This window comes from Haloimpatiens lingqiaonensis (assembly GCF_901447495.1).
Taxonomy (GTDB): domain Bacteria; phylum Bacillota; class Clostridia; order Clostridiales; family Clostridiaceae; genus Haloimpatiens; species Haloimpatiens lingqiaonensis.
In genome coordinates this window covers 1-57671 of sequence record NZ_CABDWS010000003.1, presented here as the reverse complement: position 1 = coordinate 57671, position 57671 = coordinate 1, and the positions used below count along the sequence as shown (strand labels likewise).

Below are 57671 nucleotides of genomic sequence, written 5' to 3'. Positions count from 1 at the left end.
ATAGCTAAAAGAATTTTATATATTAATTTAGTATTTAGCATTTTGGTTTTACTTTTAGAAATTATAGTGATTAACTGGATTATTAAAATGGAGTATAAAATTAATGCTATTGAGCTTTCTATTAAGAAAATTGTTGGATACAGTATTTTAGAAAAAAATAGAAAAATTATTATTATGACGGTTATAACTACTACGATGAGTATATTAACAGCTATTATTTTAAATATAATAATGAAAACTCAGAAAGCTTATTATTTAGCTTTGGGTGGAGTTGTAATATTAATATTTGAAGTTTTGATTATTATATTTAATATACAGAAAGTAGAAAATTGTGAAATTCAAAAGATATTGAAAGGAGGGAATCTATGATTAAAATAAAAAACTTAAATAAAAAATTTGATGATAAAATAGTATTTTCGAATTTTAATTTAGAGATAGAGAATGGAGAATTTATTATATTAGGAGGACCAAGTGGTTGTGGTAAGACCACTTTATTAAACATGATTGGAGCAATTGAAAAATTTGATAGTGGAGAAATAATTGTTGATGGTATTGATATTAAAAATAAAAGAAATCATTTAAATTATTTTAGGAAAAAAATAGGTTTTCTTTTTCAAAATTTTGCATTGGTTGATAATAAGACTGTTAAAGAAAATTTAAAAATTATTCGTAAGGATTGTAAGACAAATTTATCAATGGAAGAGGCATTGAGAATTGTTGGTCTTGAAGATAAATTAAATAAAAAGGTGTATACATTATCAGGTGGAGAGCAGCAAAGGGTAGCTATAGCTAGATTAATGCTTAAAAAATGTGATGTAATACTGGCAGATGAGCCTACGGGTTCCCTTGATAGGAAAAATGCAGAAGCTGTAATTAATATTTTAAAAGAATTAAATACACAAGGAAAAACAATTGTATTGGTTACACATGATGAGTATATAAAAAAACAAGGAAAAAGAGTGGTGAATTTATGAAGAGAATAAATGGGAAAAAAATTATTTTATTTATTATAGCCATATTTGCAGCCTTAAATATTAGTTGGTTTTTAATAACAACTATAAAATATAATAAATTTGTAAAAGCTGTACCTAAAAATGAATATGGTTTTTATGCTATGACAAAAGAGGATGGGTATACGTATAGTGTAAAAAAACCAGATTATCTACATTACACAGGAAATTTAGCAGTTACTAATAATAAAAATAATGATCTTTTAATTATATGGCCACGTATAACTGGCGGATATGAGTATGGACTAATATTACAGGAAAATGAGGGTGGATATAATATTTATGTGGATAAGAATATGAAGCCTATAGACATAAATAAGGATGATCCTCATGCTATTGAAATGATAGAAGAGCATAAAGTTGGTGTAGAGGCGTTAATTTCTAGGGCTAATAAAATGTGGAGATTAAAAGAATAGAATAGTTTATGAATGAAACAAAAAATCACACTTTCATGTATTTCAAGTGTGATTTTTCTTATAGAACTTGCCATGTATTTTATGATCTTTACAGGCTGCATTTGCTTCTTATTAAGTCTTGAAGTTCATTACAAACATCCTTATCCATGTCGTCTACAAGTTCTAAAGGATATTCAATGGATAATTTATGATATTTTTCGGCTCCTAGACTGTGGTAAGGAAGAAGCTCTATTTTTTCTACGTTTTTTACATTTTTATTTATAAATTCAGCTAATTCAAGTATATGCTCTTTGGAATCAGTGATACCAGGAACTACTACGTGTCTAATCCATACCTTTGTATTAGAATTATTTAGAGCCTTTAGAAATTCTAAAAATTTATGATTGTTTTGACCAGTTAAATTAATATAGTTATTTTCTCCTATATGTTTCACATCTAGTAGCACTAAATCTGTATACTTAAGGATTTCTTCATAATTGCCTAATCCGTGGCCGGCAGTATCTATAGCAGTGTGAATTCCTCTTTCTTTGCACAGTTTTAGCATTTCTAATAAAAACTTTGGTTGCAAAAGAGGTTCTCCACCTGAAAATGTAACACCTCCATTGGATTTATCGTAGTAGGATTTAAATCTTATTAGTTTATCTATAAGCTCACTAGAAGAAGTTTCAGTTCCACCAGATATACACCAAGTATCTGGGTTATGACAGAAAGAGCATCTAAGGCAGCAACCTTGTAGAAATACTACTGTTCTAATACCAGGGCCATCAACTAAGCCCATGCTTTCTATAGAGTGAATTTTTCCATTAACCATAATGACCTCCATATTATAAAAAATGTCCCAAGCACCAAAGGGTAATAATATATATGGTGCCGGAGACAATTTATTTTTAATTATTGATATAATTTATTTAAATTACATTCTTTCGTGGAAAGTTCTGCTTATAACTTCCTTTTGTTGCTCTTTAGTTAATCTATTGAAGTGTACAGCATATCCAGAAACTCTTATTGTAAGTGTTGGGTATTTTTCTGGATTTTCCATAGCATCAATTAAAGTTTCTCTTCTAAATACATTTACGTTTAAGTGGAACGCATGTCTTGCAAAATATCCATCAAGTAAAGCGGCTAAATTGCTTATTCTTGAATCTTCATCTTTTCCTAAAGCATCTGGAATTATAGAGAAAGTATTTGATATTCCATCTTGACACCATTCTCTGTATGGTATTTTTGCCACTGAGTTTAATGAAGCAAGAGCACCATTCTCATCTCTTCCGTGCATTGGGTTAGCTCCAGGTGCTAGAGGCTCTCCAGCTTTTCTTCCATCAGGAGTAGAACCTGTCTTTTTACCATAAACTACGTTTGATGTAATTGTTAGAGCTGATAGAGTATGCTCTGCATTTCTATAAGTCTCATGCTTTTTAAGTTCAGAAGAGAACTTCTTGATTAATTCTACAGCTATATCGTCAACTCTATCGTCGTCATTTCCGTATTTAGGGAAGTCACCTTCAATTTGGAAATCAACTGTTATTCCATCTTCATTTCTTATAGGTTTAACTTTAGCATATTTTATAGCACTTAATGAATCCGCTGCTACAGATAATCCAGCTACTCCAAAGGCCATAAATCTGTGAACTTTAGAATCATGTAATGCCATTTGACCAGCTTCATAAGCATATTTATCATGCATGAAGTGAATAGTATTCATAGTATTTACATAAAGTTCAGCAACATATTCTATAACTTTCCAATAATTTTCTTTTACTTTTTTATAGTCTAAAACTTCATCAGTAATTGTTTCTATACCAGGAACAACTTTTATAAGACTTCCATCTTTAGCTTTTTTAATTTCATCGTTACCACCGTTTAGTGCATATAAAAGTGATTTAGCAAGGTTTGCTCTAGCACCAAAGAACTGCATTTGCTTACCTACTTGCATAGCAGATACGCAGCAAGCTATAGCATAATCATCTCCATATATAAGTCTCATAAGGTCATCATTTTCATATTGAATAGAGTCAGTTTTTATAGACATTTCTGCACAATATTTTTTGAAGTTTTCTGGTAATTTTTCTGACCAAAGTATTGTCATATTTGGTTCTGGTGCAGGTCCTAAATTAGTTAATGTGTGTAAAAATCTATATGCAGTTTTTGTAACCATGTGCTGGCCGTTTAAAGATAAACCACCAATAGATTCAGTGATCCAGTTAGGGTCTCCTGCAAATAACTCGTTGTATTCTGGTGTTCTTAAATGTCTTACCAATCTTAATTTAATAACTAATTGGTCTATAAGCTCTTGAGCTTCAGCTTCTGTAATAATTCCATTTTGAAGGTCTCTTTCTATATATATGTCTAGGAAAGCTGTGTTTCTTCCAAGGGACATAGCAGCACCATTATTTTCTTTAACAGCAGCTAAGTAACCAATGTATAGGAATTGAACTGCTTCTTTAGCATTTTTTGCAGGTTTTGATATATCTATACCGTATTTAGAAGCCATGTTTTTAATTTTAGCTAAAGCTCTTATTTGTTCAGATATATCTTCTCTAGATCTTATAAATTCTTCTGTAGCAGGTCCTTTTAAAGCTTTTAAATCATTTTTCTTTTGTTCTGCTAGAAAATCAATACCATATAAAGCTATTCTTCTGTAGTCGCCTATTATTCTTCCTCTACCATATGCATCAGGAAGTCCAGTTAAAAGACCAACAGATCTAGCAGTTCTAGTCTCATCAGTGTATGCATCGAAAACCCCTTGGTTATGAGTTTTTCTATATTCAGTAAATTTTTCTTCTAAACCCTCTTGCATTTTAAATCCATATTGAGTTAGGGATTGTTCTACCATTCTCATACCGCCATAAGGGTTCATTATTCTTTTTAATGGAGCATCTGTTTGAAAACCAACAATAACTTCATTTTCTTTATCTAAATAGCCAGCTTCAAAATTGTCTATACCTGAGAATTTTGAAGTTTCCACATCAATTATTCCTTTTTTTATTTCTTCTAATATAAGATCATATGCTTTTCCCCAAACATTCTTAGTTTTATCTGTTGGAGCAACTAAAAACCCTTTAGTTCCATCATAGCATTTATAATTTTTTTGTATAAAGTCCCTTACGTCTATTTCTTCAGCCCAGTTGCCTAAATTAAATCCTTCCCATTGTTTAAACATAATGTTTCCTCCTTATATAACAGAAATATTTATTTTATAATACAGAAAATATTTTTGCGGTGTGTTAATTTTTAAATTCAAACTGTATTATTAATATTTTTTAATTGAAACCAACTTGATGTCATGATTATATCACAGTTATATATATTAAATCAATATAATTTTGTAATTTTATATATTCTGTTTTATAAAGCTTTGTCTTCTGTTTTAAAGTTTCAAAACAGTTATGTATCATGAAATTGATTATAAAACAGAATGTAAAAACACATATAACAGCATAAAAATCAGAGGTTTAAAGTAGCATAAATAATTAATAATTATTAAATATTTAGCAAAAGAAATACTAATTAGTTATAATTTGAGTTATAATATATAGTGCAAATTATAATAAGGAGGGAAACTTGTTGTGGCGAAACCAAGTATATTTAGTAAGAATTATGAAAAAGCTGTTAAAAAGCGCAGAATGAAATTATTAGTAATAATTGTGGCTGTAGTTTTTGTAATAGGATTAGTAGTGTATATAACTATATTTAAAAATAAAAAATTAAATATAGTTAATAAGATAAATAAGAAAACTGAAACACAAAATACAAACAATAAGACTTCCATAAATAATGAAGAGAAAAGCAAAGATAATAGCAGTAAGGCACAAGTAAAAGAAGAAAAAATAAAATATATAACTGTTAATTTAAATGAAAATTTAAATGTGAAGATTTCCTATGAAGAAAATGGAAATAGAAAAATATACAAAGATGTAATTAATGAAAAAGATAATAGTAAGATATATTGTGATTTAAATCCATCTAAAACATCTTTATTAGTGTATGATGAAAAAACGCAAAAGATATTTTATGTAAATGACGAAGGAAAAGAATTGGACATATCTAAGGAGCAGTATGTATCTAAAAACGGAACTGTTTTTTCAAGAGAAAATAAAATAAAAAATGATGAAAATTATTTATGGTGTTCTTCCCCTAGATTTGTGGATGAGGAGAATATTGTTTTTATAAGTAGACTTCCTTGGCTAAAATCAAATGGCAATAAATTTATATGGTATGGAAAGGTTGGGGAAAATAAATATAGGTATATTAAAAATAAGCAAGGAAGTGATATACAGTTTGAAAATATAAATGAAAAAGGTTTGGCAGTAAAAATAGATGACAAAGTTTATTATATTACAGCGGATGGCAAGATTATTGAGTAATTATATAGGAATTTAAAAAAGTAAATAGAAAATAAATGAATTTTAATTGAAAAAAATATACAGTTTAGTATATAATGAATATTAGTAAGAAATCTACCATAAGTAATTTAAAATTTGATAAAATTATACATTGTGTGTTATAATGTTAAAGTTAAATAAGCATTGACGGTGAGTAGGAGGAATATAATAATGAACACTAAAGTAGAAAAAATAGAAAAAAATGTTGTTAAACTGGAGATAACTGTAGAAGCTACAGAATTTAATAAAGCTCTAGAGAAAGCATATAAGAAGAATGTTAAAAAATTCAACGTACCTGGATTTAGAAAAGGTAAAGTGCCTATGCATATAGTTAAACAATATTATGGAGAAGGAGTTCTTTACGAAGATGCAATAAATTTCTGTTGTGATGATACATATCCAAAGGCTATAGGAGAAAACAACATCAAACCAGTTGACTATCCAAATGTAGATATAGTTGAAATAGGTTCAGGAAAAGATTTTGTATACACTGCTACAGTAACAGTAACTCCAGAAGTTGAACTTGGAGAATATAAAGGTGTAGAAGTTAAAGAAGTTAAATATGAAGTAAAAGATGAAGAAGTTGAAAATGAATTAAAATCAATGCAAGAAAAAAATGCAAGAATCGAAACAAAAGAAGATGGAGAAGTTGAAAAAGGCGATATAGCTGTTATAGACTTTAAAGGTTTCATAGGAGAGGAAGCTTTTGAAGGTGGAGAAGGAAAAGATTATAAACTAGAAATAGGTTCAGGAACATTTATAGATAACTTTGAAGAACAATTAATTGGAGCTAAAAAAGGCGAAGAAAAAGATGTAAATGTTAAATTCCCAGAAGAATACGGTAAAGAAGAATTAAATGGTAAGGATGCTACTTTCAAAGTTACAGTAAATGAAATACAAAAGAAAGAACTACCAGCATTAGATGATGAATTTGCAAAAGAAGTTTCTGAATTTGATACATTAGAAGAATTAAAGGCTGATTTAAGAAAGAAAATGGAAGAAGCTAATGATTTAAGAGCAAAAAGAGAATTTGAAGAAGCGGTTATAAATGCAGTATGTGATAATGCTAAAATAGATATACCATCAGTTATGATAGATAAAGAAACAGATGTTATGTTACAAGATCTTGAGATGAGATTAAGATATCAAGGATTAGATTTAGAAACTTATTATCAATATACTGATAACACAGAGGAAAAAGTTAGAGATTACATGAAAGAAACAGCTGAGAAGAGAGTAAAAACAAATTTAGTAATAGATGAAATAGCAAAGGTTGAAGAAGTAGAAGTAACAGAAGAAGAATTATCAGCAAAAGCTATTGAAATGGCAAAACAATATGGCGGAAAAGATATTGAAAAAACTGCTAAATTAATAATGGACGCACAAAAGAGTTTATTAAAAACTGAGATAGTTACAGAAAAAGTTATAGATATGTTGGTTAAAAATAGCAAAACTGTAGCATAATATAATGTATACCATAATTGCCAGAATTTTTCTGGCAATTAATTTTAGGGTTTTAAGGAGGGAATATTATGAGTTTAGTACCAGTAGTTGTAGAACAAACAGGAAGAGGAGAGAGATCTTATGATATCTACTCCAGATTGTTAAAGGATAGAATAGTATTCTTAGGTGAAGAGGTTAATGACACTACTGCAAGTTTAGTAGTGGCTCAATTATTATTTTTAGAAGCAGAAGATCCAGATAAGGATATATTTTTATACATAAATAGTCCAGGTGGATCAATAACTTCAGGTATGGCTATTTATGATACAATGCAGTATATAAAGCCGGATGTAAGCACTATATGTATAGGCATGGCAGCTTCTATGGGAGCATTTTTATTAACTGCTGGAGCTAAGGGCAAAAGATTTGCTCTTCCAAATAGTGAAATAATGATACATCAGCCACTTGGTGGTTTTCAAGGTCAAGCCACAGATATTGATATACATGCAAAAAGAATTCTTCAAATAAAGGAGAAATTAAACAAAATTTTAAGTGAAAGAACAGGTCAATCTTTAGAACAGATTAAGAAAGATGTGGAGAGAGATTATTTTATGACATCAGAAGAAGCTAAAAATTATGGTTTAATAGATCAAGTTATAGTAAAGAATAGTAAATAGAAATTTAAATATAACCTTAGAGAGGTGTAAATATGGCTAAATTTGATGACAAGAAACAATTAAAGTGCTCCTTCTGTGGAAAGAATCAAGAACAGGTAAGAAGACTAATAGCTGGACCTGGAGTTTATATTTGTGATGAATGTATAGAGCTTTGTTCTGAAATAATTACAGATGAATTTGATGATGAAGTAGAAGTAGATATGACAAATCTACCAAAACCTAAGGAAATAAAAGAACATCTAGATGAATATGTAGTGGGACAGGAAGAAGCTAAAAAAGCTTTGGCAGTAGCTGTATACAATCATTATAAAAGAATAAATTCTAGTGTTAATACTTCTGATGTGGAATTGCAAAAGAGTAATATATTACTTTTAGGACCTACAGGTTCAGGAAAAACTTTGTTAGCTCAAACTCTTGCAAAGTTATTAAATGTACCTTTTGCTATAGCTGATGCAACTACACTTACAGAAGCTGGATATGTGGGAGAGGATGTAGAAAACATTCTTCTTAAACTAATCCAAAATGCAGATTATGACATTGAAAGAGCAGAAAAAGGAATAATATATATAGATGAAATCGACAAAATAGCTAGGAAATCAGAAAATCCATCTATAACTAGAGATGTATCTGGGGAAGGAGTTCAACAGGCCTTACTTAAAATATTAGAAGGAACTGTGGCTTCAGTTCCACCACAAGGTGGTAGAAAACATCCTCATCAGGAATTTATTCAAATAGATACAGCCAATATATTATTTATATGTGGTGGAGCTTTTGATGGAATAGATAAAATTATTGAAAGAAGAACCAGAAAGAGTTCTTTAGGCTTTGGAGCTGAAATTCAATCTAAAAAGGAAAAGGATGTAGGAGAATTACTTAAGCAGATAATGCCAGGAGATTTATTGAAATTTGGATTAATTCCTGAGTTTGTAGGTAGATTACCTATAGTAGTAACATTAGAATCCTTAGGCAAAGAGGCTTTAATCAGAATATTAAATGAACCTAAAAATTCTCTAGTAAAACAGTATACAAAACTATTTGAGCTTGATAATGTAGAACTAGAATTTTTAGATGAAGCTTTAGAGGAAATAGCACAGGAAGCTGTAGAAAGAAAAACTGGAGCTAGAGGACTTAGGTCTATAATAGAAGATGTAATGAGGAATATAATGTTTGATGTTCCTTCAGATGAATCAATAGAAAAGGTTATAATTACAAAGGAAACTATGAAAAATAAAATACCTGATATTATAAATTCTAAGGATGGTAAAAGAAAAGTAATAAAAACTCCTAAAAGAAGCTTAGAAAAGCAAAAAAATAATAATGAAACAGCATAAAATTGGCATATATATGCCAATTTTTTTTATATAGCAATATTTATAGGAATATATTTCTAACGGTAAGTTAATAATATAAATAAAAGTTATATTAAGGTAACCATATAAGAATTAAGGTAAAGGAGAATAAAGTATGAAAACTAATATATTAATACTGTTAGAAATTTCTATTACTACTATAATTGGGTTATATATATTAAATAGTTTTAAAAATAACCAATATAATAAGGGCTTTGTTCAAAAGAATTATACTAAAGAATTAGAGAATTTAAATAAACTAAAAAGTATTAGTTTAACAATACCCTTAACAGAAAAAAGCCGTCCTAATGATTTTTCGGAAATTATAGGGCAAGAGCAACCTATAAAAGCTTTAAAAGCTGCTATATGTGGCTCGAACCCACAAAATGTAATTATATATGGACCCCCTGGAGTTGGAAAAACTGCAGCAGCTAGATTGGTGCTAGAGTATGCTAAGACTAAAATATATTCTCCTTTTAAGAAAGATGCAAAATTTATAGAAATTGATGCTACAACTGTGAGATTTGATGAGAGGGGTATTGCAGATCCGCTTATAGGTTCTGTACACGATCCAATATATCAAGGGGCAGGTGCTTTAGGTGTTTCAGGTATTCCACAACCTAAGCCAGGAGCGGTTACCAAGGCACATGGAGGAATATTATTTATAGACGAGATAGGGGAACTACATCCTACGGAAATGAATAAACTATTAAAAGTTTTAGAAGATAGAAGAGTATTTTTGGATAGTGCTTACTATAATTCAGAAGACACTAATTTACCAGAGTATATAAAAGAAATATTTGAAAATGGGCTTCCAGCAGACTTTAGACTAATAGGAGCTACTACTAAAAGCCCAGAAGAGATATGTCCAGCCTTAAGATCTAGATGTGTTGAAATATTTTTTAAAGGACTATGTCCAGAAGAAATAGAGATAGTAGCTAGCAATTGTGCTAATAAAATACCTATTAAAATTGAAGAAAAAGCTTTGAAGTTAATAAGTAAATATGCTGAAAATGGAAGAGAAGCGGTTAATTTAGTGCAATTAAGTGCTGGAATAGCTATAAATGAAGAGAGAGATGGAATAAAAGTAAACCATGTAGAGTGGATTATAGAAAATGGTCAATATACTCAAAGACCGGAGAAAAAAGTTTTAGAAAAGCCAGAAATAGGATGTGTTAACGGATTAGCTGTTTATGGAGCAAATATGGGAATTGTTATGGAAATAGAAGCTACAGCTATAAAGAATAATACAGGAGAAGGAGAAGTAAAGGTTACTGGTATAATTGAAAAAGAAGAAATAACCACTAGCAATAAAAAACTTATAAAAAGTAGCACAGCTAAGTGTTCGGTAGAAAATGTAATCACAGTCTTATCTAACATATTTCATATTAATATAAAAAACTATAATATTCATGTAAATTTCCCTAGTGGAATACCAGTAGATGGACCTTCAGCAGGGGTAAGTATAGCTACTGCCATATATAGTGCTATAAAGGGTATACCAGTAAACAATAAGGTTGCTATGACAGGAGAAGTGTCTTTAAATGGAAAGGTAAAGCCTATTGGAGGCATTACAGCAAAAATAGCAGCAGCAAAGAAGGCTGGTGCAGATATAGTAATAATACCTAAAGAAAATTGGCAGGAGAACTTCAAATTTATAAGAGGAATAGAAATAATTCCAGTAGATAATTTACAGAAAATAATAAAAATAGCTCTGTTGAGTGATAAGGAGTGTAGAAATTATGAGCAAGATAATAAGGTTATACTATCTGCTATAGCATTAAAGGATTCAAATATCCCTCAAGAAGTTTAGTATGAGGGATATTTGTAGTTTTTATGGAAAATATAAAATATAAAAATTGAAAAATTATATTTTTATGGTTATAATATATTAGTCTAGGTATGTATTTACTGTTAAAAATGAAGATAGAAAGAGGGGAGAAAGAATGACAGATAATATAAAAACTCTTCCTTTAATCCCTTTAAGGGGAATTGTTATTTTTCCCGAAATGATAATCCATTTTGATGTAGGAAGAAGCAAGTCCATTTTAGCATTAGAAGAGGCTATGCTAAAGGAACAGAAGGTATTCTTGGTAGCACAAAAAGAGGCGAAAATAGAGGAGCCAGATAGAGAGGATATAAATTTAGTAGGTACTGTTTGTAATATAAAGCAAATTTTAAGATTGCCAGGAGATACTGTGAGAGTTCTTGTTGAAGGGGAAAACAGGGCTAAAATAATAAAATATAATAAGGAAGAACCTTATTTTGAAGTAGATATAGAAGTATTAGAAGAAGAGAATATGGAAGATAAAAAAATACAAGCTTTAACTAGAAAAGTTAAAAAGGTATTTAGTGAATATGTTAGACTTTCAGAGATTATTCCAATGGAAGCTATAATAAACTTAGAGGATATGGAGAATTCTGGTGAGTTAGCAGATATAATACTTTCATATGTACCGCTTAAACAAAATAAAAAGCAGGAATTACTTGAAACCTATGAGTTAACTAAAAGGCTAGAAAAATTATTGTATGTGCTAAACAATGAATTAGAGATAGCTAAAATAGAAAATAAAATAGGCACTAAGGTTAAAAATAATATAGACAAAGTTCAAAAGGAATACTATTTAAAGGAACAATTAAAGGCAATTCAAGAGGAATTAGGAGAAGAAGATGATATAAATAAAGACATAGAAGCTTATAAAAGAAAGATTACCAAAATGAAGTTACCTAAGGAAGCAAAAGAAAAGGTAATGTATGAGCTGAAAAAATTAGAAAGAAACGGAAACTATTCTCCTGAGAGCAATGTAGTAAGAACATATTTAGATTGGGTATTGGATTTGCCTTGGAATAAAAAAACTAATGATACTATAGATATTAAAAAGGCAAGAGAAATTTTAGATAAAGAGCATTATGGTTTAAATGAAGTTAAAGATAGAATAATAGAATATTTGGCAGTTAAAAAAGTTAGTAACTCTATAAAAGGACCTATATTGTGTTTAGTTGGACCACCAGGTGTTGGAAAAACATCTATAGCTAAGTCTGTAGCACATGCAGTGAATAGAAATTTTGTAAGAATGTCATTAGGTGGAGTACGTGATGAGGCTGAAATAAGAGGGCATAGAAGGACTTATGTAGGTGCCATACCAGGGAGAATAATATATGGCATGAAGAAAGCTAAATCAAAGAATCCATTATTTTTATTAGATGAGATAGACAAAATGAGTAATGATTTTAGAGGTGACCCTGCAGATGCTCTTTTGGAAGTTTTAGATGATGAACAAAATAGTACTTTTAGAGATCACTATTTGGAATTGGATTTTGACTTATCCAATGTATTATTTATAACTACCGCTAATAGACTAGACACTATACCAAGACCACTACTAGATAGAATGGAGATAATTGAGGTTTCAGGATATACTTCTGAAGAAAAATATCATATAGCTACCAATCACCTTATAAAGAAAGCATTAGAGGAACATAATATAAAGGATAAAACCATAACTTTTTCTGATTCAGCTATATATACAATTATAGAAAATTACACTAGGGAATCTGGAGTAAGGGAATTGGAAAGAAAAATTTCGGCTATGGTTAGAAAAGCTATAACTGAAATGTTAGAAAAGAATAAAGAAAAAATAAATATAACATCTACAATCGTAAGCAAATATCTAGGACCCCAAATATATACATATGATACCGCTGAAAAAGAAGATAAAATAGGTGTTGTTAAAGGATTGGCATGGACTGGTTATGGTGGAGACACACTGCCTGTAGAAGTAAGTGTTATGGAGGGAAACGGAAAACTCCAATTAACAGGACAACTGGGAGATGTTATGGTAGAATCAGCTAAAACAGCATATAGTTATGTAAGAGCTAATGCAGCTTTATATCATATAGATGGAAGCTTTTATAAAGATAAGGATTTACATATACATGTTCCAGAAGGAGCAGTGCCTAAGGATGGACCATCTGCAGGTGTAACTATGGCTACAGCTATTGTATCAGCACTAAGTGGGAAAAAGGTAAAACACAATGTGGCTATGACTGGTGAAATAACTTTGACAGGAAGAGTTTTACCTATTGGAGGCTTAAAAGAAAAAAGCTTAGCAGCTTATAGAGCAGGAATTAATACGGTAATAATACCTAAAGAAAATGAAAAAGATATAAATAAAATTCCTAAGAGCGTGCAAAAAAAATTGAAATTTATTGCAGTGGACAAAATACAGCAGGTTCTGGAAAATGCTTTAGTTGGAGAGATGAATAATGGAAATTAAAAAAGCAGAATTTATAATATCAGCAGTAAAAAAAGAACAATATCCACAGAATAAATTGGCTGAAGTGGCTTTTGTAGGAAGATCTAATGCTGGAAAATCATCACTTATAAATACCTTAACAAATAGAAGAAAATTAGCTAAAACTAGTGGTACACCAGGGAAAACAAGGTTAGTAAATTTCTTTTTAATTAATGATGATATGTACTTTGTGGATTTGCCTGGTTATGGATATGCCAAGGTTTCTAAAAAGGAAAAGGAAAGCTGGGTAAAGGTAATAGAGACATATTTAGTAGATAGAGAACCTTTAGAAAAAGTTGTTTTATTAGTAGATTGCAGACATAAACCTACGGAAGATGATGTTATGATGTATAATTGGATTAAACATTATAATTATAAACCGATAGTAGTGGCAACCAAAGCTGATAAAATTAGTAACAACGAATTATTTAAAAATTTAAAGGTTATAAGAGAAACACTAGGAATGTCTAAGGAAGAACAAATAATTAAATTTTCATCATTGAAAAAAGTTGGTGTCCAGGAACTTATAAATGCTATATATGAATAATTAAATAAATTAATTTTAAAACATACAGTAAATGAATTATATTTGCTGTATGTTTTTTTATTTAAAATTGGAATTTTTTAAAGTCATAAATTTATATTTATTATTTTAAGTAAGATATTTAGTGTCATATTAAAATGAATTGAATAGTATATAGTATGAAACAAAAGATGTAAAGTAATAAATTTATAGTGAAAGGAGGAGTATGCTTGGACTTTAATAAGGTATTTGAGCAAATGTTTAGCGGAAGTGGGGATAACAAAGGTTTCAATCCAATGAATTATGCGGATTTGCTAGGTGGCTTAGGTAGCGGTGGTGGCAATAGTAGGTGGTTATTAATATTGCTATTATTGTTATTATGCTGCTGTGGTAATTCGGGATTTGGTAACCTTGGAGGCTATGGACAATGCAACAATAGATGCTTTGATTTATGCTGTAGACGTAAAAAACACTGTCGTAAAAAATATAAGAAATACGAATGTTATTTAGATCCTTGTAGTTGTAGTTATGGTAGTTATGGTAGTTATGGCTGTGGATATAGTTGGATATGTGTAATAATCTTTATAGTAATAATATGTTGTCTTGGAGGTAGAACAGGAAAAGGCAATAGATCATGCGCTAATAATGTGATCAATGTAGATACAGCAGAATAAAAATAATTAACAAAATACCATTGCCCAGGAAAGGGGGGTTGATTATGTCAAGAAAAAACTGTTGCTGTAATTCACCAGCATATGGCTGTGGTTGTGGAACACAAACATGTTTTGGGAATATATGTAATCCTTTCTGTTTAGTAGTGCTATTAATAGCCCTTAAAAAAGGAGAGGTAATACAATCCCAATCCACAATTGAAGCTCTATTCTTCTTATTCTTACTTTTATGCTGCTGCTGCAATAGAGGTAACTTTGCAGGTTTTAATGCCCAAAGATGTAATTGCTGCTGCTAGTAAAAGTAATGGGAGGGAGTACGTCCCTCCCTAGTGTAAAAAAAGGGGTGGTATAGTGTCTAAGAAGAAACATAAAAAAAGACAGCAAGAAATAAGGGAAGATAACAATTTTAATAATAATCCATATGACAATCCTAATCCATATAATAACTTTGATAATTCTCCATTAGGACAGATATCAAAAATGATAGGTAATATAGATATGAATACATTAGCGCAGTTATTAGCTAATTTTAACATACAAGGTAATGAGTATGACCAGGACGAAATAGAGAGTACTGGGGATAAAAAAGAAAAAATTCAATATAAAGAAAAACAGGTTAAAGATAAAATTTCAGGGGAAAAAATAAATAGAGATTATAATACAGTAGATAGAACTGAAGATAGAACAAAAGAAGGAAATGAAAATATCCATAATGAAATAATAGATAATATAGAAAACATGGATGATGTTAAAATCACAGATATAGAAGACTATAATGAATACGATATAGATAAGAGGGAAAAAGTGGTAAGATTACTAATTTGTTTGAGAAATTTATGCGATGAAAAGATAAAAGAAGAAATAAATAGACTCATAGAAATATATTCTAGTAATTAATTTTTATAAATAACATAAATTAAATAAATTTTACTTATAACATGTATAAATTTTATTATATATGGAAATATTATTAATGTAAACAAATTAATATTTGATTTACATTAATAAATTTTAAGTTGTTTTATGCCCCAAACCCCCCATCCCCCTTGGACCGCATTTAGCGGTCCATTTTATTTCAAGGGAGAAAAGGATACTTTAGCAATTTTATATGAAATTTGTTCTGTTTTATTTTCACAAGGCTTTAAGGTTAAAGCTAAAGTATAATTTTTCATATCTTTAGAATCCTTCGAAGCTCCTTTAAAATTTAAAGTCCAATATATTTCTGATGGTTGCCCATCTTTTATATATTTAGAATCTTTAAAAAAACCATCTTGGAAGGAAAGTTTAGAAGTTTTTGAATTAATTTCACGTATAAATTCATCAACCTTTTGTAGTGAGGAGTCATTAAGGGTAATATCCTTTAATGAATCGGCAAAGGAATCCTTAGCTTCAGACATAGAGCACATTAAATTTATAAACTGCCCTATAGTATCTTTTCCAAAAAAGTTTTCTTCATATTTATAATTAAAATTCCTAAGTTCCCTTCCAACTATCATATAACTATCAAAGGTTATTTTGCCATCTTTATAATTTCCAGACATAAATTTTGGTGTCCTATTAGTTGAGTAATCTACAAAACCCAAGATATTATTATAACTACAAAATATATCTTCAAAGGTTTCTTTGTTCCAAAGGAAAACATGCTGTATAGCCTTATCATTTTTGCATGACTGAATAAATATTTCTGGTGTATTATCTCTATTAATATCTTTTAAGGTAAGGCGCATTGGCCAGTGTTCATAATAATCTCCTAGAGTATCCAATTTCTTTTCAGGTTCTAAAAAGATACTTTTTTTATCTTTTGTATTTACTTGAACATAATACTTATCTTTTTTTGTTTTAACATATAGTAAATCCTCTTCGCCATCTCCAGTTAAATCTGTTTTAAATATTTTATCTTTGGACATAATATTGAAAGTAGACAGGGAATTTTTTTTCTTCCCTAAGGTTATAAAAAAAATACAAATTAAAAGGACTATTAATACACTAACTATCATGTATATATGTTTTTTCTTTAAAAATATTACTTTTAACTTCATGTAATTCACCCCCATTAAAGTATATGCATGAATAGTATAATTAATTAATTACATAAACTAATTTTAAATAAAATCCTTTAAAAAGGAGTGATATGTCTTATGAAAAACATAAAAAAAGTATTGGGTATATTTTTAATAAGTTTAATATGCTTAAATTTTATTGGATGTACAAATAAAAAAGATAAAAAAGAAGAAGCAAGTGGATTAAAAGAAGTGAATATATGTACAAATTTAGATAGTAAGGACGACTTATACTTAATAAATTATATTAAAAATCAATATGAAAGCATGAATGATAAAAATAGAGTTAATATTATTAATTTTAGTGATTTGAAAGAAGCTACATATATGTTAAATGAGAAAAAGGCTAATTTATTATTTACAGATAGAAATAGTATGATACAACTAGAGAGCAAGGGATTAATTGGAGAGATGACTCCGATTGTAAAAGAAGAAAAATTAAATGAAAGATATTATGACATAGTAATTAATTATGGTAAACACCGTAATGGGATATATGGAGTGGGTATACTACCATTTTCAATGGAAATACTATATAATAAAAATGTTGCGGATAAGATCAATATTGCTTATCCTAAAGATATTCATGAGTTATTTAATGTATTTAAGAAGTTAAATGAAAAAGATATAGAAATACCAGTGACTATGCCTGAAAATATTGAAATAAATGAATTATTATTTTCTATTATATTTAACAATATTACTTTTGAAAATAATATAGATGAGTTTTATGGAAGCTCTGATAAATACTACAAAGATTCAAAGGATATACAAAAGGTTTTTGAATACATAAATTATTTATATAAAAACAATATAATTACTAACAAGACTTTTAAAAAAATGGGATTTGATAATTTGAAAGAACTGCAAGAAAAAGAATATCCATTGTTCATAGCAGCTTATAATGGTAGAGGGCTTAATAAATTTGAAGAGTTGTATAAGTACCAATTATTAGATTTAAATAAAAATAGTTTTAAAAACATTATAATAGTAGAACCTGTGGTTTGCGTAAACACTGATAGTATGGATAAGGAAGAAGTAAAAAAGTTTATAAAATTTATATACAGTGAAGATTTTCAACAAAATTTATCACAACAAGGATTTAAAACAGCAAGTAAGGCGGTAAACAACAAAACTACGGAGAAAAACGAAAAAGTATTTATAGATCATATTAATTATGGTAATAAAAGGAATATGATGATAAATCATAGCATTCCAGAAGAAATCAATAGGAGCATAGAAAAAATAGTAACTAAGATTCTTAAGGGACAATACACCGGCGAAGAGTGGAAAGAAGTAATAAAGAGTACATATAAATAAAAGCATAAGTAGGGAAGCTACTCATGCTTACAGCTAGGACATAATCCATAAAAGTAAATTTTATTAGAAAGTACCGAATAATCTGTATACTCTTTAACTTCTTCATTTAATTTAGAAAAAGATAAATTTTCAATGTCATCAACTCTGCCGCAGTTTAAGCATTGTATGTGTGGGTGAGGATGTATATTTCCATCGTATCTAAAACTTCCTTCGCCTACATTTATTTCTTGTACTAGATTTACTTCAACTAAAGTTTTTAAGGCTTTATAAACCGTTGCAAGACTCATGGTAGGATAGTCTTCTTGTAAAGCCTTATAAACAGTTTCAGCAGAAGGGTGTTCTTTAGTACTTTTTAGATATTTATAAACTGCTATTCTTTGGGGGGTCAATTTAAGCCCTTTTTCCTTAAATACAGATGTAATATTATTCATAATCACCATTCCTTATTTTTTAATTAGTTATATTATATAATAAAAATTATTATCTGTAAAGAACGTAAAATAATTTAAAATGTATATAGAATCTTTTTTTAGTATACAGTTAAATATAATCTATGGCTATTGAATTGCAAAAATATTCAAAATATATACGAAATCTTTTTATAAAGCTTTCTAATATTGTTATACTATGTGTTACAAATAAATATTAATATAGTAAGTATAATTTTATAGTTTAACAATTGTTGAAAGGAGGATTTGTTGACTTATATAATATGTCAACAATTATATATTGAATAACACATATATTATAGATACAAATGTCTTTTTATATTCCCCAGAAAGTATATTAAATTTTCAAGATGGAGATTTGATAATACCCGAAGTGGTTCTTGAGGAGTTAGATAATTTTAAGGGAAACAGTGGAGAACTAGGATATAAAGCTAGGCGTGCAATTAGAATAATAGATGAAATTAGAATAAAAGGAAATTTGGTTAAAGGAATTAAATTATCTAGTGGAACCAAATTAAGGGTAGAAACAGGTTATTGTGAAGTAGAAATTCCAAAAGCTTGGGAGAAGCATAAACCTGATAATAGAATAATTCAAATTTGTAAGGGATTAATGGAAAAAGGGGAAGATGTACATTTAGTTACTATGGATGCCATGGAAAAGATAAAGGCAGATTCATTAGGAATTTCAGTTTATGATTTTTCAGAGAATTTTTCTAGTGATTATAGTACAAACTATACGGGGAGAACAGAATTATATGCTTCTGAAGAAGATATAGATAATTTTTATATAAAAAAGTATATAGATTTGAAAGAATTGTCTTATTACTGCCAAGAAAAGCAAAGTTATATTAAACCAGAGTTAATAGTAAATGAATTTGTATTAATTAGGGCTACAAATAACCCTAGAAAAACTGCATTAGGAAGATATAATGGAAAAGAAGTTGTGCCATTGATATATGGCGATATACGACCTTTGAATATAATGCCTAGAAATATAGGACAAAAATTTATGCAGGAAGCCCTTTTTATGGAGTGTGATAAGGCTCCTTTAGTTATAATAAAAGGACCTGCAGGCACTGCTAAAACATTATTTTCACTGGCAATAGGGTTGTATAAAGTACTAGAAACGGATCCTAAGGAATACAGAAGGATTTTAGTTTGCAGAGCTAATGTGACGATGGATGAGGAGATAGGATTTTTACCAGGTTCTGAACAGGATAAAATATTGCCTTTTATGAGACCAGTGTATGATAACTTAGAGGTTTTAATGAATTCATATTACAAGTGTAAATACAAAGATGAAGAAGAACTTAATTGCAAAATTAGAGAATTCTTTGATAGAAGGATTGTAACTACGGAGGCAGTGGCTTATTTAAGAGGAAGATCCATATACAAGAACTGGGTAATTATAGATGAGGCGCAAAATCTTTCCCCAAAACAAATTAAAGCTATAGTTACTCGAATAGGAAATGGAACTAAATTAATACTTATAGGTGATCCAGAACAAATAGATCAACCATCTTTAGATTTTAAATACAATGGATTGTGCTATGCTTCAGAAAAAATGAAGGGTAGCCCACTTTGTTATCAGTTGACTTTAAATTATGAAGAATGTGAAAGATCCCCTTTAGCTTACGAAGGATCCAAAAGATTATAAAATATATTATTTATTGCAATGATAATGAAATGTACGAATTATCAATGAGCAATTAATGATATAAATTCAAGGGAGTTTTTAAATATGTTTTCATTAAAATAAGATTTAAAAACTCCTTTTGAATTTTACCATTAATGAATCATTGCTCATTAATACATTAATCATTGAGTATTGATCATTGTTAATATATTGTAATGAATACATACTTGTGATATATTTTACTTTATACTTGTGTAGTTTGAGAAAGGTGATAAAGTTGAAAAAAGATAAAAAAATATCTAAAATTTTGGTTTTCCTAGGGTTTCAAGTGGTGTTTATGCTTATAACAGTACCTTTCTTTGTATTTTATGGTCCCTTTGAAAATGTTAAAAAGGCCATGGTAGGGGCATCAATGACCACTTTAAGTCATCAATACATAGCAAAAGCTTTTCTGCCGGAGAATTATATAAAAGATATTTTAAGTGAAAATAAATTTAATATAAAAAAACAAGAGAATTTAGAACAAATAAAAATTAATATAAAAAACAGAAATAAAAAAAACTATATAGATAAATATATTGTTAAAAGTAAAAGATTTAAAGGATATGCGTTAATAATAGATGACCCAAATAAAGTGAAAGTGGGATATAGTAGTAAACTAGGGATAGAAGGAGAAACCACAAGCCATATAGCAAAGGAGAATAATGCTATAGCTGCTATTAATGGAGGAGCCTTTGGATACAATAAAAAAGATGAATCATGGATTAGCACAGGTGCGAATCCAATGGGAATTTTAATAAGCCATGGTAAAAATATATGTGAAGATGTTAATGAAAATTTAAAAATGCATATTATGGCTTTTACAGAAGAGGGAGTATTGTTAGTAGGAGAATATACTTTAAAAGAATTAAAAGAGTTAAAAATAAGGGATGCCATATCTTTTGGTCCACCATTAATTATTGATGGTAAGGGTACCATAATTAAAGGAGATGGAGGTTGGGGCATAGCACCTAGAACTGTTATAGGACAGAAAAAAGACGGAAGTATAATTTTATTAGTTATAGATGGAAGACAACCTAGTAGTTATGGGGCTAGTTTAAAGGATTTACAACAAATAATGCTCCAATTAGGTGCTTATAATGCTACTAATTTAGATGGAGGCTCATCCTCTACTATGTATTATCAAGGAGAAATATTAAATAATCCTTCTGATCCTTTAGGTGAAAGAACAGTACCTTCTATTGTATATGTAGAACAATAAAATAGCATGATTTTAAAAATGTTTAAATAATTGGCAAGGTGAACTTTATGAAAAGATTTAAAAAATTGTTGTTGTGGGTTATAATAGGATTACTTTTACAAACGTTGTTACTTTGGTATTTGGATAAATATATTTTAGGTAAAGACATAAACATACAAATAACAAAAATACCCTATGAAAAAAAGGATAAAGTATATAATACTAAAGTTAAGATACCACTAGAGGCAAAAAATATAAAAATATCATCTGAAGCTGAATATATTTCTTATTTTAGTGGGAAAAAATTAAATATAATAGATATAGAAAAAGGAACAACTGAAAGCTTTCCTGTAACTGAAAAGAGTACTATATTGGATTATGAATGGGTGGAAAATAGAAGTAGATTATTAATATTAGAAGGTGAAAAAGAGAAGAATTCCAGCAGGGTTAAAATATCATATTATGATGCCAAAAAACATTTAAAGGAAGAAATAGCTCATTTAGCATGGGCTAATATAGAAGATACCACTGGTCATATAGTTATATCTCCAGTTATAGAAATGATATATATAAATATCACAGAAAAAGATAAATCCAGAGTATATAGTGTGGATTTAATGAAAAATGTAAAAGAAATAAACTTGGGAAAAACTTCCGTAGGAAATATGCTTGTAACTAAAGAAAATGTACTTTTATATGAAAACTTAGAAGATTCCTCTTTAATGCAATATAATAAAGGGGAAATTAAAGAAATATCTAAATTAAAAGGGACAAGGTTATGGGCCTTGGATAAGAAAGAAAATATTTACTTATATGAAATGAAAAATTCAAAAGTTAGTGATATATTATATATTGATAATATAAGTAGATTAAATAATATAAAGAATAGAAATTTTAAAAGGATATCCTTGGATAAGGAATATAATTTAAACAGTATTTATTTAAAAGACAATGGGGAGGTTTATGTAAAAGATCAGGAAACTGATATAATTAAAGGGTGTAACTCTCATAAGGTGTTTAAATACGAAGGAGATTTCATTGGATTTTATAAATATGGTTTTCTTTATAAAGATATTAAAGGGCACATTAAAATTTTGGAAATAAAATAAATTAAAATAAATAAATTAAATAACTCAACTTTCGCATATAAATTTTAAGTTCTACACTATGCAAGGTAAGAAGTAAGAAGTAAGAAGTAAGAAGTAAAAAGTAAGAGGTAATAAGTAATGAGTACTACTTACCTGCAAATTTTATAACCTAGTACCTAGCACTTAGTACCTAACTAAGCAGTAATTGCCTGCAAATTTTTAGTTTTATAACTGCAAAAGTTGAATTATTAACTATTAACAGTTGGGGGGAGAAAATTTTGTTCAGTAAAGAATATATATTACAAAAGATATTATTTATTCCGGCTATATTGATAGCATTTACAGTGCATGAATATGCTCATGCTAAAATGGCGGATAAATTAGGTGATAAGACGCCTAGATTTCAAGGAAGGCTCACATTGAATCCTATTACTCATATAGATCCAATAGGCTTTGTTATGATATTAATATTTGGGTTTGGATGGGCAAGACCAGTAGAAACTAATCCTAGAGCTTTCAAAAACTATTATAAAGATGATTTAAAGGTGTCCGTAGCAGGACCATTATCAAATCTTATAACAGCCTTTATTTTTGCTTTGATTTATGGAATTATTGCAAATCATATTTTTGTAGGGGATTATGGAATTAAAATTAATAACATAATGTTTTTAATACTATACATAATTCAAAGTGTGGTTACCATAAATGCAATGTTGTTTTTATTTAACTTATTACCTATACCAAGCTTAGATGGCTTCCATGTTTTAAGAGATTTATTTCCTAAATTTTTCTATAAGTTTTCGGATGTAATTTATGGATATCAAATGGTTATATTAGTTTTATTAATAGTGCCATTGCCAGGTTTTGGAACATCTATAATTTCTTTCATAGTACATAGACCATCCATGGCTATAGCAAGCTTATTCTTTAAAATAGCAAGTTTAATTTAGTTGTAGCTTGATTTGCAGTTTCTTATTTTGGATTATTATTGTTTTCTATAACTTTTGTATGTTAAAATGATAAGCGAATGTTACGTATATAGGAGGAAAATATGAGATTAAGGAAAAAATGGTGGGCAAGGCCCGAACTAGAAAAAAGTGAATTGTTTATTCCGGATGCTAAAGAATTAAAAGGAAAATGGCATGAAGAATTTAAAAATAATAATGACATATATTTAGAATTAGGATGTGGAAGAGGTGGATTTATATCTAAAGCAGCCACAAAATATCCAGATAAAAATTTTGTAGCGGTGGATCTTAAAGATGAAGTTTTAATATATGTGCTTAAAAGGCTTCAAGAAGAGGAAATTGGAAATGTAAGAATAACAGCTATGAATATAATGGGTATATCTGATGTATTTCAAAAGGGTGAGGTTAAAAGGATATTTATAAACTTTTGTAACCCATGGCCTAAAGAAAGACATAAAAAAAGAAGGCTTACCCATACAAAATTTTTGGAATACTACAAGCAGTTCATAGAAAAAGGATGCCAAATATGGTTTAAAACTGACGATGATGAATTGTTTGAGGAATCTTTAGAGTATTTTAAAGAAAGTGGATTTAGTTTTAAATATTTAACTAGAGATTTGCACAGTGAAGATTTTAAAGATAATATAGCCACTGAATATGAAACTAAATTCGTACAAATGGGAATAAAGATAAAGTTTTTAATAGCTGAATTAAATTAAATAAAAGTTATATATGCAAGGCTGTACTTGAAAAGGTAAGGCCTTGTTTTTTTTATTTTTAATATTAGAATTAAAATTTACGAACTACTTACTGAAATAAAAGAAATATGTTAGTATTATTATGTAATTTATTATAAATACATAGGAATTTAAAACTAAAAAGGCTCATAAGGATGGGGGAATAAGCATGTCATTATTAGAAAGTACATTAAAAGAAATTAAGCCTTTAAATGAAGATGCAATAAAAAAAGCATGGAATAGAATAGATAATTTAACTAAACCTATTGGCAGTTTGGGAAGACTTGAGGAAATAGCTGCTCAAATGGCAGGTATTACGGGAGAAGTTTTTCCTAAGATAAAAAATAAAAATATAATAATAATGTGTTCAGATAATGGAGTTGTAGAGGAAAACGTAAGCAATAACTCTCAAAAGATAACTAGTATAGTTACAAATAATTTTACGAGGGATATAACAGGAGTGCATGTTCTTTCTAAATTTACCAACACAGACATGACTGTAGTGGATATAGGTGTAAATTGCGATTTCCATAATAATTTAATAATAGATAAAAAAATTTCTTATGGCACAAAAAATATGGCTAAGGAACCGGCCATGACAAGAGAACAAGCTATAAGAGCTGTAGAAATAGGTATAGAAATGGTAGATAACCTAGTAGAACAAGGAGTAAATTTATTTGGTACAGGGGAAATGGGAGTGGGAAATACTACTACCAGTGCAGCGGTTTTGAGCGTGCTTTGCGATTTAGAACCTGAAATAACTGCAGGTAAGGGTTCTGGAATAACAGACACACAATTAATGTGTAAGAGAGAAGCTATAAAAAAAGCTATAGAAGTAAATAAGCCAGATAAAAATGATGTAATAGATGTATTATCTAAAGTTGGAGGATATGATATAGCAGGGCTCTGTGGATGTTTTTTAGCAGCAGCAAAAAATAGAGTACCTATTGTTATAGATGGATTTATAGCGTCAGCAGCAGCACTATGTGCTTGTAGGTTAAAACCTCTGTGCAAAAATTATATATTCTCATCACATTTATCAGCGGAACCTGCTGCTATACACATGTTAAAAGAAATAGGTGTAGAGCCTCTGCTTAATTTGAAAATGAGATTAGGTGAAGGATCTGGATGTCCATTAGCTTTTAACATAATTGAAGCTGCTATTTATACTATGGAAAACATGGGAACCTTTGAGGATGCTTCTTTAGATGTTAATGAATATATAGATATAAGAGAAAAATAAACACAAGGGAAGAGGTAAAGTGAAAAAGTAAGAACTATTATAATTGCTGAAGATTTAAAAAGAGATGAGGTTTTACAAGGAAATGAATATATACTTAGTTCGGCATGGGGAAACAGGTGAAAATGCAAAGGGAACTTATTACGGTAGTATGGATGTAGGGTTAAATGCAAGGGGAATTGCCCAAATAGAAACTTTGGCAAATTTTTTTAAAAAGGTAAATATAGATAAGGTTTATATAAGTGATACAAAAAGGGCACATGAAACAGCAAAAATTATATTAAGAGAAAATCCAATGGAGATAATCAAGGATGATAGATTGAAGGAAACTAATTTTGGAGATTTTGAGGGGAAAACCTTTGAAGAGATTTCTAAAAGGTATCCAAAGGAGTGCCAAGTATGGTCAAAGGATTGGAAAAACTTTAGACCGCCAAATGGAGAAACTTATGTGGAAATGTACAAAAGAGTTTCTGATTTTATGGATGAATTAAAAAAAATGAACTGTGATAATGTACTTATTGTAACTCATTCAGGAGTTATTAAAGGTATTTTATGCTATGTAATGGATGGAAATATAGATTTATTTTGGAAGTTTGCTTGTTCAAATGGAGATAGAGTTTTAATTAAATATGAATATGGAAATCTTTATTTGGATTCTATAACACACGCTTTATTAGTTGACTAGTTTGCTAGTGGAATAGAAGAAGTACAATTTAAAATTGAGTAGAAAATATTTTGAAGCTTTTGTAGGGAAAATTCAGTTACTATATTAGTGATTATGTGAGAAATGATTTAGTACTAGAATTATAGCATATAGGAAGGGGAGATTTTTAAAGTGAGTAAAGTGGTTTTAGTTACTGGTGGAAGTAGAAGTGGTAAAAGTAGCTTTGCAGAAAATTTGTTAAAGGATACAGATGATGTACTTTATATAGCTACTGCTATAGTTACAGATGGGGAAATGAAAGACAGAATAAAAAAACATAGGGAAAGTAGAAATGCAAAATGGGAAACCTATGAGGGATTTAAGGATTTAGACAAGGTTGTAGAAAAATGTAGCCATAAAAACATAATGCTAGATTGTGTTACGGTTATGATAACTAATTTGATGTTTGAGGAAAATAAAGACTTTGACAATATGTCTATGGAAGAAGTGGATGAGTTATTAATATATATAAAAGATCAGTTTAATAAGTTTATAAATAAAGCAAAGGAAAAGAATATAAATCTAGTTATGGTAACTAATGAAGTGGGAAGTGGATTGGTGCCAGAATATAAATTGAGCAGGATTTTTAGAGATATTGCAGGATTTACCAATCAATTTATAGCTAAAAAAAGCACTGAAGTTTATTTTACAGCTTGTGGATTACCGCTAAAACTAAAGTAATTATAAAATACTAATGTAACGAATGCAGCGTTAGTAGGGAATTCACTAGAGATTTTTTAAAACTAAAGTAATTGGAGATGAGTGCAGTGAAAGAATTTTTTAATAACTTTTTACTTTTTGTACAGTTTTTAACTAGAATACCTATAAATAAAAGCTTGCCTTGTGAAATGGAGAATTTTAAAAGGGGAATTATATTTTTCCCTGTAATTGGAGTTATAATTGGTGAGGTTCAATGGATAGCGGTATATGCTTTAAGTAGAATTTTACCTGTAAATATAGTTGCAGTTTTTGCAATAATAGCAGCACTTCTCATAACAGGTGCTCTTCATGTAGATGGATGGGGAGATGTGTTTGATGGATTTTTTTCCTTTAAAGGTGGGAGAGAAAAAATAATAGAGATAATGAAGGACAGCAGAATTGGAACTTATTCATGTATAGCCATAATTTGTAATTTTATTTTGAAGTATGCGGGGATATCAAATTTAATTTCTGGTGGTTTTAGTTTATGGATAATAGCAGTGCCTGTAATGGCAAAGTGTTGCGTAGTAATCATATGCTATATAGGAAATACTGCAAAAAAAACTGGTTCTGGCAATGTGTTCATAGGGAATGTAGATATTAAGGGGGTAATAATATCCTCTTTAATAGGAGCCCTTATAATATTGCCTATAGTAGGAGCATTAAACTTTTTAATAATTGCTATAGTGGATATATTTTTAACTTTATTGATAAATATGTTTTGTAAACATTATATAGGGGGACATACTGGAGATACTTTAGGTTTTACCAGTGAAGCTGTGGAAATAGTCACTTTAATAATTATGTCTGCTATTACTTTTTAGCTGAGTTATAATTATTAAAAGCAGATAATTAACTGCTATAAACTTATTATACTAGGGGTGTTTTTAATGAAAAATTCATATGTTCATGTATATACAGGAAATGGCAAGGGCAAAACTACAGCGGCTATAGGGCTTGCAGTTAGAGCAGCTATGGCTGGAAAAAAAGTTTATATAGGACAATTTATAAAGGGAATGAAATATAATGAGTGCAAGGTAGTAGAATACATACCCAATATAACTATAGAGCAGCTGGGTAGGGATTGTTTTATAAATAGAGATCCAGAGGAAGAGGACATACTAGCTGCAAAAAATGCTTGGGAAAAATGCAAGCATATTCTTAATTCCAAAGAATATTCCGTGGTTATATTAGATGAAATAACCATAGCATTTTACTATAAACTAATTGACTTAAAGGATGTAATAGATGCAATAAAAAATAGAAATGATCAAATAGAAGTAGTTATAACAGGTAGATATGCACCAAAAGAAATTATAGAAATGGCAGATTTAGTTACGGAAATGAAAGAAATAAAACATTATTATACCCAAGGAGTACTTTCTAGAGACGGCATAGATAAATGATTTAGAAAAAAAGGGAGCTGATAAAGTGAGTTTAGGTGGTAAAATAGCATTAGTTACAGGAGCTTCTAGAGGCATAGGTAGAAGTATTGCTATAGAACTTGCTAAAAGAGGGGCAAATGTTATAGTAAATTATAAAAAAGACCAAGAGGGAGCAGAAAAAACAATAGAATTGATTAATGAAAATGGTGGAAGAGGTTTTTTATATAAGGGTGACGTGAGTAGCTATTCATTTTGCAAAAATATGATTGAAGATATAATAAAAAGATTTTCTAAATTAGATATATTGGTTAACAATGCAGGTATATCAAAAGTAGGCTTGTTCATGGATTTAACAGAGGAAGAGTTTGATGAAATAATGAATGTAAACTTTAAGGGAGTATTTAACTGTTGTCATGCAGTGGTGGAGCATATGATAAGTAGAAAGCAAGGTACCATTGTGAATATTTCATCCATATGGGGCAATGCAGGGGCTTCTTGCGAAGTTATATATTCAGCATCCAAGGGAGCGGTAAACTCTTTTACAAAGGCTTTAGCAAAGGAATTAGCACCATCGGGCATTAGAGTTAATGCTGTGTCGCCAGGAGTTATAGATACCCAAATGAATAAATGTTTTTCTATTGAGGAAAAGGAAGCTTTGATTGAAGAAATACCTATGATGAGAATGGGTCAAGGAGAAGACATAGGAGAAGTAGTTGGATTTTTATGTGATGAATCTTCAAGATATATAACGGGACAAATAATAACGGTAGATGGAGGCTTTCTATAAAATATATGAAAAAAGTGGTAAAATATATTTAGAAAAGCTTAAGGGGGGATTATTTATGTGGGTATTAGTAGGTATAATTTTAACTTTAATAGTATTATTACTTGTGGCCGCTATATTGGGGGCTATAGTTTTACCAATAGCTGTGGTGGTATTTGTAATTGGTATAACTATAGCTATAATTTCTGCAGTGTTTAAATTTGTATTGGGAGTACCTTTTTTAATAGCTATTCTCATAATAGCAATAGTATATTATTTTGCTAAAAAATAGATTTTAATTTAATTAAATAAGGATAAAGAATATAAAATGCGGGTTTAAGTAGTACTTACCGCTTTTTATATTTTGCTTATATTTTAAATGTGGAGGAATTATTACATGGCTGGTAGTGATATAATAAAAGTTTCAGTAAGAGATTTGGTAGAATTTTTATATAGAACAGGGGATTTGGTATCTAGTTTTAAAGGAGCGTCTAGAAATTTAGATGCAATAAAAATTCATCAAAAAATTCAGAAAAAGGGCGGAGAAAATTATAACAAAGAATTTTATTTATGCCATACTTCGGATATAGATGGTATAAAAATAGAGATAAGTGGAAGAGCAGATGGTGTAATAATTTTAGAAAATGAAGTTATAATAGATGAAATAAAAACTACTACAAGACCCATAGATGAAATATATGAAGATTATAATTTAGCTCATTGGGCTCAGGCTAAGTGTTATGGGTTTATATACGCTGATGAAAATTCTCTAAGCAGTTTAAAGATTCAACTTACATATTATTCTTTTATAGATGAGGATATAAAGACATTTATAAAGGAATTTTCTTTTGAAGAGTTAAAAGATTTTTTTCATGAAATGCTAAATAGATATTTAAAATATGCAAAAATGAGGCAAGATTGGGAAAGCGTTAGAGATAATTCCATAAGGGATTTTAAATTCCCATTTGGTAATTATAGAAAGGGTCAGAGGGAATTTGCTATAGGGGTATATAAAACTTTACAAAAGGGTAAAAAGCTATTTGCTGAGGCACCAACAGGTACAGGAAAAACCTTGGCTACCTTATTTCCTAGTATAAAGGGCATGGGAGAGGGGATTTGTTCCAAGATATTTTATTTAACAGCTAAAAATATGGGTAAGATAGCTGCTGAAAATACTATGGATTATATGCTGGAGCATGGTCTTAAAATAAAGACGGTTTCATTAACTTCTAAAGAAAAGATATGCTTTAAAGATAAAAATTGTGATCCCGATGTATGTCCCTATGCTAAAGGGCATTATGATAGAGTGGCAGATGCCTTAGAAGAAATTTTTCAAAAGGAAAATTTAATAAATGATGAGAAAATTAAAATATATGCTGAAAAATACCAAGTATGTCCTTTTGAGTTTTCTCTTGATTTATGCAATTGGGCTGATTGTATAATTTGTGATTATAATTATGTGTTTGATCCTAGAGTTTATTTGAGAAGATTTTTTGATTCGTATAATGACTATGTAATTTTAGTAGATGAAGCGCATAACCTAGTAGATAGAAGCAGAGAAATGTATTCTGCTGAATTGAGTAAAAGGGATATGATGAATTTAAAAAAAATAGTAAAAGAAAAAATACCAGATTTATATAAAAATTTAAATAAAATAAACTCATTTTTTCTTAAAAATAAAAAAGAGATAGAGGGAGAATATTATATAAATAAAAGTCTACCAGAAGGTATTCATTCTTTAACTAGGAAGTTTTTAAACATATGTGATAAATGGCTCAGTAGGGAGGAGGATTGGGAATTTAAAGATGAGCTTTTAGAGGTGTATTTTAATGTAAATAGATTTTGTAAGGTTTGCGAATGGTATGGAGAACAGTATGTAAGCTATTTTAAAAAGCAAAAGGATGATATTGTATTGAAGTTATTTTGTTTAGATCCATCTAAATTTATAGAATCCTTTGGCAAAGTAGTTAAATCCACTATATTTTTTTCTGCCACCTTAGCTCCAATGGATTATTATATGAATGTACTTAATGGTGATGGGGAAAGTTATAAATTAAGGCTTAAATCTCCCTTTCCAGAGAAAAATTTATGTTTAATAATAGATAATAAAATTTCAACTAAATATTCTCAAAGAAAATTTACATATGACCAAGTAGTACAGGATATATACCAAGTGATTAAATCTAAAAAAGGAAATTATTTAATTTTTGCGCCTTCCTACGAATACATGGAAATACTATACCAAAAGTTTATGGATTTAAATTTGGAAGTTCAATGCATAAAGCAAGAATATAGCATGGAAGAGGAAGAAAAAGAGAAGTTTTTGGGGAATTTTACTGAAGGGAAGGATGAGACTTTAGTAGGGTTTGTTGTAATGGGAGGAATGTTTGGAGAAGGAATAGATTTAACTGGAGACAAACTAATAGGAGCAGTGGTAGTAGGAGTTGGCATGCCTCAAATTTGTGTAGAAAGAGATTTAATAAGAAATTACTATGATGAAAAAAATTCAAAAGGGTTTCAATATTCATATATATATCCAGGAATGAATAAAGTTATGCAAGCATCAGGAAGAGTAATAAGAAAGGAAACTGATAAGGGTGCTGTACTCTTAATAGATACTAGATTCGGCACAGGTGCCTATAAAAGCTTATTTCCTAAGCATTGGCATGCTAAATTCAAAAGTAATCAGGAGGATATTATAAAATCATTAAAGGAGTTTTGGGATTCCAAATAGATAAAATTATGACTTTGGCAAAAGAAATATATAAATTTTCATAAATAAAAACCATGCATATAAATAGATTTATTTTATACATGGTTTTTTTATATAGTAATCTTATATATTTTATGACATAAACTTTTTTAGTTTAAATGAACTTTTGCATATAAAATTTAAATTTTATATTGGAAAGTCTTATTTTATCACTGCGAAAGTTGGAATTTTGGTATACTTATTTAATAGGTATGTATATATTAATGACATATTCATCCAGGTTAGGGTCACAATAAGCATTATCATATTCTTCTATATCAGGTAATGTAGAATGTTCATAAGATGAATTTGGTAGCCATATACCATATATATATTCGTAAGTTTGTCCTAAACTGTTAAGAGATCCTTTGTGAGTAAATATGGCGTATTTAGAAAAAGGTATTATCTTGCAAATCATATTTTCAGGAACTTCTTCAGAATTAGCAACCTTTACAGAAGATATATAAGAAAATTTAGAGCTGCCTGGAAACAATTTGCATATACCGTAGCTCTTTTGTTCATCTATTCTATTTTTAATTTCTTCCATTCTAGGATAAAAGCTATTCCAAAGTTTTTTTAATTCATCGTGTTGGTTTTTACCAAAATATTTAGTTCCTATTATTTTAAAAGTATCTAATTCCACTATTTTAGGTTCAGATAATTCCATAAAGTTCCCTCCCAATATATGAAATGGTATAGAAAACAAATTGAATCTAGCATACATTATACACTAATAAGCGAAAAAATAGTAGCTGAGTTTTAAAATAATTATAAGTTATTTATTTAACTTTGGTACATGGATTTTAAGCGCTACATTATTTTTGAATTTCTATTTTATAATTGTGAAAATTGAATTATTTAAGATTAACATATTTACCAAATATATTTTGTAAAAATTGAAAGAAACAACTTGAATAAATTCATATATTTTGGTATAAATATAATATAACTTCTTTAAAGACAGTGTTATTCATTGATTGAATGTGAAAAACTTAAGTAACTAATATACAGAAAATTTTAAAAATGGATAAAAAATTAACAGGTTAATTCAATGCCTGAAAGTTTATTATCTTTGGGGGTGTATTTATCATGAGTAAAAAAAATAAGGACGCTTTGGTAGTAGGGCTAGCCCTGTTTGCAATGTTCTTTGGAGCGGGAAATTTAATATTTCCACCAGAGTTAGGTATGCAATCTGGATCCAAATGGATATTATCTGCTATAGGATTTTTCTTAACAGGAATAGGAATGCCGCTTTTAGGAATAATGGCTGTATCTAGGGCTGGAGGTAGTATTGATAAACTTTGCAGTAAAGTAAGTCCAACCTTTAGTAAAATACTAGGAACTATAATAGTTCTTTGCATTGGACCTTTTCTAGCTATTCCAAGAACCGGTGCCACAACCTTTGAAATGGGTATAAAACCAATTTTCTCAGGAGTAAATTCTATTATATTTTCTATAATTTACTTTTCAGTAACTTTATTCTTTGTTATAAAACCATCACAGATAGTAGATAAGATTGGTAAAATATTAACACCAGCGTTATTGGCAGTATTAGCAATTATAATATTTAAAGGAGTAACGTCTCCTATGGCAGTACCTGGAACTCCGGTTTTGAAAAATGCTTTTTCTAGTGGATTTGTAGGCGGATATCAAACTATGGACGCTATGGGGTCTATACTTATGGCTAGTATAGTTTTGAAAAGCCTTATAGATAAGGGATATAAGGAGCAAAAGGTTCAAATGAAGTTAGCTTTTAGAGCATCTTTAATAGCTGCAGTAGGTTTGGCTTTTGTATATGGAGGCTTATTATACCTTGGTGCTACAGGAAATACAGTTTTCCCACAGGATATAACTAAAACTCAATTAGTTATGAATATTGCTGAGAGAACATTAGGTGGGTTTGGTTCAATAGCACTAGCTATATGTGTTACATTAGCATGTTTAACCACATCCATAGGACTTACAGCTACTACAGGAAACTATTTTAATGAACTTACAAAAGGTAAAGTTAGTTACGAAAAAATAGTTATAATAACTACTGTTATAAGTGCTGTGTTAGCTAATGTAGGGGTAGAAAAAATAGTTAGATTATCAATGCCTGTACTTGTGGCAGTATATCCAATAACTATAGTTTTAATAATAATGAATATGTTTGATAACTTAATACATAATAAAGGTGCATATATTGGAGCTGTTTATGGAGCTTTATTTGTAAGTTTATTTGATGCAATGTCTGCATTAGGATTTAATACATCCTTTATAGGCAGATTTATGAATATAATTCCATTATCAAATCAAGGTTTTGCTTGGATAGTTCCATCTATAATTGGAGGAGTGCTGTTCAGCTTAATTAAAAAGAAAGAAGAGGGGTTAGTGGAAGAATAATTAAAGTGGGGAATAAAATATGTATACTTGGGATTGTTTGGCTCCTAGATTTATAGTCTTTAAATATATGATAAGATGGTATATAGATAAGTTCGGAATGTTTTGTTATGTAACTATATTTGTAGGAGTTATTTTAATAGCACTTTTAAGGGCTGTTATATTAGATATAAAAATGAAGGAATATGACAGAGTAATAATGATAATTATCTTTACACTTATATTAATTGGAGGATTATTAGGAGTGGGTATGGATATGTATAATGGAAGTGTTTCTATACCGTAATTCTTAATTTAGTATTATATTTAGATACTAAGTACTTGGTGCATTTTAGCAAATAGGAAGGTGTTGAGGATTAATATTTAGGTAATAGAAAGTCTGCTGTGGTGAAATAATACCATGGTAGACTTTTTTTACTGGGAAAGAAATTTGCATTATGTGATTATATAATTTATCCGATGACTAGCTGCCGTAACACTCCCACTTCTAACAAAGTGGGAGATAACGGCAGCTACGTCCCTGGATAACGATCTCTTAGCTTCAGATGGAGTGAAAACTCCATCTGAAGGTTAGAGCTCTGTTTATATAATGGAAATTTGATATAATAGTATTAAATGAAATAAGCAAGGAAAATGGAATATATAAAAAATGTGGATGGTGAAGATATGAGTTTAAAATTTATATATGGTAGAAGTGGTAGTGGAAAAAGTTACTTTTGCACGGAAAGTATAAAAAAAGCTTTAGATAAAGGAAATGATAATAAAATAATATTATTAGTACCAGAGCAATTTTCTTTTCAAGCAGAAAAGAATTTAATCCAAAAGGTAGGTGCTACCGGTATTTTAAATGTTGAAGTTTTGAGCTTTAAAAGACTTGCCCATAGAGTATTTAATGAAGTAGGCGGATTAATTCATAAAAACATGGATGACTCCGGTAAATGTATGCTTATATACAAGATTATGATGGATATGAAAGAAGAATTACAGGTATTTAATACTGCGGCTAAACAGCAGGGATTTGCAGCAGTAATTGCAGATTTAATAACAGAGTTTAAAAATTATAATGTAACTCCAGAGGTACTTATGGAAACTGCAAATTCCATAGAAGGGGATGAATTTTTAAGGAAAAAAACAAGGGATATAGGAATTATATATAGCAAATTTGAAAGCTTAATAAATAAAGGATATATAGACCCAGAAGATTATCTTACAATACTCTATAATAAAATAGATGATTATAGCCCTATTAAAAATAGTGAAATATGGATAGATGAATTTAACTATTTTACACCGCAGCAATATAGAATAATGGAAAAAATTTTAAAACTAGCTAAGAGGGTAAATATAACCTTATGCATGAACACCAGTAAAGATAAGGGCATGGATGGAGGAGTATTTAATTTAGTAGAAAAAACAGAAAAAAGACTTATAGAAATAGCTATGAATAACAATATAGCCTTAGATAAACCAGTAGAACTTTGGAAAAAGCCTTATCCAAGATTTAAAAATAGTAGGGAGATTTCCTATTTAGAGAGTAACTTTTTTAACTATAACTGTGAAGTTTACAAGAATGACACAAGGGATATAAAAATATTAAGAGGTAGCAATTTATATAGTGAAGTGGAGCAAGTGGCCAAAGACATAGTTAGACTTTGTAGAGATAGAGGATTTAGATTTAAGGACATAGCGGTGGTCAGTAGAGATCTGTCCATTTATGAGAATACTGTAAAAGCTATTTTTTCAGAGTATGAGATACCTAATTTTATAGATAAGAGGAAAGAAATTGACGACAATCCTTTAATAGTATTAATAAAAGCATCTATAGAAATATTTACAAAAAATTGGTCTTATCAATCTATGTTTAGATATTTAAAAACAGGATTATTGGATATAGATGAAGAAGAGATATTTTTACTTGAAAATTATGTTTTAGCTTGTGGAATAAAGGGAAAGACTAAATGGACTGGAGATAAAAAATGGGATAATTTTATAAATTATAATTTTGAGAAAGAAGTAGATGATGAGGAAAAGGAAAAGGTTTTAGAAAGGATTAATGAAATAAGATATAAAGTATCTAAACCACTTTATGAATTTTGGAAAAACATTCACGGAAAACATAAAGGGGTTCATATATGCACTGCTGCTTTTGAATTTTTATGCAATATAGGAGTTCCTGAGAAAATAGAGAGCTGGGTAGAGAAGTTCAAAAAAGAAGGTAATCAACAATTAAGCAGGGAATATAGCAGTATATGGAATTTAGTAATGGAACTTTTAGATGAAGTGGTAGAAGTAGTAGGGGAAGAAGAATTATCTTTAGAAGAATTTGTGGACATTATAACCATAGGGTTTAATCAAAACAAAATGGGACTCATTCCACCAGCTTTGGATCAGGTTTTGATAAGCAGCGTAGATAGAATCAAAAGTCATAATATAAAAGCTTTGTATATAATAGGCGTAAATGATGGAGTATTTCCTAGAGGTAACTGGGAAGAGGGTGTATTTACGGATTTAGATAGAATTGCATTAAGAAATTCAGGTATAGAGCTAGCTAGTGATACCAAAACAAAAGCTTTGGAAGAACAATTTTTAATATATTCATCTTTGACTATAGCATCAGATTATTTAAGAATAAGTTATTCTGTTGCAGATCATGAAGGCAAAGCCTTGAGACCATCCATGATAATATCTAGACTAAAAAGAATTTATTCAAAAATAGAAGAAGGAGAGGAAACAGAAGAAAGAGAAAACAGCATAGAAAACATATATAGACCAGTGCCTACTTTTAATAAATTAATAACTCTTATGAGGAAAGATAGCAGCTTAAATACTGCAGATCCTGTTTGGAAGCAGGTGCATCTTTGGTATAAAAATAATGAACATTGGAGAGAAAACTATAAAAGGGTTATTTTAGGTTTTAAATATGATAATCAAATGAAAAAATTAAATAAGGACAGTGTGGAAAAATTGTACGGTAAAAATATTAGACTTTCTGTGTCTAGATTAGAAAGATATGTAGAGTGTCCCTTTGCATATTATGTTCAATATGGACTAAAAGCTAAAGAAAGAAAGATATTTAAACTTAGTTCTCCAGATATAGGTACATTTATGCATAAAGTTATAGATGATTTTTCAGAAGAAGTAGAGAAAAGTGGAATGCATTGGGGGGATTTATCTAAAGAATGGTGTGAAAAAAATATAAATATTTCTGTAGATAAAATTGTAAATGAAACCTCTGGATCTATCTTAAATAGTTCAGCTAGATATAGATATCTTATGGAAAGACTTAAAAAAGTTTTACTTAGAGCGGTTTGGCTTATAGTAAACCACATGAAAAAAAGTGGATTTGAGCCTTTAGGATATGAAATGGTATTTGGAGAAGATGGGGATTTTCCACCTATGGAAATAACACTTTCTGATGGTCAAAAGGTAAGCTTAATAGGAAGAATAGATAGGGTTGATAAATTAATTGCAGATGAAGGAGTATTTTATAGAATTATAGATTATAAATCAGGCAATAAGGATTTTAAACTTTCAGATGTGTATTATGGACTTCAAATACAGCTTATAACCTATTTGGATGCAATAATAAATGCAGGTAACAGTGAAAAAGAACTTCCATCACTGCCAGCGGGAATTTTATACTTTAAATTGCAAGATCCAATTATAAAGGGAAATAAAAATTTAACAGAAGAAGAAATAGAAAAGGCTATTATGAAAGAACTTAGAATGAAAGGATTAATATTACAGAATACTGAAATAGTAAAAGAGATGGACAGGGATTTGGAGGGTATTTCTCTTATAATACCAGCAGAAATCAAGAAGGACGGTAACTTAAGCAGCAGATCTTCCACAGCAACTAGAGAACAATTTGAAGAGCTTAGGGAACATGTAAGAAATAATTTAATTAACACTTGTAAAGAGATGTTAGATGGGGAAATAGGAATAAAACCTTATAGAAAGAAGGAAAGCGTACCTTGTAAATTCTGCCTTTTCTCAGCCATATGTCAATTTGATAATTCTATAGAAAGCAATAAATACAATGTGTTAAAGGAATTAAAAGATCAGGAAGTATGGGACAAATTAGATGAAGAGTTAGGGACAAAAGCTTCAAGAGAGGGTGATAATTAATGGCAGGGGTAAAATGGACTAAAGAACAACAACAGGCTATTTATACAAGAAACTGTAATCTCCTAGTAGCAGCTGCAGCTGGCTCAGGTAAAACTGCGGTATTAGTTCAGAGAATAATAAATATAATTACGGATTTAAATAATCCTGTGGATATAGATAAACTTTTAGTAGTAACTTTTACTAATGCAGCAGCATCAGAAATGAGGGAAAGAATAGCAGCAGCTATTATTGATAGATTAGAAAAAGAGCCTAATTCTCAAAAACTTCAAAGGCAATTGACTCTTTTACCTAAGGCAAATATAACTACCTTGCACTCCTTTTGTTTAGATATAATAAGGAATAATTTCCATATTATAGGCTTAAATCCTGATTTTAGGATTAGTGATGCCACAGAGAATGTTCTTTTAAAACAGGAAACCTTGGAGGATTTATTTGAAAAAAAATATGAAATGGAAAACAATGAGGAGTTTTTAAATCTTGTACAGATTTATTGCGGTGACAGAGATGATAGAAATCTTCAAGATATGGTGCTAGATTTATATAATTTTTCCACATCCTTTCCTTGGCAGGAAAAATGGTTAATGGAAGCTGCAGAAAAATTTAATGTAGATAATATAGATCTGAAAGCATTATCTGGTATTAAAAGCTATCTAAAATATATATCTGAGGAAATAAGAGCACTGGAAAAAAATTTATATATATGCATAGAAATAATAGGGGAAGAAGAATCTCTACAACCATACAAAGAAAATATCAATGAGGATTTATCTATATTGAATAACTTAATAGATGTATCAGAAAAAGACTGGGATAGTTTTGTTAAAGAAATAAAAAAGGTTAACTTCAGCAGTTTAAAAAGGTGTAAAAAGGGTGCGGATAAAGTTAAGCAGGATAATATTAAAAAATTAAGGGAAGAAGTTAAAAAAGGGATTAATTCTATAAAGGAAGAGATGTCACCTTTCAGCTATGAGGATGTATTAGAGGATTTTAAATGCTTGTATCCTATAATATATAGTCTTTGTAATTTGACCATTGAGTTTTCAGAAGAATTTTCAAGGAGTAAAAGAGAAAGAGGGCTCATAGATTTTAATGATTTTGAGCATATGTGTCTTAAAATATTAACTAAAGATGAGGATGGAGAAGTAGTTCCATCAGAAGTAGCAAAAGAATTACAAAATAAATATGAAGAAATATTAGTAGATGAGTATCAAGATACAAATACTATACAGGAAGCCATAATAAACATTGTAAGCAGAAGGGAAAATCCTAATGTTTTTATGGTAGGTGATATAAAACAAAGTATCTATAGGTTTAGACAGGCAAAACCAGAAATATTTTTAGATAAGTATAATAGCTATTCAGAGGAGGAGGGGAATCTTTATAGAAAGGTGCTTTTGTATAAAAACTTTAGAAGTAGAAAAGAAGTTATAAAGGGGATAAATTTTATATTTAATCAAATAATGAGTGAAAGCATTGGCGAACTTGAATATGATCAGAAAGAAGAATTAAATTTAGGAGCGGATTATAAAGAAGAAAGTGAAGATTTTAAAGTAGGTGGACCAGTAGAACTACATTTAATAGAAAATAGTGTAACAGAAAATAACAATGAAAGGGAAATTTCAGAGGAAGTACTAGAAGAAGGTGTGGAAGAGGATAATCCTTCAAATATACAAATTGAGGCTAGAATGGTAGCAAAAAGGATCAATGAGCTTATAGATAATAAAAATGAAAAGTTTAAGGTTTTTCATAAGGATAGTGGAGAATACAGGGATGTAACCTATAGAGATATAGTGGTTTTGCTTAGAAGCACACAAAAATGGGCACCAGTGTTTATGGAGGAATTTAAGGAAAAGGGAATACCGGTTTATGCAGATACAGGTACTGGATATTTTCAAACTATAGAGATAAAAACTATGCTAAGTTTACTTCAAGTAATAGATAATCCAATACAGGATATACCTTTATTGGCTTTAATGAATTCACCAATAGGCGGCTTTACTCAAGAGGAATTAATAGAAATAAAAATAAATAGTAAAGAAGATAGTTACTATGAAAAAATGATGGATATAGTGAAGGATTTTAAAACTACTTCTACAGAAATAAGCTATAGTGAAGAACAACTAGTAGAAGATATATTTGAAGAACAAGAGAAACAAATCTATATATGTAATGATAGTTCAATAAAAGTAGATATCAATTTATTAAATAAGATAAAAGAATTTTTAATAAATATGGAGATGTGGAGGGAAAAGTCCATTCACATGCCTTTAGATGAATTTATATGGTTTTTATATAAAAGTACGGGATATTATGGATATGTAGGGGCTATGCCTGGTGGAGAGCAAAGACAGGCAAATTTAAAGATGTTATTTCAAAGGGCTAAACAGTATGAAAGCACCAGCTACAAGGGTCTATTTAATTTTATAAGCTTTATAAATAGACTAAAAGAAAGCAGTGGAGATATGGGCAGTGCTAAAATCATTGGGGAAAATGAAAATGTAGTTAGAATAATGAGTATACACAAAAGTAAGGGACTTGAATTTCCAGTGGTTATTGTAGCTGGCATGGGTAAAAAGTTTAATATGATGGATATTAATAAAAGATTGTTACTTCATCAAGAATTAGGATTTGGTCCTGACTGCATAAATTTAGAAAAAAGAATAATATATCCTTCCTTAATGAAGGGAATAATAAAGAAAAAAATAAAAATAGAGAATCTTTCAGAAGAGATGAGGGTTTTATATGTGGCACTTACTAGGGCAAAGGAAAAACTAATAATAACTGGAATGGTAAAAGATTTAGAAAAAGCTATAAATAAATGGCATTTCAGTATAGAAAAAGACAGTATAAAATTATCAGCACACCATAGAGCTAATGCAGATAATTATTTAGATTGGATAGTTCCATGTGTAATGCGACATGAACAAGGGGAGCAGCTTTTGATAAAGGGAGACATAAAAAATATAAAAACCTTGAAGAATGAATCCAACTGGAGAGTGAAGGTTTGGTCAAGAGGTCAGTTGTTGAATGTAGAGGAAACAAACTTGGAAGAATTTAAAACTACTTATGAAGATGACAATAGTATAAAACTTGAAGAAAGCATCTACGATCAGGTAAATAAGAAATTAAATTATAAATATGCATATGAAGAATCACAGGAAATGCCAACGGTAATAACAGTTACAGAGCTTAAAAGAAAATTTCAAGAGGTTTTAGAGGAGGATTATGGCTCTAGTACGTTTATTCCTAAATTGGTGAAAAAGCCATTATTTTTACTAGATAAGAAGGGCTTAACACCGGCGGAAAAAGGTACTGCTATGCATGCTGTTATGCAGAGAATTTCTTTTGATAGAGTAGAAAACTATGAGGACATAGAAAGTCAAATAAATACTATGGTTCAAAAGGAATTTATTACAGAGGAAGAGGGAAAATCCGTAAATATAAACAAGATAATAGAATTTTTCAATTCCCCAATAGGTAAAAGAATGCAAAATGCTCAAAGGGTGTACAGGGAAGTGCCATTTCATATGGATATAAAAAGTACTGAAATTTACAAAGAATTACCTAAAGAGTTATATGAGCAGGAAAAGATAATGCTTCAAGGTATAATTGATTGTTATTTTGAAGAGGATGGAAATATAATACTTCTTGACTACAAAACTGATTATGTAGAAAATATAGAAGAGATAAAGGAAAGGTATAAAGTACAAATAGAATATTACGCTAAGGCTCTTCAAAGTGTAACAGGCAGGAGAGTAAGTGAAAAATATCTATATTTGTTTTATAATAATAGCATAGTGGCAATATAATATATTAACTAATAGTAAGGAGCGATTTTTTAATGAATATAGAAATTATGACCATAAATCAGTTTAAGGCAGGAAGCAGAGTGGATGGATTTTTCTTAATAAAATCAGTGGAGTGTAAATCATCCAGTAACAATAAAAAATATTTAGATTTTACTCTTGCAGATAGAACTGGAGAAATAAATGCAAAGCTTTGGAATGTTACTGAAGAAGACGAAGCGTACAGTGCTAATAGGCTTGTAAAAGTTAGGGGGATGGTTACTGAGTGGCAAAATGCTCTTCAATTTAAAATAGAAAAAATAAGAGAAGTAATGGATGAAGATGGTGTGAATATAACGGATTTTGTACCAGTGGCACCATATACTTCAGAAGATATGTATAATGATGTATTAGAATATATTAATAAAATAAATAGCGAAGAAATAAAAAAATTGGTTAACTATATTTTAGAGGAATACAAGGAAACTTTAATGTATTATCCAGCAGCTAAAAGTAACCACCATTCTGTAAGGGGAGGCCTTTTATATCATATAACAACAATGCTTAAAGCTGGGGAAAGGTTATGTGAGGTATACACATTTTTAAATAAAGATCTGCTTTATTCAGGAATAATACTTCATGATATATCAAAGATGGAAGAGATGGCTTCTAGTGAGCTGGGAATAGTAAGTGAATACACCATAGAGGGACAGCTTTTAGGGCATATAGTAATGGGAGTAAAGAAAATAGAAACTGTTGCAGAAAAATTAAATATAAACCCAGAAATAAAAATGCTTTTAGAGCATATGGTACTTTCACATCACTACGAGCCAGACTATGGTAGTCCTAAAAAGCCTATGATTCCAGAAGCTGAAATGCTTCATAGATTAGATGACATGGACGCTAAAATGTATGACATGAAAAAGGCATTAGAGGATGTGGAGCCAGGCAGTATGTCTGATAGAGTTTGGTCTTTGGAAAAGAGAGTTATCTATAAGGCTAGGGAATTTTAAAAGGGGTGATTTTGTGAAGTTTATTCATACTTCCGATTGGCATTTGGGAAAAATGTTAGAGGGATACAGTAGGTTAGATGAACAAGAGAAATTTATAGAAGAATTTGTAGATATAGTAAACCATGAGGACCCAGATATGATAGTAATATCTGGGGACATATACGATAATAGCAATCCTCCAGCAAGAGCGGAGGGTTTGTTTTATAAAGCACTTAGGGAGATAAGCTGTAATGGTAAAAGAGTGGTTTTGGTTATTTCAGGAAACCACGACAATCCAGACAGACTGGAAGCAGCATCTCCTATTGCCCACCAGCAGGGAATAGTACTTTTAGGAACACCTAGAAGTGTAGCCAGCACTGGCAAGTGTGGGGAGGCTAATATAATAGATGCAGATGAGGGTTATTTTGAGATAGAGATAAAGGGAGAAAAAGCTGTTATTATTGCAATGCCATATCCTAGTGAAAAGAGATTAAATGAAATTATATCAGACAAACTATCTGAGGAGGAAAGGCAAAAGGATTACTCAGAAAAAATAGGAGATATATTTTTAAAGTTGTCAGAAAAATTTAGAGAAGATACTATAAATTTAGTGGCATCTCACTTATTTGTTTTAGGTGGAGAAAGTTCTGATTCTGAAAGACCTATTCAATTAGGGGGGAGCCTTACAGTAGATGCCAATAAATTACCTCAAAAGGCTCAATATATAGCACTAGGACATCTACATAAACCTCAAAAGGTAAAGGGCACCGATGGAAGAATAAGATATTCAGGAGCACCTATTCAGTATAGTAAAAGTGAAAGAAATAATGCTAATTGTGCTTATATAGTGGAAGTATCCAAAGGTAAAGAAGCGGAAATAAGGGAAGTTTATTTTAAAAATTACAAGCCTATAGAAGTTTGGAAATGCCATGGGGTAGAAGAAGCGATAAATATGTGTAAAGAAAACAGTGATAGAGATGTTTGGGCTTATATAGAAATATACACGGATAGAGTAATTCTTCAAGAAGAAATAAAAGAAATGAAGAGTTATAAAGATGATATAGTTCAAATACTTCCTAAAATTCAAGGAGAAGATGAGGAAGAGGTATATGAAAATTTAACGGAAAAAAGTATGGAAGAAGTTTTTAAGGAATTTTATAAATATGAAAGAAAAGTAGAACCGGATAAGGACTTATTGGAGTTGTTTTTAAGTATAGTCAATGAGCATGAAGAAGAGGTGATGGAAAATGAAACCTATACTTCTGAAAATTAAAGGCTTAAATAGCTTCGTTCAGGAACAAAAGATACCTTTTGATAAGCTAACGGAAAAAGGTTTTTTTGGCATATTTGGACCTACAGGCAGTGGGAAATCTACCATATTAGATGGCATAACTATGGCTTTATATGGAAAAATTACTAGGGATAATAAAGGATTTATAAACTCAGAAAGTGATAGATTAGAAGTAAGCTATACTTTTTCCATTGGATTAGGTGACAATATTAAAGAGTATCAATGTGATAGATGTATAAAAGTGGACAAAAATGGTGGATACAAAACCACTTTAGCTAGAATATATAAATTAAATGGAGAAAACAATGAAGTAATAGCAGAGGGTGCGGTAAATGTCAGAAATGCAGTGGAAAGCATAATAGGACTTTCTGTAGATGATTTTACTAGATCCGTAGTGCTTCCTCAAGGTAAATTTAGTGAATTTTTAAAACTAACTGGTCTAGATAGAAGAAGTATGTTAGAAAGAATATTTAAACTAGAACGTTATGGAAGAGGACTTAGGGATAAAATTAAAAAACTAAAGGAACAGGAAGAAAAAAAATTAATAGAGCTAAATGGAGAATTAAACAGATATAATGATGTATCTAAAGAAAAAGTAGATATTTTAAAAGAAGAATTAAAAGTTTTAGAGGAAAAAGAAGAAACATTAAAGAAGGAAAAAGAAAAAATAGATAAGTTATATGAAGAGTACACTACTTTGTGGAATACCAAAAAAGAACTTCAAAACTATATTCAGCAGCAAAGTGAATTGGTGAAAAGAGCAGAAGACATTGAGAATAAAAAGGTAAAATTAGAATATGGAAAAAATGCTTTCAATATTAAGCCTTTTATAGATGAAGTTAAAAACACTGAGGATAGTGTAAAGATAAATAAAACTAAATTAAAAGAAAAAGAAGAACTTTTAATAGATATAAATCAAAAGCTTTTATTGCTTCAAAGGGAATATGAAGTTGCATTAGAAAATCAAAGAGAAAAAACTCCAAAGTTAGTTAAAAAGGCTACAGAGCTAGCTAGAGCAGTGGATATAAATAAAAGAGTAAAGGAAGTTGAAAAGGAAAGACAGGAATTAAGAAGTAAGTACGACAATTTAAATAAAAAGATAAAATCTTTAGAGGCAATTTTATTAGATATAACTACAAAACGAGAAGCTTTAATTAATGATTTAGATGAATTAGAAAAAAGTTTAACTAATAAGACTATATCACCAGAGTACAGAAATTCCATATATAGTGCCTATGATAAGTATTGCAAATATAAAGAACTAAATGCAAATATAATTTTATTAAATGAAAAATATAATACCTTTAGCGAGAACATAAAGAATAATGAAAAACAGTTTATAGAAATAAAGAATAAAAAGATAAATTTAGATGGTTCAATAAATGCTTTAATAGAAAATAGAGAAGCTATTCAAAAGAATTGTCCAGGAGATGGGGAAACTTTATTAAAAGCTCAGCAGGAAGTGACCTCAGTAAGAGAAAGAACAGAAAAGATATTGATATGTTTAGATACTAAGGGAACATTGGATAAAAAATATGAAGATATTTTGTTAAAAAAGAAGGAACTTCAAGAAAAAATTAATTCTTTAAATTTAGAGTATGACCATGAGATAAATGAGCTTAAAAATAGTGAAAAATTATTTAAGGAAAAGTACAATGAAAACATTGCAGCAATGCTAGCAAAGGAATTACAAGAAGGAAACCCTTGTCCAGTATGTGGATCTGTTCACCATGTGAAAAAAGCTAATTTTATAAGTGAAAATGAATTAAAGCATATGGAAGAGTTAACTAAAGAATTAAAGGAAAAATGTGAAGTTCTCAAGGAAAATATTAATCATTATAATATTAACATGGCAGCAGTTGATAGAGATAAGCAGTATTTAGAGGAAGAACTTAAAAAAGTAAATAAAGAATTAGAAGGAATAGGTATAGAAAAGTTACAAGAAGAAGTAAAGGCTAAAGAAGTCCATTTCACTAATTTGAGGGAAAAAATAAACAAGTGGAATGAAGAACTTAATAATTTAGAGAAGGATTTAGAGTATAAGAGAGAAGAAAAGGCTTCTATTGATAAAATGTATACATCTTTAGAGGAAAAAATAAGTGCTGCGCAGTATAATTTGAAAAGCATAAATGAGGATTTAAAAGATGCAAATGGAAAGTGCTCTAATGTATTTAAAGAATATACAGACATTATAAAAGTATTAGAGGTAGAAAATATAGAATTAGAAATAAATAAGATAAAATCTTGGGATGAAGAGATTGTTAAACTTAAAAAACAAGAAAAAGAAAAAAGAAGTGCAGTAGATAAATTAAATTTACAAAGGGAAGAAATACAAAGAGAAGTATCAAATTTACAAAGTGAAAGAGCACAAATAACTCAAAGTGGAACAGAGAAAAAGAATTTTATAGATGAATATGGAGAAGAAGTAAAAAGAATATGTGGAGAAGAGGAGCCTGAGGAATCTATATTAAAGGTTAATAAGGAAATAGACTATATAAACACTACTGAAAAGTCTCTAAGAGATAAATTAGAATTAAAAAAGAATGAAAAAAATAATTTCGACAAAGAAAAATCCAGCTTGGAGAAGAACTTAGAGACTTTAAATGGCATATTAAAGAATCAAAAAGAAAATTTATACATTAAATTAAAGGAGTATAGTTTTGAAGATGAAAAACAGGCTTTAGAGTGCTTTATAACTAAAGAGCATATAGAGAACCTTCAGCAAATAATAAGTAAATATGAAGATGACAAAATAAAATTAGAAGATAATATAAAAAGATTAGAAGATAAACTCAGTGGCAGTGACATTACTGAAGAAAAGTGGCAGCAGACAAAGGAGTATAAACTTCAATTACAAGAGAATTTAAATGAGTGTATAGAGATGAAGGCTCAAAAGAAAAAGGAATTAAATGATACCATAAGAGATTTAGAAAAAGTCATGGGCCTATTAGAAAAAAGGGAAAAGTACCAACACAAATACAGCTTATGTGAAGAACTAGATGATTTAGTAAAGGGAAATAAATTTGTAGAATTTGTGGCTATGAATGAACTTAAATACATAGCTATAGAGGCTTCAAAAAGGTTGAAAAGTATTACAAAGGGTAGATATGCTTTAGAAATAGATGTGGATGGTAACTTTATAATGAGGGACGACTTTAATGGAGGTGCTAGAAGGCATACAAGCACTTTATCAGGAGGGGAAACCTTCTTAACCTCTCTATCTTTAGCTCTAGCCCTTTCGTCTCAAATTCAGTTAAAAGGCAGTGCGCCACTACAATTTTTCTTCCTAGATGAAGGTTTTGGAACCTTAGACAATAATCTTTTAGATGTTGTAATGACTTCGCTAGAAAAACTTAGAAGTGAAAACTTATCAGTAGGAATTATAAGTCATGTGGATGAATTAAAAAATAGAGTTCCAGTTAAGCTGATAGTAAATGCTCCAGTGTCAGGAGTAAGTGGAAGTGAAGTAAAAGTAGAATATAGTTAAGAAAATGGGGTTGCTGCATTAAAGAAATTACACACGATATATTGCTTTGAAAATAGGAAGTTGTAGGATAGGTAAAAGGTAAAAAGTAAGAAGTATTACTTACCTGCAAATTTCAATTTATGTTTTATAAAAGAATAAACTCAAACACATAAAATAGTTTTTGTTTGCCTATGAAAGAGGATTTCAATAAAAATACTATGATATTTAGTAAAAAATAAGGTTAAAGCTTAAAAATGAACTATTTAAAACTTGAAAAATAGGAATTCATTCATTATTATTATATTAATGAAAAAAATACTTCAATTTAACGAAAATTGTGAAGTGTAAACAGAAAGGATGAATGCAATGTCTTGTGATGAGTGTGGATGTAAAGGCTTTATAGAAATACTTAAATCGGAGGTAGTTCCAGCTTTAGGGTGTACAGAACCAATTGCAGTGGCCTTAGCGGCAGCAAAAGCTAAGGAAGCTTTAAATTCTTGTACTGAATTTATAAAAGTTTTTGTAAGTGATAATATACTAAAAAATGGAATGGGTGTGGGTATACCAGGAACAGGTATGACAGGACTAGATATAGCTGCAGCATTAGGTGCCATTGGGGGAAATCCTAATGTAGAATTAGAAGTTTTAAAGGATATAACTAAACAAAATATAGAAGATGCAAAAGAGATGTTAAAGGGCGGAAGGGTATCAGTAAATACAAAGGATGTGCCTAATAAACTTTATATAGAGGTGCAATGTGTAAGCGGAAAAAATATCTCAAAGGCAATTATAAAAGATAAACATAATAATTTAGTTTTAGTTCAGCTAAATGAAGATATTTTATTTCAAGTAGAGGATGAAGAAGAAGCTGAAGTATCAATTGATAATGATAAAAACAAAGAGCATTGTGTAAAATTAAGTGTTGAAGATATATATGATTTTGCTATAAATTGTCCCTTTGAGGATATAGAGTTTATTTTAGAAGGGGCAAAAATGAATAGAAAAATAGCAGAAGAAGGCTTAAAAGGTTATGGCTTAAATGTAGGAAAAACCATTATAGATAATATAAAAAAAGGCGTACTATCAGATGATATTCAAAACTATGCTATGGCATTAACTGCTGCTGCTTCAGATGCAAGAATGGCAGGATGTATGTATCCTGTTATGAGTAATTCCGGCAGTGGCAATCAAGGCTTAACAGTAATGCTCCCAGTGGTAGCAGTGGCAGAAAAATTAAATGCTAGCTCCGAAAAATTAGCAAGAGCTTTAGTTTTAAGCAATTTGATAGCAATTCATATAAAAACTTATTTAGGAAGATTATCTGCTTTGTGTGGTTGCGTAGTGGCTTCTGCAGGCGCAAGCTGTGGTATTACATATCTTTTAGGAGGACAGCTTAAGGAAATAAATTATTCCATTAAAAATATGGTGGGAAATATATCAGGCATGATATGTGATGGAGCAAAAACCGGCTGTGCCCTAAAGGTATCTACAGGAGTAAGTGCCGCAGTGCAATCTTCACTTTTGGCCATGAACAATATAGTTATATCAGAAAAAGAGGGCATAATAGAAAAGGACGTGGAAAAAACTATCAAAAATATAGCTCAAATAGGAAGAGAAGGAATGCTCCAAACAGATAAATTAATATTAAATATAATGACTCATAAATAATCAAATCAGGGAAGCTCAGAAGCTTCCCCTTTTATATATCATTATAATTTAGCGGCGTCCACATAAAGCTAAAAGTAGTAATATCCAACATAGTCCACTGCTGCGTCCACAGTTGTTAAAACATCCTTGGCCGCCTAGTCCTAAAAATGGAAAACCACTATATGGACCGCAGTTGCAAGAAGGCCTGCATCTACATGGATCACATTGGCAACTATTGCATCTGCAAGGGTCGCAACAGCAGTTGCAACAATCATGATGTTTATGGCTCATAGTATCCCTCCTTTACTTATAATAAGTACAAAAGAAGAATGAAATTATATGAGGATACCACTACTAATTAGTATATGTTAGTGTATGAGTATAAGTGAAGAAATTTTTTTGTTTTTTAAGTTTTTTAGTAGACTACATAATTAATTACCAGATTCGTAAAATGCCATGTTTATCATAATTTATGTAGCATAAAAACCATCATAAACTAATTTAAAAATAAAGTAAATCAAATGTTTAAATGCTTTGGAGGAAAAGTAAATTCTAATCCAAGTTTGTATAATTTCTTTAATATGGCAATTATGTATGCTAAAGAAGGCGGTAGAGAGATTGTTATATGTGGTCAGAAGGAAGATAAAGATGTAAAAGACATATTAGGTGAGATTAACAAGAGATTTTTGCCATTTACCAGTACCATAGTATATGATGGAAATGAAGAAATTTCAAATATAATTTCTTATATTAAAGATTATAATAAAATAAACAATAAAGTTACCACATATGTATGCAAAAATAATAGCTGTAGTAGAGGCATGAATTCTTTAGCGGAATTTGTAAAAAAGAGCTTTAATGAATAATTTTAAATAGCCATTTAATGAAAGTACTAAATAGTCCTTGACAAAAGTTCATATGTGGTAATATAATGTAGTGTAAATTCCAATATATAAATTCTGTGAAGAGGAGAGTACTTTTTTAATCTAACTTCAAGCGAGCAGGAGATGGTGTGAGACCTGTAGAAGATAAAAAAGGAAGAGAACCTTGGAGAAGCTGCCTAAAAAGAATTGGTATTCTTAGTAGGGTAAGTCGCATTAAGCGTTAAATTTTTAAGTGGACTAATTTATTAGTCAACTAGAGTGGTACCGCGGATATTCCGTCTCTACAGTAGTGTAGGGACGGATTTTTATATTTGTTTAATTTATATAAATTTTAAAATGGAGGTAAAATCTATGGATTATAAAAATTATGTTGCAGAAAAAATAAAAGCTCATGTAGATATGGAAATAGAAGATATAATGGCTTTAATTGAAATACCACCAAAGTCAGATATGGGGGACTATGCATTTCCATGTTTCAAATTGGCAAAAACTTTTAGGAAAGCTCCAAATTTAATAGCAGAAGAGCTTAAAGATAAAATAGATAATGAGGGATTTGAAAAGGTAGAAAATTTAGGACCTTATTTAAATTTCTTTTTAGAAAAAAGCAATGTAGCTAAGGACATTGTAGAAAAAGTATTAAATCAGGGAGAAAACTATGGAGTTTCAAATGAAGGACAAGGTAAAAAGGTAGTAGTTGAGTATTCATCTCCTAACATAGCAAAGCCTTTCCACGTAGGACATTTATTTACTACAGTTATAGGAAATTCACTTTATAAAATATTATCCTCACAAGGTTATGATGTGGTTAGAATAAATCACTTAGGTGACTGGGGAACTCAATTTGGAAAATTAATTTCTGCATATAAGAGATGGGGAAATGAAGAAGCTTTGGAAAAAGAGCCAATAAAAGAGCTTTTAAGAATTTATGTAAAATTCCACCATGAGGCAGAAAAGGATCCTTCATTAGATGATGAAGGAAGAGCATATTTTAAAAAGCTTGAGGACGGAGCAGAAGAGGAAACAGCTCTTTGGAGAAGATTTAGAGACTTAAGCTTAAAAGAGTTTAGTAAGGTTTATGACATTTTAGGAGTGGAATTTGACTCTTATGCAGGAGAGAGCTTCTACAATGATAAAATGGAGGCTGTAGTAGAGGAAATAGATAGCAAGGGAATCCTTACAGAAAGTAATGGAGCTAAAGTTGTAATGCTTGATGAATATAACATGCCACCATGTATTGTAAAAAAATCTGATGGTGCTACTATATATGCTACAAGAGATTTAGCTGCTGCCATTTATAGAAAGAAAACTTATGATTTCTACAAAAATATATATGTAGTTGGAACACCACAGGCTCTTCACTTTAAGCAAATATTCACTACATTAAAGCTTATGGGAAATGAATGGGCTAAGGATTGTGTTCATGTAGGTTTCGGTCTTGTAAAATTTTCTGATAGAAAGCTTTCTACAAGAAAAGGAGAAGTTATTTTCCTTGAGGATTTACTAAATGAAGCAGTTACAAAGACTCTTGAAGTAATAGATGCTAAAAACCCTGAACTAGAAAATAAAGAAGAGGTTGCAAAAAAAATAGGAATAGGTGCAGTTATATTTACCTATTTAAAGAACAACAGGGAAAGGGATATAGTATTCGATTGGAAAGAAATGCTTAACTTTGATGGAGAAACTGGTCCTTATGTTCAATACACTTATGCAAGAGGTAAGAGTATATTAAGAAAATTAGGAAATGCTTCTTCAGAAGTAGATTACTCTAAGTTGAATTCTAAGGAAGAATTTGAGTTAATCAAGCTTTTAGGTGGATTCAAGGATGCTATAGATAATTCTATAGAGAAATTAGAACCTTCTATAGTTACTAGATATGTAGTGGATGTGGCTAAAGCCTTCAATAAATTCTATAATTCTCACAGCATTGCCAATGCAAAGGATGAAGAAACTAAGAATGCTAGATTGAAAATGGTTGAAGCTACATGTACAGTTATAGGAAATGCTTTAAATTTATTAGGAATTTCTACAGTAGAAAAGATGTAGTTGATTTTTAACTGAAATATATAAATTATTATAAGGTGGCTTAGCTGCTGCTATCTTTACTTCACAAGAGGGTTAGAGATAGCAGTAGTTAGTGGCTGCATAAATATATTTGAAAATTATTTCACAAAAATTTTTAAGGAGTCAATTATGATTATTAGGGAATATGAAGCTGAAATTCATATAGACAAGAGTATAATAGAGAAATACTCCATGATGAATATGTGTTATTATGATATTGAAACCACAGGTTTTGACAAGGATAGAGATAGTATAATGTTAATATCCATAGGTTACTTTCTAGATAATAGTAGATTTAAAGTAAAGCAATATTTTGCAGAACAGTTAAATGAAGAAAATAGTATACTAATTAAATTTAAAGAAGAAGTGGAGAATTTTTCAAGGTGGTGTTCATATAACGGTATTGCTTTTGATGAACCTTTTATTACTAAAAGAATGGACAGGTATTTAATAAACTTTAACACACCTATTTATCATGTGGATTTATATAGAATAATAAGACCATACTATGAGCAATTAGGCATGGAAAGGTGCAATTTAAAAACTGTAGAAAGATTTGTGGGCATACAGCGAAAGGATAATATTAATGGAGAAGAAAGTGTTCATATGTATAATAAATTTTTAAATACAGGGGACGAAAAAATAAGAGATACGATACTTCTTCATAATTACGAGGACGTTTTAAATTTACCTTATTTATTCAATTTAGTATATAAAATAGATGAAGATTCTAGATTGATAAGGAGTAATTTGGCAAATAATAGACAAATAGATTATTTAAAATTTCTTTTAAATAAGAATGAAATATGCATAGAATGCAATTTTCATAGAATGAAAAGAAAACAAGCACATAAAATAATTAACATGCTTAATAAAGGTAGAGTTGATAAAAAGAATATATTAAATATATTGAACAATATACATTAAAGCCAGAAAAGGTTACTAAAATTATTTAGAGACCAGATCTGGCTTTAAACTATTCTTTATGATTTTTTTTCTGTTCTTCCTTAAGTTTATTATCATAATAAGGACAATGGGAAGAGCAGGAACTACAGTCACATTTTCCTTTGGCTTTATTTCTTATGCTTTTATATAAGAAATAAAAAGCTATAGATATCAGTGCTAATGTTATTAATATCTCCATAAAAACACCTCGTTTACTGTTAAAAAAATAGTTTTCCTACATTAAAAACTAAAAATGAAATAAACCATGCTAGTGTCATTTGGTAGACTACTGAGAAAACAGCCATTCTTCTTCCATATTCCTTTCGCATAATTACTACAGTAGAAATGCAAGGGGTATATAAAAGAACAAATACTAAAAAGCTGAATGCAGACAGTGGAGTAAAGTATGAAGGCAATATGGAGGTTAAATCTCCGCCATATATTACACCCATGCTTCCTACAATTACTTCTTTAGCCATAAGACCAGTAAGTAGTGAAACTGAGGTTTCCCAAGTTCCAAAACCAAGAGGTTTAAATATAGGTGACAAAAATCTTCCTATAGAAGCTAAGAAGCTATTGTTTATATCTGTCATACCGTTAAAATTAAAGTTTGATAAAAGCCAAACCATAATTGAAATTGAAAATATTATTGTACCAGCTTTTTTTAGAAAACCCTTACCCTTATCCCAAGTATGAATTAATAGGTTTTTAGGTTCAGGCATTTTATATTCAGGTAATTCTATTAAAAAAGGTTCTTCATCTTTCTTAAATAGAGTATTTTTAAATATAAGACCTATTATAAAAGAAAGAAAAATACCTATAAAATACAGTATAAATATAACGGCTGTTTGTTTGCCAGGGAAAAATATTGATGATATAAGTGCGTACACTGGCAATCTAGCATTACAAGACATTAAAGGAACTAAAAGGGCCGTTAATTTTCTATCCTTTTCACTTTCTAAGGTTCTAGCAGACATTATACCAGGTACAGAACATCCAAAGCCTACCACAAGAGGTATAAAGGCCTTGCCAGAAAGCCCCATGGCTCTCATGAACTTGTCCATTATAAAAGCAGCTCTTGCCATATAGCCACTATCTTCTAGAAAAGATATTCCTACAAATAGAGCCAGTATAACTGGTAAAAATACTACAACAGAACCTACACCAGATACAATACCATCTAACAACAAGGATTTAAACCATGGGCTTGAATTAGATAATAAGGAACCCAGTTTAGGGATTAAAACTTCGTTTAAACCTTCATCAAGCAAATCAGATAGAGGTTGTCCAACCCAACTAAATGTAAACTTAAATATAAGAAAAAATATAATCAGAAAAATGGGATAGGATAAAAATTTATGAAGTAATACCTTATCAATTTTTTCTGATATAGTTTCAGTATTATTGAATTTAGTTTTAGTACATTCAGTTAAAACACCTTCTATATATTCATAGGTTTCTTTTTCACTCTTAAAAGTTAAAATTGAATTTCCGATATAATCTTTAAAGCTATAATCTAAAAGAGCATTTTTTACAATATCTATTCCCTTATTTTTAGAAGCGGATATAGGTATTACCATAACTCCTAGCTTTTTAGATAGGGCAGAATAATTTATTTCTATTCCCTTAGCTTCAGCTACGTCAATCATATTTAAAACTAATATAATGGGTATGTTAAATTCCTTTAATTGAGTAGTTAAGTATAAATTTCTATTTAAATTTGAAGCATCTACTATATTTATAATAACATCTACATTTCCATTTAGTAAAAATTCCTTTGATACCTTTTCTTCATTTGAAAAAGTATCCATGGCATATATTCCTGGTAAATCTACTATTTTAAAATTAGAATTTAAAAAACCTTCTTTTTTATCCACAGTGACACCAGCCCAATTTCCCACATATTGGTTAGAGCCAGTTAATGTGTTAAAAAGAGTAGTTTTACCTACATTTGGGTTACCTACTAAAGCTGCAGTAAACATTTGATGCTTAGCCCTCCTTAACTATTATATTTTTAGCATCTTTTTTCCTTATGGCTAAGTCAAAACCTCTAAAATTAATTATTATAGGATCTCCTAAAGGGGCAGTTCTTTTTAACATTACCTCAGTACCCTCGATACAGCCTAAAGCTAAAAGTCTTTTTGTAAGTTTTTCGTTTCCATTAATATTATTAATATAAGCCATTTTACCAGGCTTTAAATCACATAAACACATAGTAGAACCTCCTTCTAAGTGATTCTTATTATGAGATAATATTTTAAAGTATTTATTCAAGCATAATCATAATTATTTGTTTTCATACACTATAAAATTATGGTAATATTTACTGAATAAATGCGAATGAAAATAGTTCTCAATGAAATATTATCATTAACTTCATTTTTTGTCAATACCATATTATAATGTAAGAGGGGAATTAAACTTACTAGGAGGGGAATTCATGAATTTTAATTTTATTAATAAAAATTCTTATGAAAAGAGAAAATATATACGAGTGGATTTTAAACAGGATTTATATTATCCACTAGTAAATAATAAGAGTATATATAAAAATTTTGATGGAAAAAAACCTATTTTAAGCGCTATAAATATATCTGAAACAGGAATATGTTTTAAAAGCATTATTAAGCTTAATGTAGGTGATTTTATATCTTTTTTAATGAAGGTAGGAGATAATCCATCCTTTTGGTGTTTATGTGAAGTTAAGTGGGTTAAAAATGAAGGAAGTGACACTTTACTAGGTTGTGAATTTTACACTCTTTCTTTAACACAATTAAATACCATAAAAAATTATATAGTATCTAAAATATAGTTTTAAAGTTTTCAATTAAATAATTTAGGAGAGGTGATAAATATGGAAAAAAACATAGCAGCATTCTTTGATATAGATGGTACCCTATACAGAGAAGGTTTAATATCAGAGGTCTTTAAGAAGTTGGTGAAATATGAGATAATAAAGGCAGAAAAATGGTATAATGAGGTAAGGCCAGAGTATTTAAAGTGGGATAACAGAAAGGGAAATTATGATAATTATTTATTAAAAGTGGCAAACATATATACAGAGGCAATAAAAGGCATGCACAAATCCCAAATAGAATTTATAGCAAAAAAGGTAGTAGAACAAAAGGGAGATAGGGTGTATACTTACACTAGAGATAGAATAAAATGGCACAAAGAAAAAGGTCATAAAATTATAACTATATCCGGAAGTCCTGTGGAACTAGTAAGGGAAATGGCATCAAAGCATGGATTCCATGATTATAGAGGAGCAGTATACACTATAGAAAATGATGTGTACACAGGAGAAGTTACACCTATGTGGGATAGTATAAGTAAAAGGGAAGCAATAATGGACTTCGTAGAAAAATATAATATAGATTTAAATGAAAGTTATGCTTACGGAGACACTTCAGGAGATTTTTCCATGTTTCAGTTAGTTGGATATCCTGTATGTATAAATCCCACAAAGGAACTTATTACGAAGGTATTAGAAAACCATGAAATAAAGAAAAGAGCCAACATAATAGTGGAAAGAAAAGATGTAGTTTATAATATGACAGGAGAAAATATAGCATTGATAGAAAGAGTGGTAGAATGATTTTAAGAGAAAAAAGAGAAAAGATATCCGTGAAAGATACCAGTTTCCTTCTGCCTGTAGGATATGGGGAAGAGTTTTATAAGAAGGCATTGTTTTTTGATTTAGAGCATTGTGTAAATAAAAAGCCTATCTGTGTAGGAGTTTTTGGATGTAGCTATTATGATGCTGACACAGAGGAGCTAGTAGTAAATCAATACATGATAGAGAACAAAAGAGATGCAGAGGATGTACTTTATATTGCTGAGAGATATTTTAATAAAATGAAAAACTCTTTAAATAAAAAATATATAGTAACTTTTGCAGGAAATAATGATTTTACCGTTATAGATTATTTATTTAAGAAAAGTGGTATCCAATTTAATATAAGGGAAAGTTTTAAAGAAATAGATTTGCAAAAGGAATATGAAAAGGAAAAAGGCTCTGGTATAGGCCTTAAAAATTTGGAAAAAGAATTTAATATAAATAGGGAAACAGAAGTAATAGGTGGGCAGAACTTAGCTAAAACCTTCAGTAAAATAGTTAAAGATAGTAATTATATTCAAAGAATGCCAGATGAAAAAAAAGAAAAAATACTTCTATACAACGAACAGGATGTAGTTAGCTTGTTTCAGATAAGTTTAAATTGGAAAAAATATATTAAAGCTTCAGAAGATTAAAAAAGTACACTAGCTTAAATACAATTATAG

50 protein-coding genes and 1 other annotated feature (1 of these 51 running past the window's edge) are annotated in these 57671 nt (G+C 29.7%); of the genes, 41 read left to right on the top strand and 9 right to left on the bottom strand.

The window, feature by feature from the left end; genetic code table 11:
• The 3 genes in view from FGK85_RS15525 to FGK85_RS01275 are tightly spaced (each overlapping or abutting the next) and all read left to right on the top strand, a layout consistent with a single transcriptional unit that may run on beyond the window.
• On the top strand, positions 1-369 hold the 3' end of the coding sequence (locus FGK85_RS15525) for a DUF1430 domain-containing protein (protein WP_243122771.1). Its footprint begins 381 nt before the window's first position; 369 of the gene's 750 nt are visible here — the last part of the coding sequence; the start codon falls outside the window, past its left edge; its stop codon occupies positions 367-369.
• Complete coding sequence (locus FGK85_RS01280) at positions 366-974, top strand: ABC transporter ATP-binding protein (RefSeq protein WP_138203005.1); 609 nt, start codon at positions 366-368, stop codon at positions 972-974. Before FGK85_RS15525 ends, FGK85_RS01280 begins: the two co-directional genes overlap by 4 nt.
• On the top strand, positions 971-1426 hold the full coding sequence (locus FGK85_RS01275) for a hypothetical protein (protein WP_138203003.1): 456 nt from the start codon (positions 971-973) through the stop codon (positions 1424-1426). The genes FGK85_RS01280 and FGK85_RS01275 overlap by 4 nt, the downstream gene beginning before the upstream one ends.
• Positions 1427-1514: 88 nt before the next feature.
• Here FGK85_RS01275 and pflA read toward each other — a convergent pair whose 3' ends face one another.
• Both pflA and pflB read right to left on the bottom strand, forming a co-directional pair.
• Positions 1515-2237 (bottom strand): pyruvate formate-lyase-activating protein, encoded by a 723-nt coding sequence (pflA, locus tag FGK85_RS01270; RefSeq protein ID WP_138203001.1) that lies wholly within the window; start codon positions 2235-2237, stop codon positions 1515-1517.
• 102 nt (positions 2238-2339) lie between these two features.
• Entirely contained in the window at positions 2340-4586 is a 2247-nt protein-coding gene (pflB, locus tag FGK85_RS01265) for a formate C-acetyltransferase (RefSeq protein WP_138202999.1), read from the bottom strand.
• A 406-nt stretch (positions 4587-4992) separates the two neighbouring features.
• On the opposite strand from pflB, the gene FGK85_RS01260 reads away from it, so the two are divergent.
• From FGK85_RS01260 to FGK85_RS01215, 10 genes are all read left to right on the top strand, one after another.
• Positions 4993-5790 (top strand): hypothetical protein, encoded by a 798-nt coding sequence (locus tag FGK85_RS01260; RefSeq protein ID WP_138202997.1) that lies wholly within the window; start codon positions 4993-4995, stop codon positions 5788-5790.
• 189 nt (positions 5791-5979) lie between these two features.
• A complete protein-coding gene (gene tig, locus FGK85_RS01255; protein WP_138202995.1) occupies positions 5980-7272 on the top strand; it encodes a trigger factor in 1293 nt (430 codons plus the stop codon).
• 68 nt (positions 7273-7340) lie between these two features.
• Positions 7341-7928 (top strand): ATP-dependent Clp endopeptidase proteolytic subunit ClpP, encoded by a 588-nt coding sequence (clpP, locus tag FGK85_RS01250; RefSeq protein ID WP_138202993.1) that lies wholly within the window; start codon positions 7341-7343, stop codon positions 7926-7928.
• Between the two features lie 32 nt (positions 7929-7960).
• Positions 7961-9259 (top strand): ATP-dependent Clp protease ATP-binding subunit ClpX, encoded by a 1299-nt coding sequence (gene clpX, locus FGK85_RS01245; RefSeq protein ID WP_138202991.1) that lies wholly within the window; start codon positions 7961-7963, stop codon positions 9257-9259.
• 133 nt (positions 9260-9392) lie between these two features.
• Positions 9393-11090: an ATP-dependent protease LonB gene (lonB, locus tag FGK85_RS01240; protein WP_138202989.1), complete on the top strand. Its 1698-nt coding sequence runs from the start codon at positions 9393-9395 to the stop codon at positions 11088-11090.
• Positions 11091-11223: 133 nt separating this feature from the next.
• Entirely contained in the window at positions 11224-13554 is a 2331-nt protein-coding gene (gene lon / locus FGK85_RS01235; RefSeq protein WP_138202987.1) for an endopeptidase La, read from the top strand.
• Entirely contained in the window at positions 13544-14119 is a 576-nt protein-coding gene (gene yihA, locus FGK85_RS01230; protein ID WP_138202985.1) for a ribosome biogenesis GTP-binding protein YihA/YsxC, read from the top strand. Before lon ends, yihA begins: the two co-directional genes overlap by 11 nt.
• Before the next feature lie 206 nt (positions 14120-14325).
• A complete protein-coding gene (locus FGK85_RS01225; protein ID WP_138202983.1) occupies positions 14326-14769 on the top strand; it encodes a hypothetical protein in 444 nt (147 codons plus the stop codon).
• A gap of 44 nt (positions 14770-14813) precedes the next feature.
• Positions 14814-15062, top strand: coding sequence for a hypothetical protein (locus FGK85_RS01220; RefSeq protein WP_138202981.1), 249 nt, complete (start codon positions 14814-14816; stop codon positions 15060-15062).
• A gap of 55 nt (positions 15063-15117) precedes the next feature.
• A complete protein-coding gene (locus FGK85_RS01215; protein WP_138202979.1) occupies positions 15118-15663 on the top strand; it encodes a hypothetical protein in 546 nt (181 codons plus the stop codon).
• A 173-nt stretch (positions 15664-15836) separates the two neighbouring features.
• On the opposite strand, the gene FGK85_RS01210 is transcribed toward FGK85_RS01215, so the two are convergent.
• A complete protein-coding gene (locus FGK85_RS01210; RefSeq protein ID WP_138202977.1) occupies positions 15837-16805 on the bottom strand; it encodes a VCBS repeat-containing protein in 969 nt (322 codons plus the stop codon).
• Between the two features lie 99 nt (positions 16806-16904).
• Between FGK85_RS01210 and FGK85_RS01205 the strand changes: the two genes are divergently transcribed.
• Positions 16905-18146 carry an extracellular solute-binding protein gene (locus tag FGK85_RS01205; protein WP_138202975.1) on the top strand — a complete coding sequence of 414 codons (1242 nt, stop codon included), beginning with the start codon at positions 16905-16907 and terminating at the stop codon, positions 18144-18146.
• Positions 18147-18163: 17 nt separating this feature from the next.
• Here the strand turns inward: FGK85_RS01205 and perR are convergent, their stop codons facing one another.
• A complete protein-coding gene (gene perR, locus FGK85_RS01200; protein ID WP_138202973.1) occupies positions 18164-18577 on the bottom strand; it encodes a transcriptional regulator PerR in 414 nt (137 codons plus the stop codon).
• Positions 18578-18875: 298 nt separating this feature from the next.
• On the opposite strand from perR, the gene FGK85_RS01195 reads away from it, so the two are divergent.
• The 13 genes from FGK85_RS01195 to FGK85_RS01135 all read left to right on the top strand — a co-directional run bounded on the left by FGK85_RS01195 (position 18876) and on the right by FGK85_RS01135 (position 31788).
• The gene (locus FGK85_RS01195) at positions 18876-20252 is read left to right on the top strand and encodes a PhoH family protein (protein WP_138202971.1); all 1377 of its coding nucleotides are present in this window, start codon (positions 18876-18878) and stop codon (positions 20250-20252) included.
• A 256-nt stretch (positions 20253-20508) separates the two neighbouring features.
• The gene (locus FGK85_RS01190) at positions 20509-21492 is read left to right on the top strand and encodes a phosphodiester glycosidase family protein (RefSeq protein WP_396276616.1); all 984 of its coding nucleotides are present in this window, start codon (positions 20509-20511) and stop codon (positions 21490-21492) included.
• A 47-nt stretch (positions 21493-21539) separates the two neighbouring features.
• Positions 21540-22580 carry a hypothetical protein gene (locus FGK85_RS01185; RefSeq protein ID WP_138202969.1) on the top strand — a complete coding sequence of 347 codons (1041 nt, stop codon included), beginning with the start codon at positions 21540-21542 and terminating at the stop codon, positions 22578-22580.
• A gap of 257 nt (positions 22581-22837) precedes the next feature.
• On the top strand, positions 22838-23509 hold the full coding sequence (locus FGK85_RS01180; protein ID WP_138202967.1) for a site-2 protease family protein: 672 nt from the start codon (positions 22838-22840) through the stop codon (positions 23507-23509).
• A 101-nt stretch (positions 23510-23610) separates the two neighbouring features.
• Entirely contained in the window at positions 23611-24246 is a 636-nt protein-coding gene (trmB, locus tag FGK85_RS01175) for a tRNA (guanosine(46)-N7)-methyltransferase TrmB (RefSeq protein ID WP_138202965.1), read from the top strand.
• A 187-nt stretch (positions 24247-24433) separates the two neighbouring features.
• The gene (cobT, locus tag FGK85_RS01170; RefSeq protein WP_138202964.1) at positions 24434-25507 is read left to right on the top strand and encodes a nicotinate-nucleotide--dimethylbenzimidazole phosphoribosyltransferase; all 1074 of its coding nucleotides are present in this window, start codon (positions 24434-24436) and stop codon (positions 25505-25507) included.
• An 82-nt stretch (positions 25508-25589) separates the two neighbouring features.
• Positions 25590-26189 (top strand): alpha-ribazole phosphatase, encoded by a 600-nt coding sequence (gene cobC / locus FGK85_RS01165; protein WP_138202962.1) that lies wholly within the window; start codon positions 25590-25592, stop codon positions 26187-26189.
• Between the two features lie 150 nt (positions 26190-26339).
• Positions 26340-26888, top strand: coding sequence for a bifunctional adenosylcobinamide kinase/adenosylcobinamide-phosphate guanylyltransferase (cobU, locus tag FGK85_RS01160; protein ID WP_138202960.1), 549 nt, complete (start codon positions 26340-26342; stop codon positions 26886-26888).
• A gap of 86 nt (positions 26889-26974) precedes the next feature.
• Positions 26975-27730 (top strand): adenosylcobinamide-GDP ribazoletransferase, encoded by a 756-nt coding sequence (gene cobS / locus FGK85_RS01155; protein ID WP_138202958.1) that lies wholly within the window; start codon positions 26975-26977, stop codon positions 27728-27730.
• Positions 27731-27796: 66 nt separating this feature from the next.
• The gene (gene cobO / locus FGK85_RS01150) at positions 27797-28312 is read left to right on the top strand and encodes a cob(I)yrinic acid a,c-diamide adenosyltransferase (protein ID WP_138202956.1); all 516 of its coding nucleotides are present in this window, start codon (positions 27797-27799) and stop codon (positions 28310-28312) included.
• 25 nt (positions 28313-28337) lie between these two features.
• On the top strand, positions 28338-29078 hold the full coding sequence (ymfI, locus tag FGK85_RS01145; RefSeq protein ID WP_138202954.1) for an elongation factor P 5-aminopentanone reductase: 741 nt from the start codon (positions 28338-28340) through the stop codon (positions 29076-29078).
• A gap of 55 nt (positions 29079-29133) precedes the next feature.
• The gene (locus FGK85_RS01140) at positions 29134-29346 is read left to right on the top strand and encodes a hypothetical protein (RefSeq protein ID WP_138202952.1); all 213 of its coding nucleotides are present in this window, start codon (positions 29134-29136) and stop codon (positions 29344-29346) included.
• Between the two features lie 105 nt (positions 29347-29451).
• Entirely contained in the window at positions 29452-31788 is a 2337-nt protein-coding gene (locus tag FGK85_RS01135; RefSeq protein ID WP_138202950.1) for an ATP-dependent DNA helicase, read from the top strand.
• A gap of 217 nt (positions 31789-32005) precedes the next feature.
• On the opposite strand, the gene FGK85_RS01130 is transcribed toward FGK85_RS01135, so the two are convergent.
• Entirely contained in the window at positions 32006-32473 is a 468-nt protein-coding gene (locus FGK85_RS01130) for a GyrI-like domain-containing protein (protein ID WP_171011292.1), read from the bottom strand.
• Between the two features lie 422 nt (positions 32474-32895).
• Between FGK85_RS01130 and brnQ the strand changes: the two genes are divergently transcribed.
• The 8 genes from brnQ (at position 32896) to FGK85_RS01090 (ending at position 49518) form a co-directional block, all read left to right on the top strand.
• Positions 32896-34191, top strand: a complete 1296-nt coding sequence (gene brnQ, locus FGK85_RS01125; protein WP_138202946.1) for a branched-chain amino acid transport system II carrier protein — start codon at positions 32896-32898, stop codon at positions 34189-34191.
• Between the two features lie 19 nt (positions 34192-34210).
• The gene (locus tag FGK85_RS01120; RefSeq protein WP_138202944.1) at positions 34211-34474 is read left to right on the top strand and encodes a hypothetical protein; all 264 of its coding nucleotides are present in this window, start codon (positions 34211-34213) and stop codon (positions 34472-34474) included.
• A gap of 380 nt (positions 34475-34854) precedes the next feature.
• Complete coding sequence (addB, locus tag FGK85_RS01115) at positions 34855-38316, top strand: helicase-exonuclease AddAB subunit AddB (RefSeq protein ID WP_138203040.1); 3462 nt, start codon at positions 34855-34857, stop codon at positions 38314-38316.
• Positions 38316-42125: a helicase-exonuclease AddAB subunit AddA gene (gene addA / locus FGK85_RS01110; protein ID WP_138202942.1), complete on the top strand. Its 3810-nt coding sequence runs from the start codon at positions 38316-38318 to the stop codon at positions 42123-42125. Before addB ends, addA begins: the two co-directional genes overlap by 1 nt.
• A gap of 32 nt (positions 42126-42157) precedes the next feature.
• Positions 42158-43114, top strand: a complete 957-nt coding sequence (locus FGK85_RS01105) for a 3'-5' exoribonuclease YhaM family protein (protein WP_138202940.1) — start codon at positions 42158-42160, stop codon at positions 43112-43114.
• A 13-nt stretch (positions 43115-43127) separates the two neighbouring features.
• A complete protein-coding gene (locus tag FGK85_RS01100) occupies positions 43128-44366 on the top strand; it encodes an exonuclease SbcCD subunit D (protein WP_138202938.1) in 1239 nt (412 codons plus the stop codon).
• Entirely contained in the window at positions 44341-47871 is a 3531-nt protein-coding gene (locus tag FGK85_RS01095; RefSeq protein WP_138202936.1) for an AAA family ATPase, read from the top strand. Before FGK85_RS01100 ends, FGK85_RS01095 begins: the two co-directional genes overlap by 26 nt.
• A gap of 345 nt (positions 47872-48216) precedes the next feature.
• Positions 48217-49518, top strand: coding sequence for an L-cysteine desulfidase family protein (locus FGK85_RS01090; protein WP_138202934.1), 1302 nt, complete (start codon positions 48217-48219; stop codon positions 49516-49518).
• A gap of 48 nt (positions 49519-49566) precedes the next feature.
• Here the strand turns inward: FGK85_RS01090 and FGK85_RS01085 are convergent, their stop codons facing one another.
• The gene (locus tag FGK85_RS01085; protein WP_138202932.1) at positions 49567-49788 is read right to left on the bottom strand and encodes a hypothetical protein; all 222 of its coding nucleotides are present in this window, start codon (positions 49786-49788) and stop codon (positions 49567-49569) included.
• Positions 49789-50018: 230 nt separating this feature from the next.
• On the opposite strand from FGK85_RS01085, the gene FGK85_RS01080 reads away from it, so the two are divergent.
• From FGK85_RS01080 to FGK85_RS01070, 3 genes are all read left to right on the top strand, one after another.
• Positions 50019-50363 carry a hypothetical protein gene (locus FGK85_RS01080; RefSeq protein ID WP_138202930.1) on the top strand — a complete coding sequence of 115 codons (345 nt, stop codon included), beginning with the start codon at positions 50019-50021 and terminating at the stop codon, positions 50361-50363.
• A gap of 86 nt (positions 50364-50449) precedes the next feature.
• Positions 50450-50667: a binding site (T-box leader), on the top strand.
• Between the two features lie 65 nt (positions 50668-50732).
• Positions 50733-52424 (top strand): arginine--tRNA ligase, encoded by a 1692-nt coding sequence (gene argS / locus FGK85_RS01075; protein ID WP_138202928.1) that lies wholly within the window; start codon positions 50733-50735, stop codon positions 52422-52424.
• A gap of 147 nt (positions 52425-52571) precedes the next feature.
• Positions 52572-53369: a ribonuclease H-like domain-containing protein gene (locus tag FGK85_RS01070; RefSeq protein ID WP_138202925.1), complete on the top strand. Its 798-nt coding sequence runs from the start codon at positions 52572-52574 to the stop codon at positions 53367-53369.
• Positions 53370-53418: 49 nt separating this feature from the next.
• Here the strand turns inward: FGK85_RS01070 and FGK85_RS01065 are convergent, their stop codons facing one another.
• Genes FGK85_RS01065 through FGK85_RS01055 form a run of 3 tightly spaced genes read right to left on the bottom strand, consistent with a single transcriptional unit; the run spans position 53419 to position 55601 of the window.
• On the bottom strand, positions 53419-53586 hold the full coding sequence (locus FGK85_RS01065) for a FeoB-associated Cys-rich membrane protein (RefSeq protein ID WP_138202923.1): 168 nt from the start codon (positions 53584-53586) through the stop codon (positions 53419-53421).
• Positions 53587-53605: 19 nt separating this feature from the next.
• The gene (feoB, locus tag FGK85_RS01060; protein ID WP_138202921.1) at positions 53606-55369 is read right to left on the bottom strand and encodes a ferrous iron transport protein B; all 1764 of its coding nucleotides are present in this window, start codon (positions 55367-55369) and stop codon (positions 53606-53608) included.
• A gap of 7 nt (positions 55370-55376) precedes the next feature.
• Positions 55377-55601: a FeoA family protein gene (locus FGK85_RS01055; RefSeq protein WP_138202920.1), complete on the bottom strand. Its 225-nt coding sequence runs from the start codon at positions 55599-55601 to the stop codon at positions 55377-55379.
• Between the two features lie 226 nt (positions 55602-55827).
• On the opposite strand from FGK85_RS01055, the gene FGK85_RS01050 reads away from it, so the two are divergent.
• From FGK85_RS01050 to FGK85_RS01040, 3 genes are read left to right on the top strand one after another with little or no spacing between them, the layout of a single operon-like run.
• Positions 55828-56199, top strand: coding sequence for a PilZ domain-containing protein (locus FGK85_RS01050; RefSeq protein WP_138202918.1), 372 nt, complete (start codon positions 55828-55830; stop codon positions 56197-56199).
• A 42-nt stretch (positions 56200-56241) separates the two neighbouring features.
• Positions 56242-56985 carry an HAD-IB family hydrolase gene (locus tag FGK85_RS01045; RefSeq protein WP_138202916.1) on the top strand — a complete coding sequence of 248 codons (744 nt, stop codon included), beginning with the start codon at positions 56242-56244 and terminating at the stop codon, positions 56983-56985.
• A complete protein-coding gene (locus FGK85_RS01040; RefSeq protein ID WP_138202914.1) occupies positions 56982-57641 on the top strand; it encodes a ribonuclease H-like domain-containing protein in 660 nt (219 codons plus the stop codon). Before FGK85_RS01045 ends, FGK85_RS01040 begins: the two co-directional genes overlap by 4 nt.
• Positions 57642-57671 lie beyond the last annotated feature (30 nt).

What these genes read in the sequence shown, in the direction of transcription:
- FGK85_RS01210 (WP_138202977.1), bottom strand. Translation starts at nt 16,805, where the DNA reads ATGAAGTTAAAAGTAATATTTTTAAAGAAAAAACATATATACATGATA.
- FGK85_RS01185 (WP_138202969.1), top strand. Translation starts at nt 21,540, where the DNA reads ATGAAAAGATTTAAAAAATTGTTGTTGTGGGTTATAATAGGATTACTT.
- FGK85_RS01080 (WP_138202930.1), top strand. Translation starts at nt 50,019, where the DNA reads ATGTTTAAATGCTTTGGAGGAAAAGTAAATTCTAATCCAAGTTTGTAT.
- lonB (WP_138202989.1), top strand. Translation starts at nt 9,393, where the DNA reads ATGAAAACTAATATATTAATACTGTTAGAAATTTCTATTACTACTATA.
- FGK85_RS01135 (WP_138202950.1), top strand. Translation starts at nt 29,452, where the DNA reads ATGGCTGGTAGTGATATAATAAAAGTTTCAGTAAGAGATTTGGTAGAA.
- FGK85_RS01040 (WP_138202914.1), top strand. Translation starts at nt 56,982, where the DNA reads ATGATTTTAAGAGAAAAAAGAGAAAAGATATCCGTGAAAGATACCAGT.
- argS (WP_138202928.1), top strand. Translation starts at nt 50,733, where the DNA reads ATGGATTATAAAAATTATGTTGCAGAAAAAATAAAAGCTCATGTAGAT.
- lon (WP_138202987.1), top strand. Translation starts at nt 11,224, where the DNA reads ATGACAGATAATATAAAAACTCTTCCTTTAATCCCTTTAAGGGGAATT.
- FGK85_RS01055 (WP_138202920.1), bottom strand. Translation starts at nt 55,601, where the DNA reads ATGTGTTTATGTGATTTAAAGCCTGGTAAAATGGCTTATATTAATAAT.
- feoB (WP_138202921.1), bottom strand. Translation starts at nt 55,369, where the DNA reads ATGTTTACTGCAGCTTTAGTAGGTAACCCAAATGTAGGTAAAACTACT.
- FGK85_RS01085 (WP_138202932.1), bottom strand. Translation starts at nt 49,788, where the DNA reads ATGAGCCATAAACATCATGATTGTTGCAACTGCTGTTGCGACCCTTGC.
- FGK85_RS01140 (WP_138202952.1), top strand. Translation starts at nt 29,134, where the DNA reads ATGTGGGTATTAGTAGGTATAATTTTAACTTTAATAGTATTATTACTT.
- addB (WP_138203040.1), top strand. Translation starts at nt 34,855, where the DNA reads ATGAGTTTAAAATTTATATATGGTAGAAGTGGTAGTGGAAAAAGTTAC.
- cobT (WP_138202964.1), top strand. Translation starts at nt 24,434, where the DNA reads ATGTCATTATTAGAAAGTACATTAAAAGAAATTAAGCCTTTAAATGAA.
- pflB (WP_138202999.1), bottom strand. Translation starts at nt 4,586, where the DNA reads ATGTTTAAACAATGGGAAGGATTTAATTTAGGCAACTGGGCTGAAGAA.
- FGK85_RS01070 (WP_138202925.1), top strand. Translation starts at nt 52,572, where the DNA reads ATGATTATTAGGGAATATGAAGCTGAAATTCATATAGACAAGAGTATA.
- brnQ (WP_138202946.1), top strand. Translation starts at nt 32,896, where the DNA reads ATGAGTAAAAAAAATAAGGACGCTTTGGTAGTAGGGCTAGCCCTGTTT.
- FGK85_RS01275 (WP_138203003.1), top strand. Translation starts at nt 971, where the DNA reads ATGAAGAGAATAAATGGGAAAAAAATTATTTTATTTATTATAGCCATA.
- addA (WP_138202942.1), top strand. Translation starts at nt 38,316, where the DNA reads ATGGCAGGGGTAAAATGGACTAAAGAACAACAACAGGCTATTTATACA.
- clpX (WP_138202991.1), top strand. Translation starts at nt 7,961, where the DNA reads ATGGCTAAATTTGATGACAAGAAACAATTAAAGTGCTCCTTCTGTGGA.
- tig (WP_138202995.1), top strand. Translation starts at nt 5,980, where the DNA reads ATGAACACTAAAGTAGAAAAAATAGAAAAAAATGTTGTTAAACTGGAG.
- perR (WP_138202973.1), bottom strand. Translation starts at nt 18,577, where the DNA reads ATGAATAATATTACATCTGTATTTAAGGAAAAAGGGCTTAAATTGACC.
- trmB (WP_138202965.1), top strand. Translation starts at nt 23,611, where the DNA reads ATGAGATTAAGGAAAAAATGGTGGGCAAGGCCCGAACTAGAAAAAAGT.
- FGK85_RS01280 (WP_138203005.1), top strand. Translation starts at nt 366, where the DNA reads ATGATTAAAATAAAAAACTTAAATAAAAAATTTGATGATAAAATAGTA.
- FGK85_RS01050 (WP_138202918.1), top strand. Translation starts at nt 55,828, where the DNA reads ATGAATTTTAATTTTATTAATAAAAATTCTTATGAAAAGAGAAAATAT.
- FGK85_RS01220 (WP_138202981.1), top strand. Translation starts at nt 14,814, where the DNA reads ATGTCAAGAAAAAACTGTTGCTGTAATTCACCAGCATATGGCTGTGGT.
- pflA (WP_138203001.1), bottom strand. Translation starts at nt 2,237, where the DNA reads ATGGTTAATGGAAAAATTCACTCTATAGAAAGCATGGGCTTAGTTGAT.
- clpP (WP_138202993.1), top strand. Translation starts at nt 7,341, where the DNA reads ATGAGTTTAGTACCAGTAGTTGTAGAACAAACAGGAAGAGGAGAGAGA.
- FGK85_RS01095 (WP_138202936.1), top strand. Translation starts at nt 44,341, where the DNA reads ATGAAACCTATACTTCTGAAAATTAAAGGCTTAAATAGCTTCGTTCAG.
- yihA (WP_138202985.1), top strand. Translation starts at nt 13,544, where the DNA reads ATGGAAATTAAAAAAGCAGAATTTATAATATCAGCAGTAAAAAAAGAA.
- FGK85_RS01130 (WP_171011292.1), bottom strand. Translation starts at nt 32,473, where the DNA reads ATGGAATTATCTGAACCTAAAATAGTGGAATTAGATACTTTTAAAATA.
- FGK85_RS01105 (WP_138202940.1), top strand. Translation starts at nt 42,158, where the DNA reads ATGAATATAGAAATTATGACCATAAATCAGTTTAAGGCAGGAAGCAGA.
- FGK85_RS01120 (WP_138202944.1), top strand. Translation starts at nt 34,211, where the DNA reads ATGTATACTTGGGATTGTTTGGCTCCTAGATTTATAGTCTTTAAATAT.
- FGK85_RS01045 (WP_138202916.1), top strand. Translation starts at nt 56,242, where the DNA reads ATGGAAAAAAACATAGCAGCATTCTTTGATATAGATGGTACCCTATAC.
- FGK85_RS01065 (WP_138202923.1), bottom strand. Translation starts at nt 53,586, where the DNA reads ATGGAGATATTAATAACATTAGCACTGATATCTATAGCTTTTTATTTC.
- cobO (WP_138202956.1), top strand. Translation starts at nt 27,797, where the DNA reads ATGAAAAATTCATATGTTCATGTATATACAGGAAATGGCAAGGGCAAA.
- FGK85_RS01090 (WP_138202934.1), top strand. Translation starts at nt 48,217, where the DNA reads ATGTCTTGTGATGAGTGTGGATGTAAAGGCTTTATAGAAATACTTAAA.
- FGK85_RS01205 (WP_138202975.1), top strand. Translation starts at nt 16,905, where the DNA reads ATGAAAAACATAAAAAAAGTATTGGGTATATTTTTAATAAGTTTAATA.
- cobC (WP_138202962.1), top strand. Translation starts at nt 25,590, where the DNA reads ATGAATATATACTTAGTTCGGCATGGGGAAACAGGTGAAAATGCAAAG.